The organism is Acidimicrobiia bacterium (assembly GCA_041676705.1).
Lineage (GTDB): Bacteria > Actinomycetota > Acidimicrobiia > Acidimicrobiales > SKKL01 > Actinomarinicola.
In genome coordinates this window covers 346,029-403,699 of record JBAYRL010000001.1, presented here as the reverse complement: position 1 = coordinate 403,699, position 57,671 = coordinate 346,029, and the positions used below count along the sequence as shown (strand labels likewise).

Below are 57,671 nucleotides of genomic sequence, written 5' to 3'. Positions count from 1 at the left end.
AAAACATGCACCAATAACTGCCACTACTACCAACTCGGTGGCAGCAACAACAGCTAGGCGACCGCGCGACACACCCAACATGCGTAGAGAACGCAGGCGCGAGTCTTTACGCAACGAATTCAATCTGGCGGAGGCCCACAACACTGCCGACATCGGCAATAACAGGAACAATAGAATTCCGAAACTACGAGCCCAACCGACCCCGCCTCGTTCCTCCAGCTCTGATCCGAAACCTGAGATGTTAAACGCCCTATCACTACCGCTGGAAGCGTCAACTAGCTGGTAGGCGATTAGGTCACCACGATCTTCCAAAGTGCTCGCTTCAATCGTTTGCGCGCCGCTCACGAAGGGAAAGGCTGTGTGGAATAGCTGGGATTCAGCTGCCGCGTCTTTCAATGCGGGCGACACGAACCAATTGTTAGAAAAATCCGGCTCTGTTATTCCCGGGGGCAGAACTGATCCAACATGACGTGCGAGCCGATTTAGGTAAACGGTGCGCCCTTCGAGGTGTACCCGATTCTGTTCAAATTTGGCCCCGATGGCCTGATCGGTTCCTGAGCGCGGTGATCGGGCTTCGGCCCGATCTTTACGCGCATCAACAACGCGGGGAGCGGCCAGCATTGCAATCAATGCGACTGTGGCGACAGACACAGATAAGAGTGTCAGCACAGTACCTGCTAACCAGGCGGAATCGCGACCACGTGCGAACCGCAAACCGAGTGCGAGCAGCGGCTTCACAGTGCTAGCTAAACTAAGCAGCCGTTCGAAAGGCTCAAGACACGGTCGCATTGAGCTGCAATAGACATCGAATGCGTCACAAGCACTAGTGAAGCGCCTTGTTGCTTGGACGCTTCTAGTAGGAGCCGCAGCACTACTTCTCCATTAGAGCTATCGAGTGAACCGGTGGGTTCGTCAGCCAAGATTGCTTTTGGGCGATGAACAAGGGCACGAGCTACTGCTACTCGTTGACTCTGACCCCCAGACATGTGGTCGATGGAACGGTCTTCAAGCTCGGCAATACCGAGAGCCACCAGCAACAATCGCGCCGCTTGGTCGGCATCAGCTCTACCGAGAAGCTTCAAGGGCAGCGCCACATTTTCGATTGCATTTAGTTCGGGTAGCAGCTCACCAGACTGCATCACGAAACCAAAATTAGATAACCGATGTCGGTCACGTTGTGACAACGACATTGTTGTCAGGTTCTCACCATCAAGCCAGATTGAACCGGAGAGCGGCCGAATTAGGCCACTAAGTACTCCCAATAGAGTCGACTTGCCGCTGCCGCTCTCTCCAACAATTGCTACGGCCTCTCCATTGGCGACATCCAATGAAACAGCCTTAAGTATTTCCTGTTCACCAATGTTGTATGAGACTTCCTCCACTTGCAGAGTCATGGTTCATCTGCTGGGGACAAGGTGCCGAGGGGTTTACTCAGATCAAATTCATAAGTCAATGTGTCAGACTGGGCGTGAACAACAACCATGATTTCGCACAGATCAACACTGTTTCCCTGACACTCGACGGAGCCTGCGACAACTGCATCTTTCGAGTTGGAAAGCTTGACCGGGTTGAGCCGCGAGGAGCTGCCAATTTTCGTGTCAAGAAGCTCGACTTGGGTAACTTCATTCGCTACAACAGCAGCAAGCACCATTCTGGTTCCAGAAGTATCACTCTGTTGGGCCCCGCTCACCAATGGGACCAAGTACGTTTCGTTTCTGACCCCACACCGGCGAAATGGTATCTGGTTACCTTGTCGGATTTCGAGGCACTCCCACTTTCCACCGGGAATTTCTTCCTCTATTGGTGCCTCCTCTCGGGAAAGCGAAATCTTCGATTCTGTTCCGTCGAACGTCACGGTGGCGTACGGCGTCGAATTCGAACACGAGCTCAAAAGAGAAGCGAGGATTAACGAGAACAGAACCGATCGAACCGAGATTGGCCTTCGCCTAGTCATTTATGCGCTCCTAGTAATCATCGCTAACCAGTCACATCATGAAGCAACTACTGCTACGAGTCAGTCATGCACGTCGAAGACGTGTCAGCACTTTAGCTATTGTTCAATACTCAAGATCGATTGCCACTCGACAGTAGCCGCCAACCAACCAGCCTCGCCGCGAATGTCGCGTTACGCGACGTAAGTACTGTGTTTATGTCGTTTTTTGCCAGCTACGATTCGACGGGTTTGCCACTCTCGTGACCCCGATCTAGGGATTTGAACCGTGGCGAGCGTCAGCCAGATGGTGAAGCATTTCGTGCAGGGCAAAGCGGATTTTTGATTCGATAGTGAAAACCTCGGTGCCACGACGAGTACCACGACGTGCCCAAACATTGCTGGCATTGGCGGATTCATCGAAATCAACCAGCTCGGCCAGGTGGGTGGCGTTAGCAACGATGTTTTGGCCTATCTCACTCGGGTCAGATCGATTAGCCGAACCGTCTCTGATTGCCTCTTCGTGATCCCACCAACCGAGATCGGGCTCATCTTCACGCAACATAAGCTCAATTCGCTGGGCGAAAACCTGCAACACGTCACGAACATGTACCGCATACTCAAGCGGAGACCAAACACCGGCCACGACATGTTGCCTAAGCGCTTCACTACCGGTGTTTTCTAAGAAACTTGCCCAGCTTTGTGCAGCCAGTTGGAGTTCATGACCCAACTGGTGCCTTGGTACTGCTGCGGCTTCGAATCCACAACCTGCGCATTTCTTATGCTCGACAATTTCTAGCCAAGAAGCGTCGCTAGTACCCGCTCGGCCGTCGGTGGGCACCTTGGTCACCCGCGAATTTTCTTCAGTGTTCATATGCGTTCTTCGATCAATCTATTCACTATTCGCCATCCTACGGCTCTAGGGGTACGGCGCTCCGAAACCGCACGCTCAAAGTCGACACAACGCACCAAACCAACGCTCCAAGAGAAAAGCCAGCAGCAAAAGAGCCGGTTAGCTATCTCGTGGCAACGTTTTAGCCACTATGGCTTGTTGAAGTTCTTCAGCTATTTGAAGGCGGTCTTTGCCCCCAATTTCGACTAAATCGACCCATTGTTGACACGGATCAGCCAGCGGCAGCCCCAATATTTCCTGGCGCCAAGGAACCGCCGGTACCAACAAGGATGAATCATCCGTTACACGAAGCACCAAAGTCGCTTCTAATGCTGTTTCAACCGCCATGAACCCAGCTTCTTGTATGGGCAACACACCATCTAAGTAGATTACTGCCCGTACCGACGAGATCTTTGGACTGAGGAGTTCGACTCCAAGATCGGCCGAGATCGCCAACTGCGAATTGTGGTGCTTGGCGACGGCCAATAACTGCTGTGCCTGTTCAATCAACGCCGATGGTGCACGCCAATACGATTCGGCTTCAACCAAATTAGGACGGCTACGAGTTCGGTAAAGCTCGAGTAACACTTCGGGCATACCGACATAGCCAAACTCAGTCGCGTTCACAGCCCCGGCCTTGGCGAGTTGCGAAAGCACTTGTGACACTCTCGGCTGAGTAAGACCAACAGCTTTGGCAATAGCCACACCGGTTAGGGGAGTGTCGGCCGCCACTAGCAGACGCACCACTGCCCCGGTTCCAGCGCCCCAACGACGCACCGCTTTTGTTGAGGCCACATGCGAACTCACGCCCTCAATCTACCAGGCATTGATCCATGCAGCAATAAGACTTATAGGAACACTTATAGCAAGGCTTATACCCTCTCAAAATCAAAAATCCGCAATTGGCACTGACTGCATTTGACCCTCAATAATGGGAACCGAGGGAGTAATTCTTCGCTGAGTGATACCTAGCCTCAGACGGACATGCATTAATAAGTAATGTGATTCGCTTCATAATGCGTGCGCATGCATTTAGATAGAGAGATTTGCTTGCAATTGCATGCAAATACATTTGGATTGCATGCAATCTACAGGCGGCTAAACTGCCGAAATTAAATGCTTGTGCATGCACTTCGGGTTGTAGGAACGAAAAAGCTGGTATAGCTCTCCGTTTTAGATGCGGCAGCATGCTTATTTCGTGATAAGTATATGCGTCCGCATGCATTATCCCTGAATTTGTCCAGAGTTTGGGCGCCAAGGTAGTAATATCCATGCATGTGCGTGCATCTTGGCGACCTCTTCGTGCACCAAACGCTATACAACGGGTATGTACATGCTTGCGCATGCAAATATAACCCCGCTAGAGCGAATCTTCGCCCACCGGATTAACGCCGATGTCGACGGTCTAATCGATCAGCACACCCGGATTCATGATGCCTGTCGGATCGAGATGTGATTTAACGGCACGGAGGGACTCGGCAATGAGCCCTGGAACCTGCCGGTCATAACCCGGTCGATGATCTCGGCCAACTGAATGGTGGTGGGTAACGGTTGCTTTGAAATCGGTAAGAATTTCCATGGACGCCGCCTTGATTTCATCCCACATCGACAGTTCTGCACCTGGTTGAGCAGCTGCTGAAACCGTGAAATAGGGTGCAGCGCCATCGGGGTAGACATGTGTAAAGCGGCAGTTAATATGGCCCGGCGGACCAGTAATTTCTGCAATGGCAGGGGAGAGGCGTTCATGAACACCTTCATAAAGGTCATCGACACGATCCCAGGTGGTGGCGGTTTCAAACGTTTCAGCAATGCCACCCATCCGAGCCAGCGCATCACGCCCATACGGCATGCTTAGAAAGGCCGACCGCCAGGCCTCAGAGGCTGCATCACGGTTGGTGCTTCCTTCGCCAGTAGAAACCGGTTCGGCTTTCTTCGCGGCTTCCGGCACAACACCACCACAATCACGTGCGATTTCAATCATGTTCTCTATCGCATAATCAACAGGGGCGAAAGCCGATTCTGCGCCCATTACCAACACCCATTTTCCAGCCGCTTCATTACCAAGAGAACCAGCTTCACCAGGGTCTAAAAGTCGACAGTTAGCCGGAAATATTGCCGCCTGGGCAATGGTGCGAACCGCAAGAAAAGCTGAAGTTCGATCATAAACGGTTGAAAATTCGAAACTTTGTGGAAAGTGACGCAAGGTGTAGCCGTGAGGTCGGAGCTGATCTTCAAGCACCGGACCAAGGGCACCCGCTTGAATACGTGCTGCTCGGCTAACCGGGTCAATTTCGAGCACCTTATTCATACGAGTCAGATCGAGCGAAACAAATGCCCGGTGGCGGTCATCTCGGTATTCAACACCGCCAGCCAAACTCGGATTACTGAAACGTGTGGCAGCGAACCTGGGCCACCGACATGTGCCCATTGTGTACACCATGCACCTGTTCGTTCCCTAAAAATTTCAGCCGAAGCACATTCCACATGAAATGACTAGAGCTACGTGCAACGGCCTGATCGCACTCTGTCATAGGTTGGCCGCCACCACATGGTCAGTCGTGAGCCCAAGCCTAATTACAGCCATTTACGCTGGTCATCATAAAAGTGCTTGTGGTGGGTGTCTATACGCCGTATAGTTCCGTTTATACGCTGTATAGCTGAGGGGTATGCAGCACTAACAACAAACAGAGGGGGTTTTAGTGGTTGATTTTCTTTCGCAGTATTCAATCCAAAGATGGCTGGAGATGTGCCCTCAAGGCTACTTAGATGACACCATCGACGGCCACGACCCAGGCTTGACTGAACCAGAAGATGTGCTCGGCAATGAAGCCATGCGCGAAGCCGCCATTAAGACCACCGTTCAGCTGATTGCGGGCGAACGTTGTGCCTTGGCTGCTTCATCTGGATTGGTTAATCTGGCTCCCGATTACGGCAGCAAAACCTTCCTGGCAACTCAGGTACTCGACGAAGCACGCCATGTTGAAATCTTTACTAACCGTCTATACGACCTTGGCGTAAAAAAGGCTGACCTCGAATCAACCATCGCCCAGTTCGCAAACCCGAATCTGGTAAAGTTCGCCGAAACTCTATTGGAAAAGATCGACGGGGGAGACTTCCTAGCGGGCGTCGTTGGCCAAAACATTGTGCTTGAAGGCATGGCTTTTTCGGTTTTTGAAATGCTCCAAGCAACCTCAAAAGATCCGAACCCCAAATTTGCTCAGACCTTGGCGGGCACCATTGCCGACGAACGGCGACACGTGGGTTTCGGCGAGAACCGTATCGGTGGGCTAATTGCTCAGCACCCCGAGCGCAAGAGTGACATCGAACGGATGCAGGCCGAGATGTCGTATCACATGCTGGCCACCTTCTCCGATACCTTCCGAGGTGACGGTGGTACCAGCAATACTTACGCTCAAGAAGCATCTAGCCGAGCGGGCTCTTCGTCAGTGGAATGGCAAGGAACCCAGCTTTCAACAGCTTCACCTGCCGAGCTAGAAGCACTGTTAGCCAATACCGTGCTGGGTGAATTTAAAACCCGCCTCGGACGAATCGGCCTCGACTATCAGTCACCGAGCCTGCCAGTGTAATGCCTACCTCGTCACCTTGGAATGACGAACCACATAAGTTGGACGAAGAGGATTTCCTTCGGGAGGTCCTCTCGTTCAACTTCTGGTTCGAAGCCGTAAGCGGCTACTTGGAAGATCGACCTTTTGGTTTCGATCCCACCTTGGCCGACAGCACTTTGGATCCGGGCGAACGAGACCGCCTAATCACCACGCTTTGCAACTATTGCATAGGAGAAAAGGCGGCCCTCGAAGCCTCAAGCGGTTTAATCCGCCTGGCCCCCAACGAACGCTCACAAATATTCTTAGCCACACAGGTAGTTGATGAAGCGCGTCACGTTGAGGTCTTTATCAGGCGACTGGAACAGCTTGGTGTGGTTGACCCCGAAGCTGAAATTGAGCATCGAGCCAACCCTGGCCTACAACAGTTCCGCCAGAAACTTTCGGAACTAGTTGACCGTGGTGACTGGGAAGCCGCCATTTTCGCCCAGAATGTGCTGTTGGAATCTCTGGAAGACACCGTCTTTCGGTTCCACTCAGCAACTGCCGACCCCATTACTAAACAAGTTTTGGAAGGGGTTGTGGCGGATGAACGCCGACATTTGGGTTTTGGCGAGAACCATTTGGGCATGGCCCTTCACGGTGACCCCAGGGGACGGGAACGTTTGACGCTGGTGCGCCAAGAACTAGACCCATTAGTTCTGGAATCCTTTGAGGGTGTTTATCGTGACCTTGGCCTTGCCAAGACCGATCAGCCCGAGCTTGGTCGCCACTATTTGGAAGCCGTCACTCGGTTAGGACTCACGACATGAGCGAGATCGATACCCAGGCCGAAGAACGAGTGGTACAACGCGAGGCTGACGATCGGCCCAGACGCACCTATGAACTTGAAGATACGGGATTTCGTGAAGTCCCCAAGCGCTGGCGCAAGTTCTATCGGGTGTGGCAAGGTGCCGGTGACGTACTCGCCCCCAACGAGGTAATATGCCCGGTTTGCAAGGTTGTGATTCGCTCTTACCGCGATTTCCGACCGGGCGACCGGGTGTATTGCATGCCGTGTATGTCACGGCTCATCATTGTTGAAACTCCAGACGGCGGCTACATCGCCGACACCATTTACTAGGTTCTGTTAGTCGTCTATGAGTTAATGCTGGTGACCAGGACACCACCAGGTGGTACGGGTGCTAAGCGTGTAATGCTCTAGTGGCGTGCCATCGTTTGGACAGACCGCACCTTTGTTGCGATGAGGGTAAAGCTCGCCGGTGTGCGAACCGCCGCGCTCACCGAGGATCTTTAAAATTTCTGGTATTACCGTGGCTAACTTGGCTGTTTCGCCTTCCGAGAGCGAATTGGCTGGCCGACGAGGGTTAATACCCGCTTCCCAAAGAATCTCATCGACCAACAAATTACCAATACCAGCAATCCTGCTTTGGTCTAGCAAACGAGTCTTCACCGCAGCGCGACTAGAAGCCAAGATCTCTTGCAGGGCGTCGGGGGTAAGTTCGAAAGCATCGACACCCATCTTTGAGGTATCGGGATCAAGCCAAACACTCCCGAATCGACGGGGGTCTGACATGACCAGAGAACCACCACCCACAAAGGTTAGACCAAAGCGCCGCCATTCTGGTTTGTCTTTGTATCGCTCGAAATAAAGTTGATCTAGTGGAACCTGCTCATCAGCAACCAGGCGTCCGGTCATACCAAAACGTAATCCGAGGGTCAGCCCGGTGGTTTCAAGCAGCAACAACTTGCCGATTCGACGAACTTCTTTTACTTCTTGACCCGGCAAAAGCTGGTTTAACGCACGAGCTTCCACATTTTTTAAGTAGTGATCATCGGGGGTATAAACCGATTCGATCACACGGCCTGTAGCGACTTCCGCCTGTATTCGAAACGATTCGACTTCTAGAATTTCTGGCATATCGTTCCTTTAAACCAACGAGGCTAAACCTTCAAGACCTGGTCTCAAGGCTTTGGTGTTTATCTCAAGCTAGGCCCAAGGCGACAACGCCCACCACTTCAAGCACCCAGCCCCGGCGGTGCGGCTAGTTTGAGAGTTGAACCTGAGCGAATCAAGAGTTCCGCCGCACTGGTCTTCAGGGCCGCCATGTGTTTTTCGTGACCATACAGGCTTGGGTGCCGTCGCATTGAACCTCCACATGACTAACCAGATATAAGGAAAGCTATGACAGAAATGGATTACATGCCCGGAGCTATGGGACCGGCCAGTCAAGATTTCGACGGTCGTGTAGTGGTTATTACCGGTGCTGGCTCTTCGAGTGCGGGCATTGGGAACGGCCGGGCTGCCGCGGTACTTCTGGCCGAAGCCGGTGCCCGATTGGTCTTGGTTGATCGCAACGCTGATTCGGCGGAAGAAACCCTTGCCATGGTGACCAATGCTGGTGGCGAGGCCATTGTGGTGGAAGCCGATGTTTCCCAAGCCCCCGACTGCCAACGAATTGCGGAAGCGACGATCAGCCAGTTCGGTTCTATTTACGGACTGGTGAACAACGTCGGAATTGGTGGGGCAGTGGGTACCGCCATTGATGTTGACCCCGATGAATGGGACCGAAGCATGCAAATAAACGTTAAGAGCATGGTTCTAATGGCTAAATATTGTGTGCCTCCCATGATTGAAGTTGGTTCGGGTTCGGTGGTGAACATGTCATCGGCGGCTGGGTTGCAAGGCGGACAAGCCACCTTGTTGTATCCAACCGCTAAGGCCGCCATTTTGGGAATGACGCGGGCCATGGCATCGCACCATGGGCCGGCAGGGGTGCGAGTAAATGCCATTGCTCCTGGTCTGGCCTACACCCCCATGGTGGCGGAGCGAATGACTCCTGAAGTCCGGGAACGTCGACGTCGTGCCTCACTTCTTGGCACGGAAGGCTCGGGCTGGGACATTGGTGCTGCCATCCGCTTCTTGCTCAGCGACGAGGCCCGTTGGATCACTGGCATCACCTTGTCCGTCGATGCGGGCATAACTGCTGGAGTTCGTTCCACGCCACCCCTAACCCGAAAACGCAACGAAAGCTAAGCCTGCCAACGTCTAGGCTGCGGGCATGTCACGCTTACCATTCATTAGAGAAAACGACCTTGATGCCAAAGGTCGTGAAACGTGGGATCAAATCACCGGGGGTGACCGCGGCACCCTTGAGCGCATGCTTACCCCCGAAGGCGGCCTGTATGGCCCCTTCAATGCCATGTTATACAACCCACGCCTCGGTCGCGATGTAGCTCGCCTCGGTGGTTCGCTACGTTTTCGCGGCCAGTTATCCGACCGTATTCGGGAATTAGCAATTTTGATCGCTGGTGCCCATTGGAAAGCCGACTTTGAGTTCTGGGCGCATCGCAACATCGGCCTGACCGTTGGTCTGAGCGAAGATGAAATTGAAGCAATTCGCACCGGCAGTGAAGTTTCATTGGCCGACGCCGGTGAAGCGGCGGCGGTGACCTTTGCCAGGGAGCTGCTAGCCACCGGCAAACTCAGCGACTCGGTCTACGCCGAAGCAGCGAAGCAGTTGGGTGAGGCGGCTCTGGTGGAGCTGGTCTACCTGGTGGGCTACTACTGTTTAATTAGTTTGTCGCTGAATGCTTTTGGCATTGGGCTACCGGAAGGCGAAGACCCAATATTTGGTGCTTAAACCTCCACCACCGAACGGGCCGCTTCGGCGAGCAATGCCAACAATTCTTCTGCCGAACGCTCAAGTTTGTGCTCAAGGCCCAAAGGCAACCCAAAACCAAAAGTATCCACAACTTTTATCTCGACCAGAGTACCCATTTCAATCGTTGACAATTCGACGGTGGCGCGCATGGGCATGTGTTGGGGCTTGGCCCAAAACCCCATGGTTCTTAAACGCGCTTGAGAACCTCGCCTTACTTCAACCAACCACGTTTCCAGATGGTTAAGTTTGCAGCCTTTGGTAACGGCTGCCGCTTGAATAGCCCGCAGCACCGTTGCAGCATCAGCAGGAATAACCTCGCGCCACGTAGTGGTAACCGTTGCCATTTTGTGCCCTCATAATGAGCTTAGCTACCTGATAATGGAATTAGCCGTTGGCGAAACGCTAGATTTCGCTTCAATACGGCGAAGTGGGGTACCGCATGGACGATATACAAGCATTTAACCTGGCAGTACTCTTGCTTCGCTGCCTAATTGGCGTGGTAATGATGGCCCACGGCTACAACCACATTTTTGGAGGTGGCAAAATTAACGGCACCGCCAACTGGTTTGAATCACTGGGCATGAAACCCGGCGTTTTTCACGCCTGGTTAGCGAGTGTGGCCGAATTAGGTGGCGGCGCCATGCTGATTGCCGGGCTGTTAACACCCCTGGCGGCTAGCGCCGTGGTGGCCACCATGCTGGTTGCCTGGCTCATCAATCATCGCGGCAATGGTTTCTTCATCTTCCGGCCTGGTGAAGGCTGGGAGTATGTGATGACGTTGTTAGTAACCAGTGTCGTTGTAGCCGTGCTTGGTGCTGGTGAGTGGTCACTCGACCATCTGTTTGATTTGCCAAACTGGTCGGGCGTGACAGGCTTGGTGCTGGCTTTGCTTTTGGGAATCGGTGGCGGTCTTGCCACGTTGGCCGTTTTTTGGCGGCCTTCAAAACCTACCTAGTTGGTGCCTTAGCGAAGCTTCCAAGCTTGGACGCCTAAACACGAACCCGTTGTCTAACAAAACTTCAGGTACTACCAACTGCGAAGCACACACAATCTCTTGAACCGTTTCACGTCCAGCCACCAGGCTAAGCACTGGCCTGGGAACATGAGTTATGGCAGGGCGACGAACGACCCGTGCGAGAACCTTAGTGAATTCACGGTTATCAACCGGGTTTGGTGCCACCGCATTTATGGGCCCTTCTAGGTTTTCATCAACCAAAGCGTGGGCATAGATGTCGGTTAGATCGTCTAGGTCTATCCAAGACATCCATGACGAACCATCGCCTAAACGACCTCCGCCACCAGCCAAAAACAGCGGGTAAAGCAAACGTAAAAGCCCACCTTTGGGTGACAAAGCCAAACCCGTTCGGACCTTTACTACCCTAAGGCCCGCAGTTTCGGCTGGTTCGGCAGCCGCCTCCCAATCAGCTACTACTTGTGCCAGGAAACCTTGTCCCATACCCATCGATTCGTCGAGGGGGAGTGGTCCTTCGTCGAAACCATAGAGGCCAACCGCCGAAGCGGTAACTAGCACTTTGGCATCACCGGCCGCTGCCACGGCTTGGGCCAGACGGTAGGTAGGTTCGATTCGGCTCTCGCGAATCTGGGCTTTGTGTTGCTGGCAAAAGCGGCCAGCAATCGAGGCACCCGCCAGATGAACAACCGCGTCGACACCTTCAAAAATTGCCGGATCGGGATCGAGTGGTTCCCATTGCCGCTCAAGGGGATGGTTGGTGGGATAGCGAACCAGGCGAATCACCTGGTGGCCCGCAGTACCTAAGTAAGCTGAAAGCGCTGAACCGACAAGTCCGCTAGAGCCGGTAATGGCCACTTTCAAAGAGCCCGACTCGAACCTTGATAACACTTCTTGCGCCGCTAGATCGTCACGAAGTTGGGTGTGGCGGTAACGAAACATTTTTCGCACAAACCTTGTTGGAACCGGTGTTTTCAAGGTGTCAATCATGCGAGTTTCATTCGGTGAAATCGCCTCAAAACGATGTTCGTGGTGCCACGGCAGCGGTAAGGAAGTCAGATCATCAACAAATTGATGCGGTGGATCGTAGTGAGAGTGCTGCGCTACCCATCGCAAACCAAGAGGCAGGCGAATAACGCCGCGGCCCCCGTCTAAGGAATCAGCTTCACTGATAATTTTGGTGGGGTGCCACGGTGGCGACAATCTGGTGAAGGCGCCGGGGCGTTCATGCCATGTGAAAACCTGCCGTTGGGGATGTGGTAAAACACTTTCGAACCGAACGCTCATGTGGGCTCCAAGACCTCGACCTCAGGGAGACCCAAGCGTTCCCGTTCCCTACGAATAATCTCATTCTGTAATTGGGGAGTGATCGCCAGGGCCTCATCGTCAACATTAGCGGTATCTATGGCGGCATCAGCAGCATCCTTAAGCGTGCTACCCGCGGCATATTCGTCAAAGAGACGTTGTTTCTCCGCCAAAATTTCAAGCATGCGCTCATCGACCGAGTTCTCGACTAACAATTTGTGCACGTACACAGTGCGGGTTTGGCCCATTCGATGGCTACGAGCAATGGCTTGTTCTTCCATTGACGGTTTGATTTGAGGTTCGGCCATGATCACGACCGAAGCTGCTTGGATGTTCAGTCCTACACCACCCGCAATCACTTGGGCCACGAGTACGACTGGGCCCTCACGGTTAGTGAACTCGTCAACTAGCGCTTGGCGTTGCTGTGGCGTTACATCTCCAGTAATCGGCTCCAGCGCCGAATCGCCCAAAGCATTGGCCACGCTAGTCAGCACCCCTCGAAAATAGGAAAATACAATTACCTTACGTCCCTGCTCCGAGACCTGATCGACAAGCTCCACCACGCGTGCCAACTTGGCCGATTGTTCAGGCGTACCAGGTGCATAAGCTGCCTGGCGCATAGCCATAAAATTGCTGGACTCGACAGCGCGGCGATAGGCCGCGGCATCGCCTTCGCCAAATTCGAGCCATTCGGCAACATCGATACGTTCGGGCAGCTCGCTCAGCACATCGGCCTGATTACGTCGTAGATATACCGGTGCGACCTTATGCCTAAAACGCTCGGGCCTTACCAAGAAATCCGACAACTCAAATTGCGACACTAAACTAGGCTGAAGTTGTGAAATAAGACTCTTGAATTCACTGACCTTATTCTCCAGTGGTGTGCCGGTCATATATAAAACGCGCTCAGCCTGGTCACCTAAGCTAACTACACTCTTTGTACGTTTCGCTCGAAGGTTTTTCACATAATGAGCTTCGTCAACCACTAACAGCGAGAGTTTGAAATGCTTCGGTATCAGGAGCGCACCCAATGTACCGTAGGTAGTAATTGCCAATCCGCCGTCTTCCATCCACGCTTTAGTTTGAGCATTTCGGTTTGGACCATGCAAGCGAAACGAGCGTAGATGTGTATGCTTCGTAGTTTCATGTAGCCAATTCACTAATACACTCGTGGGTGCCACTACTAACACATGGGTTTTGCCTAAAACGCTCAGGTGACAAGCCACAGCTAAGGCCTCAAGCGTTTTCCCCAATCCCATCTCGTCACCCAAAATGGTCCGGCGTTGGGTGAGTGCGAAACGAGCCCCGAAAGCCTGGTATCCTCGTAGTGTCGCCTTTAGTAACGTCGTATCAAGCGGATGGTCGTTTATCTTTCGAGCTAGATCTCCTGACAGGAAGACTTGGTCCAACGATAGAGTAGAAGTTGCACCGCCCAGCTCGATGACGAGCTGGTTGAAGCCAACTGCGTCGTCTTGAAAAGCCTGCCAAGCCTCGTGAACACTTGGCAAGAAAGTGGTAAGCGAACGTCGTAGATGTGCGAGCTCATCCAACGCAACGTCAGAGTGTGCCAATACCTCGTTTATCTTGTGAATCGCATCAGAGGCATCTTGTCGGTTCTTGTGTGAGCGGAAGTACATTAACATCCGACTCGACATCGGCCTGGCAATGCGCGCCAAAGAATCTAATTGTGGCAATAACGGTTCATAGCGTTGTAAGACGGGATCTGCAGTGGCACGAGACCAAGTCAGCCGGAGCAAAGCCAAAACGAGAGCCGAGTAACCGCCGCCCCTGTTATCAATACTTAATTTAATCGGAGTATTTACCCTTAACTTCTGCTCTAGCACCCCAACCGCAGCCATTATTTTGTTTGCACTTGCACTGCCAACCCCATCAATCGACATCAAGTGCGACGCGGATACTTTGGTTAAACCTGCGACTGTTGGATATTTTTTGGCGACTAATCCTAACCGAACGGAACTATCCAGCAGATCACGAAGACTTTCAGTGGCGATACCGTCCAACTTCTCGTAATAAAGTTCAGATTGGAGCTGCTCTAGCGCCCTATGTGCTTCATCCTGGCGTGACCTCAGCTCGTGCTGTATTGCCCCGATCGCCCTCGGAATTGCCTCCACCGTGTTCAAGAGCCGCTTGGCCTCACCTCCAGGCTGAATTCTCCGATTCGATGGTTGAGCTTCAAATGAAGGTCGAGGCACTTGATTCTCCTACTGAAGTTAGACGCGCAGTGTTCCGGAAATTCCAAGGTTCTTAGGGATTTAGAATCAGCGTTGAACCATGGCCGTCGGGTCGCAAACGAACCTCGATTCCAACATGAAGATCTTGCTTCATAGACTCGACATGGGAAATTACACCCACCATTCGGCCTGAGTTTTGAAGTTGATACAGCGTTGCTACGGCGTCGCTCAAAGCTTCTTCCGACAAGGAGCCAAACCCCTCATCGATAAACAACGCTTCAAAATCGTGGCCTGAACTGCGACCACCGCGACTAACCACATCGGCCAAGCCAAGCGCTAAGGCCAACGAGGCTTGAAATGCTTCACCGCCCGATAGGGAACTGGTTGAGCGAGCCTTACCGGTATTGGCATCAAACACTTCGATGTCGAGCCCGAAACTTCGGCGTCCATCGGTTCGGTCGACCCGACGAGACAACGAATATCGCCCTGCTGTCATCTCATAAAGCTGAACGTTGGCGGCCTGAGTAACCCGATCGAGTTCGGCGGCTAACACCCAACGTTTCAGTGATACTGCCAGAGCTGACCCACCCCTAGCGCAGACTTCATAAACCCTATTGGCCTCTTCGTAATTCACCTGCAAGGCAGCATTCGTAGAGCTCAACCGTGAATATCGCTGGAGTGCTGCCTGTAGTGCTTTGTAGTGAAGCTCACCTTGAACTTGCCGCTTATGTTCAGGTTCACGTTCAAGCTCGTAGGCAGCAACCGCCTCCGCCAAGGTTGAAAGATCAGGAAGATTTTCGGGGATGTCCTCACGTTGTAGCTCTTCGATGAACCCTTCGGTTCGGGTTAAGAGTTGCTGGTGCTCAATCGAATCTGCCAGCCATTGGGCTTCAGTCGTCTCTGGTAGAACCGCGGCCTCAGCTTCGGACAGATTGGCAAACGGTGAGATCTGCAACGCTTCGCTTAAATCATTCTGCGCGGCGGCCGCCCGTTCACCCTGTACGGTTTCGTCTCGTTCGAGGCGATCTAATCCCTCAAGATCTCTTTCAACTTGAGCCAGGATGTTGCCGTGAGCCTCGAGCTCCGCTTCATCAATGGCGACGGCGGCGGTATCAGCTGCGCCGGCCGCATTTTGTGCGTTTGCCAAGTTGTCTTCCGCTTGTTTTACACGTTCGGCCAAACCTGCTTTTTCGCGATCCAGCTGAGCCAATTGCTCATCAAGTTGGCCGAGTTGATGTTCCAGCACCGCCATTTTTCGGTGGCTATTTTCGGCATCAACAACCCGCGATTGAAGTGAACTTACCACTTGAGACAGCTCTTGTTGGCTGCTGTTTTGGGCTTCTCCCAGATTCGTACCGTATTCGCGCAATTGCAGGGTTATCTGCGTGCGCTCAGCCTGAAGTCGCTCGGTCTGCTTTCGTGCCGCCTCAACCTCTTCAAAACTAATGACCTGGTCGCCCTGGGCGGTAGCTGGTGTTGGATGACTTGTTGAACCACACACCGGACACGGATGATCATCTCTCAATGAGGCGGCTAACCGAGGTGCCTGGCTGTCAACAAAGGCTTGAAATATTCGGGTGGTTTGGCCTTCGGCTTCCTCAACCCGGGCGTTAGCTTTGACCAGATGGCCGAGGGTTAGATCGTAATTTTTCTTCGCCTCAAGTTTCTCTTGAGCCAAGCCCAAGAGACGTTCGAGTTCACTCGGATTTTCGGCCTTATCGCGTAGGTGTTCATACTCGGTGGAAGCTGTGAGCCGTTGCATTTCTAGCGTTTGGTGATGCTTTTGTTGCACGTTCTCATCGCTCAGAACCTTCGCCAAGTTGTTTTGGCAGCGCTTGAGCTCATCATGGGCCTGTCGCTGCACGTTAAGGATCTGGGATTGGCGGTCTAGGTTTTGTTTAGTCTGGTAGAAATGACGGGCCAAGGTGTTTGCCGATAGGTCATCACAAGATTGACCTAAAGATGTGAAGGCACGACTGAGATTACCGGTTCGGTTGGCGAGAAGTTCGGCGGTGCCTTGCCACAACGTAGTGGCGTCTTTGGCTTTTGCTGCGAGGCCGAGGATGGATCGGGCTTGTTGGGAAACGTTGGCGGCATCGGCGCGAGATACCACCGCTGCCTTCTTATCTAGGAGGGACTGAAGCGCAAGTTTATGACGTTCAAGATCTTGGCTTCGCTTGTGAAGCTCTTTGGCCGCAGCCAATTCCTCACGAGCCCCACGGAGGGTCTCATCTAGTTGCAGGATTCGTTTGGTTTGATCGTCGATGGCCAATTGAAGCGGTGCCAGCTCAGTTTCAAGACGATCGTAGGCCCAATCTTCAACCTCGGGAACGGCGGTGTTGGGCCTCAGGCTTTCATGCGCCGCCACCACAGCCCGCCGGGCTTGATCAAGCTCGCCTTCTAGGCGCGTGAGTTGGTCACCGAGCTGGGCCTTGTGCTCATCACGAATCTCTTTCAGGCGGTCAACAATATTGTCATACACGTCACCCCCGAAAAGACGTGCTAAGAGCTCTTCACGCTCGGCACTAGTGGCCAAGAGGAACTGGGCGAAGTCGCCTTGGGGCAATAACACCACGCGTTGGAATTGCTGGGCGTTCAGGCCAATTAGCTCTTCAACTTCTTTGGAAACCTCGTTGGCCTTCGTTGCCCGGGTAACACTTGAGGTCCCGTCGAACTCAACCAGAGTGGCTGAAGCAGGTTCAGTAACATGTCGAGAGCCACGCTTGGCCGGGCGTAGCTGTTCAGGGTTGCGTTCCACCCGAAAGCGGCGCTTTCCAACTTCGAAGTCGAAACTGACCGTGGTCCGAGTTGTATCGTCGACAAAGTCAGAGCGAACTTCGTTTCTTTCTTTACGCGGCATAACTCCGTAGAGCGCCCAACACATGGCGTCGAAAATGGTGGTTTTGCCAGCACCGGTGGGCCCACTTACCAGATACAGGCCCCTCGCATAAAGCGTTTGAAAATCTATGACTTCGCGGCCGGGGTAAGACCCAAATGCACTTAGTTCAAGGCGAATTGGTTTCATCGGGCCTCGTTAGAAGTAGCTGCTTCGACTGCCGATGTCAGTAGTTCCAAGGTTGATATCGACGGAGCTTCGCCTTCGACATTGCGCCAAAATTCCGACGCCACTTGCAAGGGCGTACTTTGTGCGAATTGCGGTTGATGCTGGGCGAAGTTGGGCAGGTTACCTTCGGGCCGAAGCTGTACTTCAATAACATGAGGAAAGCGAGCGGCGAGCTTGGCCTTCGCGTTGAAGACCGTGGCTCGATCGGTAACAATCGCCCTCAAAAAGCATGCTTCTGCATGTAAATACGCTTGGTTGGTCAGTAGATCGTCAATTTCTCCACTGAGTGTGACCACACCGCGACCAACCGGTACCGCCACTTGTTCGGCCTCAAGCGTGCCGTCGCTATTTAGGTCAATGACCGACACAGACTTCTCATGTTCTTCGGAAAACGAGTAGGCGAGTGGGGTGCCGCAATAACGCACCCGAGCCGTGCTACCAATGTTTTGTGGTCGATGAAGATGGCCTAGCGCGGCGTATGAGAACCCTTCAAATAGTTCGACTGGAACCTCGCCAGTGCCACCCACTACCAATTGGCGCTCCGAGTCGGAGGCGCTGCCGCCGGTTACAAATGCGTGGGCCACTACTACCGAGCGAGGCGCGTTCAGCCTAAAACGAATTAGTTTAAGGGATGTGCGCATAACCTCGGCGTGGGTACGCGCCAATCGACGTTTAACCAATGTGTCGTCTTGTTCGGCCGTGTTCAGAGCCAAATTGGCGTCGTTGGCCTCATAATCGGTCTCGTGATGATCAGCGGAATCCTGATTAAAGCCGAAGTCATCGGGGGCGCTACGCGGCTCTAGGTAGGGGAGTAAAGCCAAATCCAGCGGACCATCATCAAAATTCAGTGGTATGACTTCGCCAATTTGTCGATATCCACCACGCAGATAAAAGCGGCTCGACTCCATCAGGCTTAGATACGGTGCAACCCGATCCGCGGCGTCGTGATTGCCTGTGATGGCGGCCACCACAATGCCCGCCTCGGTGAGGGCTTTCACCGTAGAGGTAAACAGTTCGATGGCCTCGACTGGAGGAATGGCGCGGTCGTAGATATCACCAGCCACAATGACCAAGTCAATACCCTCGGCAATTGACCACTCGGTCAACCATTGACAAAACGCCCGTTGGTCTTCGAGCAGAGACACAGGTCCAAAATTTCTACCGAGATGCCAATCACTCGTGTGGACTATGCGCACAACCACTCTCCCTACCACCCGGTACAACTATTTTCCGGACGTGCTCGTTCTCTTGCAGCTTTCCACAACAGTATTGAACCGCTGTGACACTTAAGCTCGGCCCGGTTGGCACGACTTAAAATAACGCGCCCGGTTCACCAATGGGATCAATTAAAGAAGAGCCTTGCGACCTGGCACTATTAACGGCAGTACTAACGCGGAAATAGTCAACCTCAACTCCAGAATCCGCCACCAAAAGCGCTTGTAGCTCATCGGTATTGTCGTTGGTGTGATCGAGCCAAATCTCCCAAGAATCTTCGGCCAAAAAGACCGGTTGACGGTGGTGTAGTACCGCCATCTTTGGTCCCGCATCTACCGTAATAATGGTGCAAGTTTCTATATCGGGCCCGGTACCGTGTGCGTCTTTCCAGTGCTCCCACAAACCGGCAAAAACCAGTGGCCGGTTGATGGAATCATGGATAAACCACGGTTGTCTCTTGGCTTGAGCAGGCTCGGTTGTCCATTCATAAAAACCATCGGCCGGAATTAAGCAACGGCGTCGCCTAAAGGCGGAACGAAAGGAAGGTTTCTCGGCAACTGTTTCGGCACGAGCGTTAATCATTTTGGAGCCAACGCTGAGATCTTTGGACCAGCTGGGGATCAACCCCCAACGTCGCGGTACCACACGACGTTCCTCTTCTTCTTGAGAAATAGTTAGCACTGGCTGAGTTGGTGCCACGTTGTAGCTTGGTCGCACCTCATCGGCCGCGGGAGTAAGAACTGCACCAAAATAATTGGCCAAATCATAAGGTGATGTTGTCGCGACGAAGCGTCCACACATTATTTATTAACTTCCGTCCTACTCTTATAAAGCTAAACTCAAACTTTACCGAATTATCCCGCCAGGCGAGTTTGGCGGGTAGTGGCGAGAAGTTGTCCGTCAGGCAAGTAGATCCAACCATCTTCCACCGCAAAACCATCATGCGAGTGGAAAGCATGCATACGCGACGTTAGGTATTCATCGTCACCCAAAACCCAGTTCCCATCCGCAGAATGCACTTGGATGGAATATTCAATCGTTACCGCCCGTTGCGGGGTAGTGGCTTTAGCAAAAACCGCCGGTGGGAAGTAATCACCAAACATTAATAGCCAGGCAGAATCGAGGCTGCCTCCATGCAGCGGACGACTCCAAGCCATCCATTCGGCTCGATCGGCACCCGCCAAGATGGCGGTAGAAGAGTGTAGATGCGTTTCAACGTTGTTAAGGTGCGATTTGGTACCTTCACGATACAGATTAATTGTCTCGCTCGGGCGCTCCGGCATTTCTGGAGCATCACTATATTCCATACCATCCCAGGGTGGCGAATGATAAAATCGCGCCACAGTAGTGGTCTTTCTGTTTTGACTTGTACGCACATGAGTAGTGCTTAAAGCACGACCTCGACGGATTATCTCCACTTCGATATCAATATCGCCAACAACGTTTCCAGATACATAGCCCAAAGTTGCGGCACGCATTGATGCTTCGGCACTAATACCTTCACGGGCCAAAACCTCTTCGGCTGCTTTAAGCGCTAACGCCGCCACAATGCCGCCATGCGCGCCCTGAAGAGAGGTCCACTCATCACTAATGCTGGCACGAAATTGGTTGCCAGCCTGGCCCAACGTGGGCTCCACCACTAGCTCTTCATGCCAATTCATACTGTGAACACTCCAGTTTCGATTCCCAACCTGAAATAGGACTACCCAGGCTAACGTCAGTGCAGCTTAGGGCAGCTATTCACTACTGTGGGGGTTAGTGAGTCGTTCCACGATTTTGCCCAACACATGGGTGAAGGTCTCGATTTCTTGAGCACCGGGAATTATAAAACTGTCTTCAACGACGAATGCTGGCACACCGGTGATGTCACGTTCGGTGGCGGCGGCCATGTCTCGGGCCACCTCGGAGCGAAAGGCGTCGCTGGCTAGCATTTCGGCGGCTTCACCACCCGAAAGACCGACGGCGTCGGCAAGTTTCATCAGTTCCTCGGGGCTAGCAATATTGATTCCCTCTTCAAAATAGGCCCGAAATAAAGCATCAATAATCTGGCCCTGTTTTTCAGCGCCAGCGGTTTCATAGGCCCAGGTTGAAAGGCGGTGGGCGTTGGTCGTGCTCACGCGTAGAGCACGATCGAATCGGTAATTGATGCCCACATCGGGGCCCAGAGCTCCAAGGCGTGAGGTCATGCCTTCAAAAGAACCCGGACCATACTTGGCCTCGAGTGACGCTTTAAGGTTGCTGGGCGTTGCGGTAGCGGTGGGGTCTAGTGCAAAAGCACGCCAATGAATATCCCACTTGACCGGAGTTTCAAAAAGCGAAAGAGCCCGCTCGAACCGCCGTTTACCTAGGAAACACCAGGGGCAAACTACATCCGACCAAATGTCGATGCGCAAGGTTGGAGCGGAGCTCATTTCAGTCATATCTTCAGGTTAGCCGCCGAGTTAGGCATCGGTTTTGATTGCCGAAACCTCGAATTCAAGGGTTACTTTCTCGCTTAACAGTAAGCCGCCTGCTTCCAGAGCAGCATTCCAGTTCAGACCCCAATCTTTACGGTTCACAACCACACTGCCTTCAAGCCCCATTCGAGTATTGCCAAAGGGGTCGACTGCCGAACCAGTAGTCTCCAGATCGAAGGTGATTGATTTGGTTACATCTCGCATGGTGAGATCACCCGTAACCGTATAGGTATCGTTACCAGCGCCTTCCACCTTGGTGGACACAAACGTGATGGTGGGGTTTTCGTCAATTCCAAAGAAGTCGTTGGTACGCAGATGGGCGTCACGATCAGCATTGCGGGTGTCGATACTTCCCGCCTGGATCGTTAAAGAGAGGCTGGAATTGCTGGGATTCTCAGCATCAAAATGACCGGAACCTTCGAACTCGGTGAAATTGCCACGAACCTTCGCCACCATGGCGTGGCGTGCAATGAATCCTATTTGTGAGTGTGCAGCGTCGATGTTGTAGTCACCAGTAGTAACGGTTGCAACAGTCATAACGATTTAATCTCCTTGTTGAAGTCGGATACACCAGTCACGGTACATGATGTGTCATGAACTTGCTACTTCGGCTATAGTAAATTTCATGGAATCCCAAGGTTGGCTAAATGAACAGGAGCAGTCCGCATGGCGCGCCTTCATGTCGATGCAGACCAAGCTGATTGCTCGCTTGGCTAACCAGCTCAATACCAACTCCGGTCTGTCATACCCCGATTATGAGGTTTTGGTAGCCCTAACCGATCAAGAAGAAGGTCAGCTTCGAAACTACGAGCTCACCGAGGCATTAGCCTGGGAACAAAGCCGTCTCTCTCACCACATCGGCCGCATGGAAAAACGCGGGTTGGTAGTTAGAGTGCGTTGCCCCTCCGACAAGCGTGGCTCTTTCGTGCAGATTACCAATGATGGTCGTTCGGCAATTGAGGCCGCCGCACCCGGGCATGTCCAAGAAGTGAGGCGCTTGATCATCGACCGTCTCTCAAGCCAAGAGCTTGAGGCCTTGGCCAGCATCTCCGAGAAAATATTGGCTGGTTTCGTATCCGATGATGAATCAGAAACCATTGTTACTACAGCCAACGAAGCCAACCTTTGAGATTCAGCCATCACAATGGCCTTGCTCTAGGGTGTCGAAATGGATTTCGCGGACGCAACTGCCATCACGCCCCTTGGCGATGGCGAGTATCTAGTCAATCTTCAACCTGAATATTCGATTGGTGGCGGCAAACCTAATGGCGGCTATCTTCTGGCCTGCTTAGGTCGAGCCGCGGTAGAGGCGGCACGTGCTAGTGGTGCAACGCAACAGCACCCCATTTCAGCTGGCGTGCAATATTTGTTCTCACCCGATCTTGGTAAAGCCACCATTCAGACCGAAATTTCGCGATCTGGGCGATCGGCAAGCCAGGTAAGCGCCAAATTAATTCAAGACGACAAAGTCTTTGTTGAAGCCCGCTTTACCCTCGCCAATTTGAATGCCGACACGCAACCATTTTGGGGCGCCACAAAACCAGTGGAGATTGCGCCGATAGAAGATTGTGTGAGCTTTGCCGGCAACAACGAACGACCCCCAAGCAACACTCGTGTGATCTTCGATCCCCAGTACGCCTTTAGCTTCGATGACACGCCGATCCCACCTGAGCGCCAAGGCGAAGTCCGAGCTTGGTTTGAGGTTGATGATGATTTAGCAGTCGACCCGATCATGCTGCTTTATGCTTGTGATTCTCTACCCCCAGCCACTTTTAGCATCGTCCGAACTGGCTGGGTACCAACGCTTGATCTCACCGCATACATTCGTGCGATTCCAGTGCCAGGACCTCTGCGAATCCGTTTCCGGGTCCAGCTAATTCAAGATGGTTTTGTGGATGAGGTTTATGAAATTTGGGATCAAAGCAACCAGCTGGTGGCCCAGGCGACCCAAATCGCAGCCATCCGACTGCCTGAACAGTAGGTTTTAAGCCTTGGAATCGGGGTTCGAAGCGGGCCAATAGTAACTATCAGCGGTTTCACGACTGCCGAAAATCGCTTGGCCCACGCGAACTACCGTGGCACCTTCTTCAATTGCCACCTCAAAATCACCCGACATCCCCATCGATAATTCGCTCATCTCGGCAGCCACCGCCAAGCTTTCACGTGCTTCGTCCCGAACCTCACGTAAGCGAACGAAACACTCCCTCACGGCAGCCGTATCTGAGGAAAAAACAGCCAAAGTCATAAACCCCACCGGCTTCAAAGTAGGGAAGCGAGGCAGTTCTTTAAGAAACTCGGCGACCTCATGTGGTGCTAAACCATATTTTGAAGCCTCACCAGAGGTGTTCACCTGCACGTACACCCTGAGTGTTTTCCCGGCATCCATCAGCCGTTTATGCAAGGCTTCGGCCAGTCGAATGCGGTCTAGCGAATGTAGCTCGTCAACATATTTGATCACGGTGCGAGCTTTGTTGGTTTGGAGGTTCCCGATCATGGTGAATTTGGCACCTTCGGCACCGAGCAGCGGCGCTTTAAGTTCAATTTCTTGAACCTTGTTCTCACCAAGATCGACGATGCCAGCTTCTATGGCCGCCCGCAGACGTTTAATTGACACCGTCTTACTAACCGCCAAAAGCCGTACGCTTTGGCCGTAAGGCGAGCGTTCACGGGCAGCTTTAATTCGTGCCTTAACGGCAGCTAAACGGCTAGTAAAATCGTCAACGGTCTCAGCCGGGCTTATATCGATGGGAATCACCATCTTCCAACACAAATCTGCTTAACGCCGGGTAGGTGAATGCACCTATTGCACTGGCAATGATAGATGTTTACTTCCTTGGCCCAACCACCAAGGCCACCTATTCCCAGCTAAAGAGCCCATGAGCGCACTGCTTAGCGTGGCCGTTCAGGCTCACTTGAGCGCCTAAGTTGAGCTGCGCATACGACTTTTGGAGCCATGTTTTACTATATTTGAGATGTCTTCCAACCAGCCAGTGCTGCCAAGCACCTACACGACTGGGGAACCAAATGGCAGATACCCCAACTAGCGGTACCACCACCGAAGACGCCACCGACATTCAGAAGCGTTGGTGGCGCTGAACGTGCTTCTAGTTCTGGTTATATTTGCTGTAGTCGGTTTGGGCCTCATAGCCGCCAATACCAAAATTAATCACCATGGAATGCTAATTGCCACGCTTCCCATGGTGGTATCGCTAATTTACGTAGCTTCGAAGCTGGGTAAAGTCCTAGATGGTCTCGGCCAAACCCAATCCGTATCGTGGGTACCGCAACTAGGTCTTAGTTTTGATTTGGCTTTAGATGGTCTGAGCGCCACAATGACCATAATCATTGCCGGTATTGGGTTAGCGGTCATGCTTTATGGCTACCGCTATTTCGATTCCAACGGCCAAGACATTGGTCGTTTAGCCGGACTCTTCACCCTCTTTGGTGGGGCCATGGTTGGGGTTGTACAGGCCGACCACCTGCTGTTTTTATACATGTGCTGGGAACTGACCTCTGTCACATCATACCTGCTCATCGGTAACAAGCATTCCGATCCAGAAGCCCGAACGGCGGCCTTATATGCCATCTTGATCACCGGAGCTGGTGGTTTAGCCATGTTGGGCGGGTTTGTGTTGTTAGGCCAGAGCGCGGGCACATACCGCATCAGTGAACTTATGGCGACATCGGTTCCGCTAAGCACCACTACCAGCGTGGCAGCATTGCTAATTTTGTTGGGTGCCTTCACCAAGTCAGCCCAGTACCCGTTCCATTCCTGGCTACCAGGAGCGATGGCGGCACCAACGCCAGTTAGTGCCTACCTGCATTCAGCCACCATGGTTAAAGCTGGGGTCTACCTGGTGGCTCGGCTGGCACCAATTTTGGTGGTAGTGGGGCTGTGGCGCCCTTTAATTGTGGCTGTGGGGCTAACCACCATGATTCTTGGTGGACTGCGAGCGCTTCGCCAACACGACCTTAAGCAGCTCTTAGCATTCAGCACCGTTAGCCAACTTGGTTTTATGATGGCACTTTTCGGTGCTGGAATTCCCGAAGCCCATCTAGCTGGTTGGCTGCTACTGGGTTCCCACGCCCTATTCAAAGCAACCTTATTTATGGTGGTGGGCATTCTTGATCACCAATTGGGAACCAGAGACCTGCGCGAGCTGCCCGCGCTTGGTCCTCGCTGGCGTGTTCTTTCGGTGGTAACCGCCATAAGTGCTGCTTCGATGGCTGGTCTGCCTTTGGTCTTTGGTTTCATCGCCAAAGAAACTGCATTCACCGCTATTGCCGATTCTGGCTTGGCTTACCAAGGTCTAGTACTAGTTGGTTTGGTAGCAGGCTCAATGCTGACTCTGGCCTATGCAGTTCGATTCTGGTGGGGAACTTTCGTAGCCCCACATCGCAGCAACACCGATAGCTACAACCAAGCAATTCCGGCATCGCTGCTTGGGCCCCCCCTGGTGTTGAGCACCTTGACTCTTATCTTTGGTCTGGTACCGGGGGTCTTAAATCGATTGGGGCAAGTTGCAGTTCCTGGCTGGTGGCCGGAACTTGAACCCGTGAAGCTGGCCATTTGGCATGGTTGGAACCTCCCCGTGGCCCTAACCCTGATCACATTCTTAGGGGGCGTGCTGCTGTTTGTATTCGATGCCCAGGTACAACCAGTCTTGCGACTAGGACACGCCATTCCGACCGGCCGAAGTGTTTATGCCAAAGCGCTAAACGGGCTCCTTAACGGCTCGAAACAACTTACCCGTATCGTGCAAAGCGGTTCGCTGCCCGTCTATGCCGGCGTGATACTAACCACCGTGGCTATCGCCCCAGCCGTAGTTTTGTTGAACGGACTCTTCGATATCAGCTTGCCACCGTGGTTTCATTGGGCTGAAGTCCCAATCGCGGCCGCTCTAGTGGTGGCGGCTTTGGGGGCGCTTTTGGTGCCGCACCGTTTTTCGGCTGCCTTGTTCTTGGGAACAGCTGGTTATTCGATGGCCGCCTTATTTGTCTATTACGGGGCGCCCGATTTGGCCCTAACCCAGGTCACAATCGAAACCCTCTCAACCCTGGCCTTTGTTTTGGTGTTGCGCCGTCTTCCGGCTCGTTTCGAGCGAGAATTAACCAACCGTCACCGGGTTACTAGAGCCACAATCGCTGGGATCGTCGGCATAACAGTTTTTGCTTTCGCTCTTGTTGCCGCCGACGGTTCTCTTGGTTCGTCGGTGTCTGATGACATCGTGGCCCGCTCCTTACCCGATGGCCATGGGCGCAACATTGTGAACGTGATCCTGGTCGATTTCCGTGGTCTCGACACTATGGGGGAGACAACGGTCTTAGTGGCGGCGTCTATCGGTGCCGTGGCGATTGCTCGCGCTGGACGTCGACCTCGCCAGGCGGTCGATAACACGCGAAGCGGTGCTATGACGCGGATCGTATTCGTCGATGTTTCGGTACGGCTCGTCATTCACGCCGTGATCTTGACGTCACTTTGGCTGCTGTTTTCAGGCCATAACCAACCAGGCGGGGGATTTGTGGGCGGTCTATTGGCCGGTTCAGCCATAACCATCCGCTATGTGGCTGGTGGCATGCATGAGGTACGCAGTTACAACAAGTTCAAACCTTGGTCGGTGCTCGGCTTAGGTCTACTTTTAGCAGGCGTAACCACCGTGGCCCCACTGCTATGGGGCAAACCAGTTCTGTATGTAAGCCAATTTAGCCAACACCTACCAATCGTGGGAACCATGCATTTGAGCACGGCCTTGGCCTTTGACGTGGGTGTCTATCTCACCGTAATTGGCATGGTGCTGATGGTCTTTGAGGCCTTCGGGGAAGATCCCGACAACGATCCAGCCCTTGAGGAACTGGAAGTTAGCGTATGACCGTGCTTTTGGCTGCCACTGCCGCCTTGCTCTTCACCGTTGGTACCTATTTGGTTCTGCAACGGCGACTCAGCCGAATCATCATAGGTTTGGGCCTTATCACCCATGGTGCCAATACCTTGTTGGTTACCTCGGGTCGACGTGGCCATCCTCCGATTCTTGGTCCCGAGAAAGAAAAAATCTTCAGCGATCCGGTGCCCCAAGCATTGGCTCTGACAGCCATCGTAATTACCTTCGCGGTGACGGCTCTATTGTTGGCGATGGCCTATCGAAGCTGGATTTTAACCAACGACGACCAGGTGGAAGACGACATTGGTGATCGTGCTATTGCCAACCGAATAGCAGCTGAAAAGACTACGACTGACCAGGAGAAATGGTTGGCGGCCCTTGATGACGAGGAAGCCCAATGAACGCCCTGGTACCGCTTCCGGTAGTGCTGCCTGTTATCAGCGCCGCGCTGTGTGTGCTGGTAGGTCGCTACCGAAGCGCGCAACGTGTCATTGCTGTTTCCACGCTGTTAGCAGTAACCGTAATTTCGGTTGTCATTCTGCGTGAAGTCGACACCAACGGCACCCTTGTAGCCCATGCCGGTGGCTGGCTGGCACCAATGGGAATCACATTGGTGGTGGATCGACTAGCAGCTATTTTGTTGGTTCTGGCAGCTCTTATGCTGACCAGTGTTCTTATTTACGCCATTGGTGAGCCTGGGGCCGAAAGAAACCATGTGGGGTTCCAGTCGGCCTATTTGGTGTTAGCTGCCGGGGTGTCAGGTGCGTTTATCACCGGTGACCTTTTCAACCTTTTCGTGTCCTTCGAAATGATGTTAACGGCCAGCTACGTGCTTCTAACACTCGGCGGAAAACGCGAACAAATACGTTCTGGCATGACCTATATCGTCATTAGCTTGGTGGCGTCCTCGCTCTTCGTTACCGCAATTGCCTTCATATATTCAGCCACTGGCACGGTCAACTTGGCCGACTTGGCCGTTAAAATCCCGCAACTTCCGGGTCCGACTATCGGGGCCTTCGCGGTGTTGTTGTTGATCGTTTTTGGTATTAAAGCAGCGCTATTTCCCTTGTTTTTCTGGTTACCTGACAGCTACCCAATTGCACCTTCGCCGATTACGGCCGTCTTTGCTGGTCTACTCACCAAGGTGGGTGCCTATGCCCTTATTCGAACCCAAACCCTGTTCTTCCCCGAAGCCCAACGCTACGGCACCCTAATTCTGGTCATTGCCTGTTTCACTATGGTGGTAGGTGTTCTAGGTGCCATTGCACAAGACGACGTAAAGCGAATTCTCTCGTTCAACATCATCAGCCATATTGGGTTCATGATGATGGGGCTCGGATTCTTTACTGTGGCCGGCCTAGCGGGTGCCATTTTCTACATAATCCACCACATCATCGCCAAAACCACGTTGTTCCTAGTGGCCGGATTGATTGAACACATCGGTGGTTCAGGACGACTAAGCCAGGTTGGTGGGATGGTAAGAACCGCACCCACCCTGGCCGTGCTATTTTTTATACCTGCTATGAGCTTGGCAGGAATTCCGCCACTGTCCGGCTTTGTAGCCAAATTATCGCTGGTAGAGGCTGGCATGTCCGCCCAGGCGTGGCTGGTGGTGGCCATCAGCCTTATCGCTAGCTTCCTAACCCTGTTTTCGATGACCAGAATCTGGGCGGGCGTCTTCTGGCATCCGGCCGAGCGAAGCGACGATCAGCCTTCTGATACAAGAATTACAAATGGGGCAATCGGTGGACCGGCCTTAATGATGCTTCCCACCATGGCCTTAGTGGCGTGCAGCTTGGCGGTATCGCTGTATGCGGCGCCTTTATATTCTTTAGCAGAACGGGCGTCTATTGAGATACTAAATCAATCTGCTTACATTCAGGCGGTCTTGGGATGAGGGGCAATGCCGCACGATTCGTGATGCTAATCACGCTTTGGATCTTGGCTTGGGGAGATGTGTCGTGGGCCAACGTAATTTCAGGATCACTTTTGGCCACGGCGTTGCTCTTTGCCGTGCCTTTGGGGCCTCCGGCTGAAGTCGGCCGCCGAATTACTCTAATAGGCCTCGCCAAGTTGTTAGGATACATAGCGGTTCAATTAGTTACCGCTAATATATTAATGGCCCGAATAATATTGAACCCAAAAGCAGATATTCGGACGGGAGTCTTGGCCTATAAAGTACGGTCGCCATCGCCTTGGACTGTTACTCTAATATCTAACATTATCGCATTGACTCCGGGCACGATGACCGTTGAGGCGATCGACGGTGTTATCTATGTCCACTTCTTGCCTTTGACCGACCCTCAAAGTGCTTATAACTCGATTGCTCGTATCGAACACTTTGTTGTTGGATTCCTGGGAGAGCCCGTTCGAACACCAAATAGATTGAGTTATGGCGAGGTGGCTGAATGATTGCTGCAATCTATGTTATGTGTTTAACCGCGGCTGTATTGTTTATTTTTCGGTTGGTAAAAGGCCCGACCATTGCTGACCGGGTCTTAGGCTTAAACGGTCTGCTACTGGTTGGCATGGGCAGTATCGCCGCTACAGCTGTCAATACTGGATCCGGTGCCTTCCTTCCGGCCTTGATCGCTCTGGCCCTGGTCGGCCCCATTAGTAACGGTATGATCGCTAGATATATAGAAGGTTTGACCAGGAAATGATCGGACAATTACTAATGCTTACCGGTTCCGCTTTTATCTTGCTTTCGGCGGTTGGCGCGGTTCGTTTTCCTGAAGTTTTAGCTCGTATGCATGCCCTAGCCAAGGCATCTACCTTTGGCATTGCATTAATGTTAATTGGGGCGGCAATTGAGATGAAAAGCGTGAATTATCTGACCAGTATTATCTTGGCTTTGATACTACACGTGATTATGTCGCCGCCAGCTTCCAACATGTTGGGCCGCGCTACCTATATGGCGGGAGCCATGCCTGAAGAAGGCACCGTAATAGATGAGGGCGCTAAACCTCTAGGTATTACCCGCCACGATCCTAAAGATGGTATGTATTAATAATCTTGCCGACTATACGTTATTAAAGCGCTGGCGGTGCATAACGAACCAGACCATCAGGCAACTTGGCAATGAGATCGCCAATTTCGCTCATTAGGGGGCTAAATATGCTGGTTGGCCGCCATAACAAAGCCAGATTGCGGTGAGGGACCGGATCGGCAAAGTTACGTAACCTCACTTGATCTGACGCCGTGCTGGGCGAACTTACCGCCAGACGAGGCATCAAGGTGATACCAACATTAGCCACCACCATTTGGCGAAGTGTTTCTAAGCTGGTCGCCCGAAATCCGGTGCGTTCAGTAGCCCCGGTGAGACTACACACTTCTAAGGCTTGGTCTCGCAAACAATGCCCCTCTTCTAGAAGCAGCAGCACCTCTTGATTCAAGATCGAAGGGTTTAGCAGGCTGTCGCCTTCGGCCAATGGATGCGACTTGTTGACTGCCAGTACAAAATCTTCAGTGAAAAGATATCGACGTTCCAAGGTTTCATAGTTGGCTATGGGCAATGCAACTATGATCGCTTCCAAATCGCCGTTTTCGAGCCGTGACAGCAGCTCCTCGGTTTTTTCTTCCACCAACAAGAGTTCCAGATTCGGAAAACGCTCGTGCAGCGCCGGAACCACATGGGGCAGTAAATAGGGGCCCAAGGTTGGGAAAATTCCAAGGCGAAAAACACCAGATTCGGGATCTTGGGCGTTTAAAGCAATGCTTCGGATGTTGTTCGTTTCCGCCAGAATGATCTGTGCTCGCTCCAACACCTTCTGCCCAGCGGGGGTCAGACCGAGACGTCTGGGCGTACGCTCAAAAAGCTCTACACCGAGCTCGGCTTCAAGCTTTTTGATCTGTGTTGAAAGCGTAGGCTGCGAGACGTAACAAGCATCGGCGGCTCGGCCAAAGTGACGGTACTCAGCTAGCGCTACTAGATATTCAAAGTCACGCAGATTCACAGCGCCCTAACCTTTTCACTCGCGGCTCGAACATAGGCGGTTGCCGGGTGGGTAAATACATCTTTCGGTGCACCATGTTGGGTGATCCGACCCGATTCAATAATGTACATAGTTTCGGCTAACAAGTAGGCCTCTTGCGGATCGTGGGTGACCAATACTCCCACCGTACCCGAGCTGATTAGATTCTCGTTCAGCTGCACCAGCACAGCAGCCGCGCTTTCAACATCCAACGCCGATAGCGGCTCATCTAGCAATAGCAAGGTTGGTTCAACAGCTAAAGCTCGGGCGAGGGCTACCCTTTGGGCTTGGCCACCCGAGAGCGCAGTGGCCTTAGCGCCAATCAGCTCGCCCACTCCAAATTCCTCAGCCCATCGCTGAGCCTGAGCGCGCGCCACCGCTTTAGGCACCCCACGAGCTCTTAGCCCAAAGGCAATGTTGTCCAGCACGCTGAGATGAGGAAAGAGCAATAGGTCTTGGAACACCACTCCCACTCGCCGGTCGACGCTGCGAAGGAAAATATTTGATTCCGGGGAGTCAAATATTTGGGAACCCAGACGGATTTCACCGAAATCGATCGGCAATAAACCGGCTAGAGCGGCCAACAAGGTGCTCTTACCCGAGCCGTTGGGCCCCAAGATGGCCACCATTTCACCCGGCGCAGCCAATATCGAAACATCGAGTTGAAACGAGTTGGAACGAGCCACCACAACGTGCGCGTGAAGTTGACCGGGCCTTGAAGCCGATTCCAAAGATGTCATCGCGCCCACCAATGACCACGCAGCGCCACTAATACCGCTAAGGCAATCACCATCAAAATTAGGCTTAAAGCCACGGCCAAATCGCGATCGCTTTCCATGGCCACAAAAACCGCCAACGGCAAGGTTTGGGTGCGGCCACTCAGGTTGCCAGCAAAAGTGATGGTTGCACCAAACTCACCTAGCGCTCGGGCCCATGCCAAAGCCATGCCCGCGACCAATGACGGCACAATGCTAGGTAACGTGACCCGCCAAAAGACCCGCCACGACGACGCTCCTAAGGTGCTGGCGGCGAGCTCAAGTCGGCCGTCCATATTCGCCAATGCCGCTTCGATCGTGACCACTAAAAACGGCATGGCCACAAAAACGTTGGCCAGAATTACCGCCCAAATGGAATAGGGGAGCACCACACCAGTGCTTTCATATAGTGCTTCGCCAACCACGCCTCGTCTTCCAAAGGCAAAAAGCAGTGCCACACCACCCACCACAGGCGGTAATACCAGGGGCATAGTCACCAGCGCTCGTACCAGCGTGCGACCCGGAAATACGCTGCGCGCTAGTAACCAAGCCAATGGCACACCGAAAATCGTGCTGATCAGGGCGGCCGCAAAGGAGGAAATCACCGACAGACGCAGTGCTTGGGCCACCATGGGTCTACGCAACAAAGTATCTAATTCACTCCACGGCGTTTGCCATAACAAAGCCAAAAATGGCAATAAGAAAAATAGCGTTGCTATTAGACCGAACAACCACAACAGCGGAACGGTACCGATTGGCGCTATTGGCCGCTTGGGGTTGCGCGACCACCTGCTTGAGCCTGGTTTGCTATTTCGACTGGTATCGGTCCGAGGTCTCATTTTGGCGTTTGAAACCCGTGTTCTTCCAGGATCTGGGCAGCTCTATTCGAGTTCACATAATCGAAGAAGGTTTCCGCGCCCTGGCGGTGTGGGGCATCTTTCACCACGGCAATTGGGTACGGAGTGGTGAAGTTATCATCGTCGGGCATTTCTACGCCCTCTATCACAGGCGCGAGAGCTACGATATCTGTGACATAGACCAACCCAACATCAAGTTCGTCTAAGGCGATTTTGTTTGCCAAAGCGCGAACATTTGGTTCTTCAGTCGCTAATCGGGGCGAAATGCCAGCTCCAACAAGTAATCGCCGTGCTAAATCACCACATGGCACCCCGGCAGTGCAGAGCCCCACTAGAAGGTCATCGCGTTCCAGGTCAACCAGAGAAGTAATTGCTTTAGGATTACCCGCTGAAACGGCAAGCGCCATGCGGTTCAGCGCAAATACCTGAACCGGGTCAACCACGAGGCCGACCGAACTTAAGGTCTCCATATTGCCCAGGTCGGCCGACGCAAAAATATCGGCCGGTGCACCCTGTGAAATCTGTTCACGCAACAGGCCACTACCGGCAAAATTAAACTCCACCCTAACCTCGGGGTGAGCCAGCTCGAAGTCTTCTTGAAGCGACGCAAAGGCATCGGTGAGCGAAGCGGCCGCGAATACTAGAACTGGTTCATCTTCAGATGACGAACTTGTGCACGCCGAGCTCAACACTGCGAAGACCACCAACAAGATGTAAATCTTCCCGCGTTTCACTGGTGCGACAAACCTTCAATTAGCTGACATTGTGGTTATCTTTTTGGCCCACGATCACGTCGAACACTAGTTTTCTGGCCTCGAATTGTGGTCCGGCTTAGAACCTTAATCACTTCATCGGCACTGCGGGCTGGCACTTCAACCGTTGTGAAACGCGATGCCACCCGAATGGCACCAATATCTTTCCCGTTGAGACGAGTTTCATTCGCGATGGCACCGACCAAGTCGGCAGGGCGAAGCCCTGAGCTCTTGCCAATACCTATGTACAGACTTACCACGTCGCCGCTCAGTTTGTACCCCTTTGTTCCACCACGGCGATCGCGTTCGAAACGCTGATTTTTCCCTTTACCCGTTCGTTCACCGCGGGCTGATCGCTCGTTGTTGTGACGTCGTTCAACTGGTGGTATTTCAACATCATCGTCGACACCGACGCTGTGATCATAAGCAAGCTTCAAAGCACCCAGTGCCACTTTCCGTAAGTCTTCTTCGCTGGTGAGCTCATCAAGCAAGACTTCAAAATCGGCGGCGGCTGAAATATCGACTTGGCTGATCTTGGTGCTGAGGCGAGCTAGTCGATGCTGTTTCAAGTCTTCAACCGACGGGACGTCTTTCGGCGCCAGAGAAATTTTTTGGCGGCGTTCAATATTGGAAAGCTGTCCAAGTTCCCGCGGGTAACACAGCGTCAGGGCTACACCTGAACGACCCGCTCGACCTACGCGACCAATTCGATGTGTGTACGTTTCCGCCGACGAGGGCGGTTCGAAATTCACCACGTGAGTCAACACATCAACGTCTAAACCACGCGCCGCAACATCGGTTGCCACCACCAAATCAGCTGAACCAGAACGTAAACGGTTCATCACTCGATCCCGCTGAGGTTGGTCCATGCCACCATGAAGTGCCTCGGCACGATAGCCGCGCTGGTTGAGTGTTTCGGCCAAGGAATCGACTTCGATACGGGTGGAACAAAATACGAGCGTCGCGGTTGGCGCTTCCACATCCAATATGCGGCCGAGAGCCTGATTTTTGAAACCACGAGGCACCAGATATGAGCGCTGTTCGATCAGCGGGCTATCGCCCACCACCTTTTCTTTCGCCACCTGGATTCGTTGCGGGTTAGAGAGATAACGACTCGCAATATCGGTAATGCGACGAGGTAACGTGGCCGAGAACAAGACCGTCTGGCGCTGTGGCGGCGTCGCTTCCATGATGGCGTCCAGCTCATCGGCGAAACCCATGTCCAACATTTCATCGGCTTCGTCAAGGACCACTACCTCAAGGTCATCGAAATTTAAGCTGCCCCTTTTCAGATGATCCAAAGCTCGACCGGGGGTGGCGACCACAATGTGCATGCCACGATCGAGTGCTGCCATTTGGCGACCAATTGGCGCGCCACCGTACACAGCCAGCACCTGAACTCCCAGCTGGCGGCCATAATCGTGAATAGCTTCAGCCACCTGGACTGCCAGCTCGCGTGTGGGTACCAGAACCAAGCCAATCAAACGGATTGGGCCACCCTTGGTCGGCAACATCTGCAACATTGGGAGCGAGAACGCGGCCGTCTTACCCGTACCGGTGGCAGCACTGCCAACCAAATCGCGCCCGGTCATAAGTACCGGAATCGCCTGTTCTTGGATGGGGGTTGGTTCTTCAAAACCAAGGTTCTCGAGCGCTAGAACCAGCGCGGGCTTCAAGCCGAGATCGGCAAAACTTGGCCGCGACTCGATCAATTCTGGTTCTTGCACGAGGAAATATCTCCAAACAGGGGAAGGTACAGCAGCTACAAAGCTTAAATAGTTACGGCTAGGCCGAGGTGGTGAGTGCCCAAAGACCACTACGCCAACGCCGATAAAGCACACCAAAGCGTAACCACATAAACCCAAAAAACGCCCACCAGAGCCATTGAATTGCCAAATTCTGCCAAACAACGAGCACCACGAGAATCAGGTAACCAACGGCGGCGATGAGCATCGCTTTCGCCAAGAACGTCATGTCGCTAGCACCAATCAAAAGCCCATCTAGCACAAAGGCCAGCCCGTTAATGGGCTGAGCTACCGCCGCTACCAACAACAAACTGCCAGCCAGGGCGGCCACTTGGGCGTCGTTCGTAAACCAGTAGGGAAGGAAACTATGCAACGCCACGATAGCTACCAACGCAAAAGCACCAGCGGCGAAGCCCCATTGGAGCATGCGAGTTCCAACCGCCTTAGCTGACGTCAATTCACCTGCTCCCAGGAAGCGTCCAATCATCGCCTGGCCTGCAATAGCAATGGCATCGAGCGACATGGCTGCAAAGTTCCAAATTTCAAAGGTCAATTGATGAGCACCCAAGGCCGTGGCACCGTGTCGAGCCGCAGCGGCCGTTGTAGCCACAATCGCTCCTCTCAAAGCAACGGTGCGCAAGAAAAGATCGCGACCCACCAAACCCAACTGACCAATCGTATGCCAATCAGGTTTGACTCCAATCGAATACTGCTTTATACCCCGGTGTATAACATACACATACCAGCCAGCCGACAAATATTGGGCAATTACCGTGGTTAAAGCTGAAGCGCCGATGTCGAAGTTGAATCCATAAATTAGTATCACTTCCGCTACTAAATTAAATACTGCTGAAACCACCGCTACAAATAGTGGTGTTCGGGTGTCTTGCAGGCCACGCAAATAGCCTGTTCCGGCTAACACCACCAGCATGGCGGGTACGCCCAGCAAACTGATCTTTAAGTAGGTTCGAGCGAAGGAATGGAAATCAGGTTTCGAGCCAAGCCAACCCAACAAGTTGTCGCTGCCAATGAAGAAAACGGCTGCCACGACGACACCAATCATGAAGGCCAGCCACAAACTTTGCACTGCCTGATGGGCAGCCCCGGCCAGGTCATTGGCGCCCAGCTTGCGACTGACAGCAGCCGTAGTGCCATAGGCTAAGAATATGAAGATCGAATAGCCGACCAACAATATGGTGGAGGCCAAGGCTAAGCCGGCCAAACGATCAGTACCTAACCGGCCAACAACCGCTGTATCTGCCAAAATATACAGCGGTTCCGCCAGCAAAGAACCCAACGCCGGAATTGCTAATCGCAGAATTTCAGCGTCAATACGCTTTTTCGAAAGGTTCACCCGGTTGATGTTTAATTCTAGCTCGACCTAAACCGAACCTCGCAGCATGGCGGCTTGCGCGACTCTTTCTACCGCCACAATGTAAGCCGACTCTCGCAAGCAACAGCCTCTAGTTTCAGCCACTTCTTTCACTTCGCGATAGGCGGTAGTGAGCGTATGTCGCAGCTCATCGTAAATTCGTTGTTCCGCCCATTGCTTACCCTGCGTATTTTGAACCCATTCAAAATATGAGACCGTAACGCCACCAGCATTGACCAAAATATCAGGGACGAGATGGATACCCTTATCACGCAAAATCTCGTCGGCTTCAGGGGTAACCGGGTGGTTAGCAGCTTCCATAATGATCTTCGCGTTGACCGAGTCAGCATTTTCAATGGTGAGAACCTCGCCCGTAGCGGCAGGTATTAATACCTCGGTTGCCAACGCTAGAAGTTCATCACCAGAAATTGATTCTGCCTTTTCGAATCCGTCGAGTCGTTCAGCCTGCGCGTAATGAGCTTTCAGCTTAGGTACATTAATTCCATTCGGAGAGTAAATAGCTCCATTAATATCTGAAATTGCGACCACCTTGTAACCCTGCTCAAAAGCGTGTTGGGCGGCCCAAGCGCCAACATTGCCGAATCCTTGTATAGCTACGGTGGTTTCACCCGGATGCGACTCGTGATCTTTTATTACTTCGTTCAGAATTGAAATCACACCTCGCCCGGTAGCGGCCTCACGTCCGGGCGAGCCTCCAAGCGCCACCGGTTTTCCGGTAACCATGGCGGGGGAGAGCCCCTCAAGTTGTTCATATTCGTCTAACAGCCAAGCCATGACCTGGGCATTCGTTCCCATGTCGGGAGCTGGAATGTCGAGATTCGCCCCGAAATCGCGCCGCATGGAACGGGCATAACTGCGGGTTAGTCGCTCGAGCTCAAGCTTAGATAAATCGTGTGGATCAACCTGGATTCCACCTTTGGCACCACCAAAAGGCACGTCTACCAAAGCCGTTTTCCAGGTCATCAGCGACGCCAAAGCCCGTACCTCTTCGATGTCGGCGCTCGGATCGTACCGAATACCACCCTTGAACGGGCCACGGGCATTGTTGTGTTGCACTCGATAGCCGATAAAAACCTCTAAAGTGCCGTCGTCCCTCCGCAAGGGCACTTCAGTCCGAACTTCTCGCTCCGGCGTAGACAATACCTGTCTAGTTGAATCCGACAATCGACAGACGTCAGCAGCAATAGAAAAGTAATGGTTTACGGCCTCAAGTGGAGTCATAGGCACTACCGTAGGCACCCCTCGGTCAAGAATCACACTACGTAGCCAAAACCTTTGCCTGGTGGTCGTGGGTTTTCGTTCTAGTCGACCGCTTCAGTAATATAAGTCACGTCTACAGCATGAAGTTGTCGAACAAAATGGGGGATTAACGTGTCGGACGACGAGCTCAAAGAAGGTCGCCAAGACAACGAAACCGAAGCCGCCTTTCGGTCTAAAGTACGCGCTTGGTTTCACGATAACGTGCCAGCCAAGAGCGACGGAGCACAAGAGTCAACCGAAACAAGGCACATTCCAGGACCGATCGCGCCTCGCCCTAGACCAAGCCCAGAAGAAGAACTGGCAGTTACCAAGCAGTATCAAGCAGCTCTTTACGATGCAGGGTTAGCTGGACTGACCTGGCCGAAAGAATTCGGTGGCCAAGGTTTAACGAACCGTTATCAGGAGATCTTCAACGAGGAGGCGGCTAACTTCCGCCTGCCGCCCACGGTATTAACCATTGGTCTTGGAATGTGCGGTCCCACCATCTTGGAGTGGGGCAATGACGAAGTTAAGAAGCGTTACATTCCACCAATGCTGCGCGCCGATGAAATATGGTGCCAGCTCTTTTCAGAACCCGGTGCTGGCTCAGATGTTGCTAGTTTGGCTATGCGCGCCGACCGTGATGGCGATGAATACATCTTGAACGGTCAAAAGGTATGGACATCAGGTGCACATTACAGCGATTTCGGCGTAGTAATAGCTAGAACCGACCCTGAACAACCTAAACACCGTGGCATCACCATGTTTATTGTTGATATGAAAGCACCCGGGGTAACCATTCGTCCATTAGTGCAAATTACGGGTGGCTCTAACTTTAATGAGGTGTTCTTTGACAACGTTCGAGTTCATGAATCTCACCGTTTAGGTCCTGAAAATGAAGGCTGGCGTGCCGCGGTCGCCATGCTCGCCAATGAACGAGTGGCCATTGGTTCTGGTAGCGGTGCACGCAGTGACCCGCTAAAGCCATACGTTGATTTGGCCCGCGCCAAAGGAGTTGATGGTGACCCTGTGATTCGCCAGCGTTTAGCGAAACTGTATTCACGCCAACGCGTCCTTTCATTCATAGGGCTTCGAACCCGCGCCGCGGTAAAATCAGGCCAAGCACCGGGGCCAGAGGGTTCCATTGGCAAGCTTTTTGGCGCCCTGCTCAGCGCCGACGCTGCTGATTTGGGGGCTTCGCTAGCCGGTATGGACGCCGCCGCCTGGGACGACGACCAAACCGATAGTCGTTGGGCAATGGCTGTAGTGGCCGCGCCCGGTGGTGCGATCGCCGGTGGCACCAACGAGGTGCAACGCAATATTTTGGGCGAGCGGGTACTGGGCTTGCCTAAAGAGCCGCAAGTCGACCGCGACGTTCCGTTCCGCGAGTTAAAGGTTGGTACGCAGCGCTCTTAGGTTTGGTCTTGAGGTAAAGACCAATCGATCGGCGGTCGACCGGAGCTAGTTAGTGAAGCATTAACTCTCGAGAAAGGTCGACTGCCGAAAAAACCTCGGTGTGCTGAAAGAGGTGAAGGATGAGCGCTTTCGATAATGATGTGCCGAGAGTCATCAATTAGCGCTTTCTTAGATCTGGCGGAGGCACCCCAAAGAACGAAGACCACCGGCTCGACTTTGTTAGACACCACCCGAATGACTTCGTCGGTGAACGACTCCCAACCTCGGCCTTGATGCGATCCAGCTTCTCCTGCCCGCACGGTCAAGGTGGTGTTTAGTAGCAATACGCCCTGGGCAGCCCACGCCGAAAGATCACCGCTTTTGGGCACGGGCAGACCTAGATCGTTCTCGCGCTCCGCCAGCACATTTCGCAGCGATGGCGGCAAGGGCACACCGCTCGCCACTGAGAACGCCAGACCGTGCGCCTGTTTCGGACCGTGGTACGGATCTTGCCCTAAAATAACGACCCGCACCGATTGGTACGGGGTCGTATGTAAAGCCCGAAAGACCTGCTTATCGGGGGGATATACAGTGTTGGTACTTCGCTCTTTGGCTACGAAAGCTTGAAGCGGACCCCAGTAGGGTTGTTCAAATTGGTCCCGCAAAAGCGGGTTCCAGTCAGTTGTTGGCACAACCCCAGTGCGATCCGTTTCAGTCGTTGCTTACCCGTGCCAGCAGGTCAATCTTTCGTTCTTCAAATTCATCTTCGGTGATGAGCTTGGAATCGAATTGCGATTGCAGCTGCTCGACAGCTTCTAATAGTTCAGAAGCCGAAAGCGGTTTGTCACTATCGCCGATTGTCCACTCGGCGTCAACGGAAGTGGGTTCAGCCGGGATTTCATTACCTGGTGTTGGTTGTCCGAGTTTGCGTGCACGTTTGGCGGCGGCTTTAGCCTTTTTTGCCCGATCGCGCTGCAGTTTCTCGAACGTGGTGCGATTAGCAGCCATGAGTTCGTCCCTTTGCTAGACAGCTATAATAAAGATGGCGTGTGGAACGGTGAATAGGCGTTGTCAATACAAGATTTCTCAACGAACATTCTGAAGCGTTCTGGGTCACGCCACACGTTGAGCCATTCTAGCTTACGCTGCGTGCAATAACACAGATGGTTACCGTGTTTACCCTTGCGTCACCCAAGAATCGCAGGCGTCCACTCACCGTCGCCCAAGGGGATTCGTAACGGACCGTAGTAACGGCCTTGGGCCAGATCGCAGCCGAGTTCGCCAAGGAGGTCGCGTTGGATTGAAGTTTCAACCCCTTTGGCGATAGTGCCAATGCCAAGGGCGTGGGCGATGGCAATTACGGATTGTACAAAATCGCGGATCTCAGCCGAGGAAACAACGTCTCGAATGCAGCGTTCATCAAGCTTGATGTAGTTAGGGCGCAGCTCTTGTAACAATCGTAACGACATGGCGCTGGCACAGAAGTCATCGATTATGACTCTGACTCCGGCTTGTTGTGCCTCAACCAAGGTCGACTTTGTACTCGCAGGGTCGGCATTGAGCACCTCTTCAGTCACCTGGAGTGCCACAATCGAAGGATCTAGATGCGATGCCCGCAAGCCATTAAGCAAGGTGTCATTAAAATTCGGATGTAATAATTCAAGAGCCGAAACACCACCGCTTAACCAGCCCGGCACCGGTGCCGATATTTGGTCTGTGGTATCGCTCGGTCGGTGATTAGGTTCACGATAGGCGGGGTGTGCCTCGAGATATTCAAGAACCAAACGCAAACCTTTGGTGCCTAGCAGCACCGAAAGGTTATCTTCGGCTTCATTGCCCACAACTTCTTCAATATCAACAAGGCCTTGAACTGGATGTTGCCATAAGAAGACTGCCGCTACCGCTTCGATTTGATTGCTAGCAATACTGAATATTGGATCGACCGCGAACATTACTTCATCGTTTTCAATGGCAGCTTTAATTTGGCTCATTACTTCTTGATGACGGGAACCAATGGCCAGCATAGATTCATCGAACCAAACTGCACGGCTACGCCCCGCACGCTTGGCGGCGTACATCGCGGCATCAGCATGTTGCAATAATGAGTATGCTCCGGGATTTTCAGCGGTAACTAAGACCCCAATACTTGAATTTATAAATATATCGAAATTATTAATGTGAAATGGCGTTGCCAAAGCACGGTGAATTCGGTCCACAACGAGCTCTACTACAGCGGGAGACTCTAGATCTTCCACCAAGACCACGAACTCATCGCCACCTAAACGTGCCACGGTGTCGCCTGGTCGAATCGACTGCAGCAGGCGCTGTGAAACCTGGATCAACAATTCATCGCCGACATCGTGGCCATAACCATCGTTGACGGCCTTAAAGCGATCTAGGTCTACGAACAACACACCGTAGTGTCGTTGTGTTCTGATGCTACGAGCACCGGCTAGTTCTAGGCGATCGAGCATCAACGAGCGATTCGGCAAGCCTGTTAAAGCATCATGAGTTGCTTTATAGACCAGGTTCATTTCAGCCAGGCGCTGGCTACCGACTTCCCGGATCATTATTTGAGTGGCTTGTTCACCCTCCCACATTACGGGAGCGGTGCTGAACTCGGCGCTGGCGGTGCTGCCGTCACAGCGAGACAGATACTGCTCGGTAGCAACATGTAATTCCTCGGGTTTGTCCCAAGGCATGAAACCTTTTACATATGTTGTTACAGGTGTATCAACTACTTGTTCCGGTGTATTTGCACCCAAAAGATTCAATGCAGAGAAATTGGCAAATACTATTAACTCATTGCGCGAGATGATTATTGGGGTGGTAGTTACTTCTACTAAGCGACGATAGTCACGATCTCGTCTACGCATACTATCTTTAGCCTCAATTGAGGCAGTGATATCATTTAATGACAAAACGATGCTGGCCAGGTTAGGTTCTTGCAGCTGGTTGGTAACAACCGCCCGCACGTACCGTGGCGTACCATCAGCATGCAAAACCCGAAATTGTGTGGGGCCAGCGGTTAAACCAGGCGCAATCGTTCCGAGTTCACCCCTAACTGTTGCGTGATCATCGGGGTGAATAAGGGTTGTGGCGGTGATACCGATCAAGTCGGCGGCATCTTTGCCAAGTACTGACGCTAAGGCACCACCAGCAAAAGTTATGGACAGCGATGAATTTAATACCAGCAACGCATCACTAGAAACATCGGTCAAAGCACTCCACATATCGGAGCGCAAAATATCGTGATCGAGTTGCGGGGGCTCAGAGGTGTCCATGAGATACGAACCGTGCTTTGTTCGGCAGGCAACAGCGATACCTAGCAAGAATTAACGGCACCGTAATGCGAATTGTGGTGGGATGTTACGGCGCGTTTTCAAGCGCAATAACACTGCCAAGTAGCTATGGCAGCCGCCCCGAGTGCCAGAACTACATATCTGGTAATAGAAATAACCAAGCTGAGCGGCCTCTTAGGCATAGCGGCTGGCTTAGGTGGTCACTGATACTTCTCCGTCACCGGCCTGACGTTCCCAGGTAGCGAACATCTTGGCGTATTCACCGCCCAAGGCCACTAATTCTTCATGGGAACCAAGTTCAATGATTCCACCTTGATCGACTACCGCCAATCGATCGGCGCGCATGGCTGTGGAAAGCCTATGGGCGATGATAATTGCAGTACGGCCTTCCAAGAGTGTGTCAAGGGCCTGTTCGATCTTGACTTCTGACCGCAAATCTAGATTCGAGGTTGCTTCGTCTAAGACCAACACCCTGGGTCTGGCTAGGAAAGCTCTGGCAAGGGCCAAAAGTTGTCGCTCGCCCGACGAAAGTGACACGCCTCTTTCATGGCACGGACTGTGGATGCCCTCAGGTAGACGGTCGATTAAATCTTGCACGCCCACCGCCCGACAGGCAGCCAACACTTCTTCATCTGTAGCCTCAGGGCGGGCAAAGGCCACGTTGTCTCTAATCGAACCACCAAAAAGAAACGGTTCTTGCGGCACTATACCCAGTTGGGAACGAAGTGATTTCACACTGACATCTCGAAGGTTAAAACCATCGATGCTCACCACACCATCGGTGGGGTCATAGAACCTGATTACTAGGTTAGCTAAGGTCGATTTCCCGGCACCGGTGGGCCCCACCAACGCAAAGGTTTCACCCGCAGCAATAGTGAGGTTCACATTTTGGAGAACTGGTTTGTTCGGTACATAAGAAAAACTCACGTCATCAAAGCGAATTTCGCCGCGCACCGGCGGCAAAACCACGGCATCAACCTTTTCCGGTGTCGTTGATTCCGTTAATAAGAGCTCGCGCAATTTCGATAACGCAGCCTGTCCTGATTGATACGTATTGTACAAGGTCACCATCTGTTGAATGGGCGCGAAAAACGTATTCAGATAAAGCACAAAGGCAGTCAGTTTGCCAAGCGTAAGCTCCCCGCGCAGCACCATTCTTCCGCCGATTAGAAGCACCAATGCTTGACCAATAATGCCAACGACTTCGGTACCAGCACCGTAGGTGGCACCGACTTTGGCAGTGTAATTATTGGCTTCTTTGTAATCGCCCACAATATTGCGATGCTCAACCACATTTTGGTGTTGACGGTTGTGGGCCACCACAATTCGTACCCCAGAGAGGCTTTCTTGAAGATGCGCCAAGACATCCGCAATTCGCTCTCGAACCGCTTGGTAGCCTTTGTCGGAAGCACTGCGGAACCAAATTGTCATGGCCACCATGAAGGGCACAATGACTAACAGTGTGACCAAGGCCAGCTTCACGTTGTAGAAAAACAGCACAACCACAACGAAAATCAGGGTCAATCCCTGGACCACCATTTGCACCAGGCCATCGTGGAACAGTTGGGTGAGGCTCTCGACATCGCTTGTCATGCGAGTCATCAGACGTCCGGCTTTCTCTTCCGTAAAAAAAGCCACGTCGAGCCGCTGGAAATGTGCAAATACTCGTACCCGCAAGTCGTACATTAGCCGTTCTCCAACGCGGCCCGACCAGGCAACTCGCGCCCGAGCAGTTGCAATATTGAGAGCAATACTCAATAGATATAACGCTGCTACAACATAAATAACATTACGGTTGCCGTCGCCGCCCCCAACCCGAATACCGTCATCAATACCAATTTGAGTTAACAGGGGCCCCACTTGTTGAGCCGCAGTTTCCACTACCACCAACAAGAACGAACCGACGAGCGCTAACCAATGGGGTGCCAATATTGTACGAAGGCTAAGAGGTCGCCGATCGTAGCTGGAATGGCTAAAAGGAACTTCTGGGTCATCTTTTGCGACTTCTGTAGCTAATAACTCATCGACCTTGGTTTGAAGCTCCGGTGGAATCCCGGCAAAGGGCAGCCCGGCCGCGGCGCTGCTGTTGCGCCCGCCACCGCCAAAGCCTCCACCGAAACCACCGCCACCACCCATCATGCCCATGAGTTACCTCCCACAGACTGGCTTTGAACGTCACTCATTTGAGCAGCAGTAGTCTTGTTCTGCCTGGCCTCACGGGCCTTTTCACGTCGTTCTTGGTCTTCTTCCAGGTGCGCTAAAACGGCCGCGTAACGAGGTTCGGTACGCATCAATTCGAGGTGGCTACCCGAAGCCACTATGACACCGTCTTCTAACAGCACCACCCGTTCTGCCAGGGCGATGGTTGAGAGGCGATGCGCAATCACAATCGTTGTTCGCTCGACCATAAGCGAACTGAGAGCATCATGAATTAGCTCCTCGATTCGAACATCAATTGCTGAGGTAGCATCATCCAAAATTAGGACTTTTGGATTTACTACCAGGGTGCGAGCAATGGCTAGCCGCTGGCGTTGACCGCCCGAAAGGGTGTAGCCACGTTCACCCACCAAGGTCTCGTATCCCTTGGGTAGACGATCAATAAATTCGGCGGCGTTGGCGGCATTGGCCGCCGCTACGATTTCTTCCATGGTGGCATCGGGTCGGCCGTATGCAATGTTGTTGCGAATGGTGGTTGAAAACAAAAATGGCTCGTCTAGCACCATTCCAACGTGGTTTCGTAGGCTCGTTAGGGTTACGTCTTTAACGTTGTGGCCATCAACGAGAACTTCACCTGAGGACACCTCGTAAAACCGTTCTAAGAGTCTCGCTACGGTGGATTTCCCACTGCCAGTTCGGCCCACGATGGCCACCGTCTCACCAGGTTTTACTTCCAGGTTGAAGTTTCGCAGAACCTCATGGCCATTGGCATAGGTGAAACTTACGTTCTTGAAGCTGACAGCGCCTTCAACGTTCGTTAGGTCAATAGCACCCGGTCGATCCTCAATCTCAGGGGTTTCGTCCAAGATTTCATAGATTCGTGCTGCTGAGGCTGACGCACGTTGACTTTGCATCATGATCATGCCGATCATCCGAAATGGTGCCTGAAGCATGACCACATAGCTCGTGAAGGCGATTATGGCGCCGATTGAAATATCGTCACCAATTACCAAAAGGCTGCCGTATAACAACACCAGGGCGGTTGCTAAGCGGGGCAAATTTTCCATAATCGGGGCGTACTTGGCCCGAATGTCGATTTGCTTGGTTGTGGCCCAGCGCAAACGCTCGGCTGCACCTGCCAGCTTGTTTAACTGCTGACCCTCAGCTGCGAACGATCGAACCACTCGGGTTCCGGTAACGTTTTCCTCCACGATTGTTGCCACGTCGGCAGTACGGGCTTGTACCACCCAAGAAATTGGAAACATGTAGGAGCGCATGCGTAGACCGACAAAAAACACGAACGGCAACGGTAGAAGCGCCACAATCGTAAGACCCACGTGGATGGAAAGCATAAGGCTGAAGGCCATAACAAAGCTGATGCCCTGTAATGCCACCATGGGTGCAAACGTTAGAAACATCTGGACCGAACGGATATCCGAGTTGGCTCGAGAAATGAGCTGACCAGTTTGTACCCGGTCGAAAAAGCTGAACGACATTCGGGTGAGGTGCCGATAAATAGTGGTCCGTAGATCGTATTCCAGGCCATAAGCCACCTTGAACAGGAACAAACGGTAATACAGCATCGCCACACCACGAGCTACTGCCAGGGCCACCAAAATCCATACGTAATGGTTAAGGGGAGCAGCACGTCGTTCGAGTGCCACGTCGATGCCTTGCATCAAAACCCTTGGTACAGCTACTTGGGTCACCATCGAAACCACTGAAAGCGCCATAGCAGCTAGAAAGAGCCACTTGTTAGCCACCAAGAGCGGCTGCATACGGCGAATCCAACCTTTGGAGGCATCGGGGTCAATCTCGGCGCGTGGGGGAGGGTAACGCCCGACCACAGCATTGGGTTCAAATGGAGAAACCGGTTCGTCGAAATCTCGATTGCCGAGACGTTCGAAGTCTCGCTCCAAAGTGTTAGTTAAGGTCAATAGGTACTACCCATTCGTTAGAGACTCGTATAGTTAGTCTGCCATACCAAAATACGAATTGTGCGGAAAACTAAAGGTAGGTTGGCACACTTTGTACCAACCTACCTATAAGTGCTGTGTTTCTAGTGTGGTTCACCGACAAGGTTGGTGAACCGATTGCTTAGACGAAAGCCGAAGCAAACACCAGCGATACGATGGTCATAACCTTGATCAGAATGTTCATGGAGGGGCCAGAGGTGTCTTTGAAAGGGTCTCCCACGGTGTCGCCGACCACCGCAGCCTTGTGGGCCTCAGAACCTTTACCCCCATGGGCACCAGCCTCAATATATTTCTTGGCATTGTCCCACGCCCCACCCGAGTTGGCCATGAAGATAGCCAAGCAGAAACCCGAGACCAAGGCACCAGCCAGGAAACCACCCAAGGTGTCGATGTTGATGAAACCAATCACCAAAGGTACAACCACAGCCAGGGCACCAGGCAGCATCATTTCTCGCAGTGAAGACTTGGTGGAAATAGCCACACATCGGGCTGAATCAGGCTTCACACCTTCTTTACCTTCACGCAAACCCGGGATTTCACGGAACTGGCGCCGTACCTCTTCGATCATGGCGTTAGCAGCACGACCAACCGCATCGATGGTGAGAGCGGCGAAGAGGAAGGGCAACATGGCACCGATAAAGAGACCAACAAAGACCGGTACTTCACCCACGTTCAAAGAAAGCACAAAGGTTGGATCCGCCTTAGTCAGGGCTTCTTCGAAGCTCTTGAACAACGCTAAAGCGGTGAGAGCAGCCGAACCGACCGCGAAACCCTTGGCGATAGCAGCCGTGGTGTTACCTAATGAGTCGAGAGCGTCGGTGACCTCACGAACTTCAGGGTCGAGATGCGCCATTTCAGCGATACCACCGGCGTTGTCAGAGATTGGGCCATAAGCGTCGACCGAAACCACCATGCCCGTAGTAGCCAACATTCCAATGGCCGCGAGCGCGATGCCATAAATGCCCAAACCCTCCAGGGTCTGTTGGCCACCCCAGTAAGCTACCAGCACACCCGCAGCAATGAGCAGTACCGAGGCTGCTACCGAAACCATACCAGCCGAGATTCCGCTCAAAATGGTGGTGGCTGGGCCAGTTTCACTTTGTTGCGCAATCTTCTTGACAGGACCGAACTCATCTGAGGTCCAGATTTCAGCGACTTTACCAATACCAAAGCCGACCACTAAGCCGCCAACTACCGAAATGGGTAGACCCCACCAGTTTTCAAACCGATCGACATCTCCGAGTTGAGGTAGAGCGATGGTATGAGAGTCGTTAAAGACCCAGAAGCCAGCGGCGAAGGTACCGATAATGGTGAGCAACATGGCCACGTTCGTACCACGATGTAAGGACTTAGAGAGCGCCGAAGCTTCGGTGCTATCGCCAGATTTCACAGCGAAAGAACCGATAATCGAGGCCACCATTCCAACCGCGGCAATCAACATCGGGAAGATTAACAAGTTAATGATGCCAGCATCGCTTGCTTGGTCAGCGGTAATACCAACACCCATAAAAGCGGTTAGCGCAATTGGGGCCACAATCGAACCGGCATACGACTCGAAGAGGTCGGCACCCATGCCAGCCACGTCACCTACGTTGTCACCTACCAAGTCGGCAATGGTGGCGGGGTTGCGAGGATCGTCTTCGGGAATCCCGGCTTCAACCTTGCCCACCAAGTCGGCACCCACGTCGGCAGCCTTGGTGTAAATACCGCCGCCCACACGAGAGAACAGGGCGATCGAGGAAGCACCGAGGGAGTAGGCGGTCACGATGTCGAAAGCGTCATCTGCCTTAATCACCTTGACGATCAGAATGTAAACGATCATCAAACCGGCTAGTGCCAAACCAGCCACGGTGAAGCCCATAACGGCACCACCACGGAAGGCCAGTGGCAGGGCCTTAGGCGCACCACCGGTTTTGGCGGCTTGGGCCACACGGGCGTTAGCTAAGGTGGCCACTTCCATGCCGACGTAGCCAGCACCAGCTGAAAGCACGGCACCAAATACATAAGCCAAAGCACCAAGTGGTGCCACGAAAACGCCCACCAGGACCATCATGACCACCACGAAAACGGCTACGTAGCTGTATTCCTGGCGAAGAAAGGCCTTGGCTCCATCCTGGATGGAGGTCATAAGGTCGACCATCCGGTCGTTACCCGGGTCTTCCTTCTTAACCGCAGCGTAGAAGAACGCGGCAAGCCCAAGGCCTGCAATCGCGCTCAACAGCGCTAGTAAGGGTATGGAATCCACTCTTTACTCTCCGTTTATTTATGGGTGATTACTAGGTTCAGGACGAACACCTGGCCAGCCAGCATGGGGCCAAGTACGCGGTCCTTTTTCTAATTTTCGACGACCCGAAACTAGGTCGCAGACCCCACCAGGTCAAACACCCTCGCTATAAAACCGGGCCTTTAGTCCCGTAGAAATTCTGTTACACACGTCACAAAAGTGGGAATGTCGGCGGTACCAGCCATTTCGCGAGCCGAATGCATCGAAAGCTGCGCCACACCAACATCTACTGTTGACACGCCCAAACCAGCGGCACTTAGTGGTCCAATGGTAGAGCCACAAGCCAGGTCGGTACGGTGAATATAGCGTTGGGTTTTCACGCCAGCCCGCTCAGCCGCCAGCTGGAACGCGGCTACCGACAAGGCGTCAGAGGCATAACGTTGGTTAGCGTTGATTTTGATCACGGGACCACCGTTGATTTGGACATGGTGGTTCGGTTCATGCCGATCGGGATAGTTGGGATGTATCGCATGCGCCATGTCAGCCGAGAGCAGTTGTGATCCGGCCATAGCCGCTAGATAATCGCTCCGGCTACCACCACGGCTTAATACCGACTGCTCAAGCAGGTGAGCCAAATACGAGCTCACGGCACCAGTCTGGGTGGTGCTGCCCACCTCTTCATGGTCAAACAAACACAATACGGCCACACTGTTTTGGTCGCCGGAAGCTACCAGCGCTTCAAAAGCGGCTAAGCCAGCATGGGTCGACACTAGATTGTCGAGCCGGGGAGCAAAAATAAACTCGGCGTCACGACCACCTACTACCGAGGGTGTGAGGTCATGCAACATTATGTCCCAACTCAAAACGTCGGCTGGCGCAACTCCTAGGCGTTCTGCCAAAAATTCGCTGAATTCACCTTCGTGGCTTTCGCCTAAGGCCCAAACCGGCACCAGGTGCTGTTGTTTGTTAAGCAGCAAACCCTTATCGTTAACCTCTCGGTCTAGGTGAATTGCCAGTTGAGGCACCCGCAAGATTGGTTCATCGACCTTCACCAGACGAGTCTCATAGCCTGCCGCGACCTCGCTATTTCGTAGTGCCACCCGACCAGATAGACCCAAATCACGGTCTAGCCACGAATTGACCAGTGCCCCTCCGTATACTTCAACCCCTAATTGACGCCATCCTGCACGACCAGTCTCGGGTAGTGCTTTGACGCGTAAGTTGGGACTGTCAGTGTGAGCACCAAACAGTCGAAAGGGTAGGGAAGCCGCTGCATTGGCAGGTGCCGCCCAAGCAATTACCGAGCCACCAAGTTGTGCCACCCCGTGACTAGCGCCCGTGGTTGGGGCACCCGGATCGAAATGAACGAACCCGGCCGCTAGTAGGCGCTCGGTAACGTTTTCTGCGGCATGATACGGCGATGGTGAGGTGTCAATGAATTTCAATAGATCGACAACCGCGGGTGCCACCGCTGGGCGCGCTGCGCTCGCATCAGCACTGATGGTCATGTTTAAGGCTCCTTAGTTTCAAGTAAACCACGGCGCAATAGGCCATAAAGTTGGGTAATCACTTCGAAGGCTGGCCGCTCCGAAACTGCGATTAGCTCGGCCACCGAAACCTGGGTATCTATAAGCAGCAGCAGTTCATATTCAGCACGGTTTAGCGTTACCGATGGCATATCGGCTGGCAGTGTTTTCGCCCGCCGAAACTCACTTTGAGTATCAGGAATAGCCTCGGCTATCTGACGCCATTCGCCAACTCGAGTGTTTAGGTCACTTAGAACATCTTCATATAGAAAACCGGGGTCGATGGCCAGGCGATGAGATACACCAGGTAGAAATTCAAACTCGGTGTCACCGGGTACCAAGAGTTCAAATAAGGCGGTGATGACATGTTCATAAAGCACCTCGCGCATAGCCCCATGGTCAACGCCCGCTTCAACCAATGCCACTAGCGCGCCACCAGGTCTATTACCGCCGTTAGACAAAGCCGAAAGCCATGTTTCTTCATCCACCAATTCGGCTGAAACCAAGTCGGCACCTAAACGTTCTTCAGCAGTGGTGACCAAATTGATGTAGGGAGGTTCGACCACCATCACGCCGCGTTGCTCACCTCGAAGCACCAATGCTCCAGGGTTGCCGGCATCGAGCAAACTTTGCAATACGCTCGCAATATCGAGCTCATCAAGACGTCCCGTCAGGCGGCTTTCATGCGACCCCATAACTGGCACGTTAGCTTGCCTAGCTGCCCCACCCCATAAAATCTGTACCTCAGATACTTAGAAACGACTTAAATAGATGCAGGTGTGGCCGATGAGGGGAGGTATGGGCAAACTAGACCCTCACACCATATTTTTCATTACGCCGATTTATGAGGCTTAGATGCTACGAAATTCAACCGTTGGCACGAAACTGATGGCCGTTATCTTGCCGCCATTGCTAGTTCTAGTGGGGATTACCGCCTACGGAGTGCAAGACCGTTTCGCGGTAGCCCATCGAGCCGAAGACGCCAGCTTTGCGGTTTCTATGCTGTGGGCAGGACGCCAATTGACAAGTGAGCTTCAAATCGAGCGTATGTGGTCGGCGCTTTTGTTAGAAGGTTTGCCGGTATCCAACGAGCTCTCGGAACAACAAGCCATCACCGACCGCAGCTGGACGTTGTATCTAACCTTGGCGGCGCAAGTTACCGACGACGTGGTATATCAACCCATGGTAGAACGCTCGGTTACGGCGTTGCGCGACCTGCAAAGCGTGCGCTCTTCGATTCAAGATTCAAGCCGCGACCTCTTTGGTGCTTTCGACTGGTACGGAAATGCCATCAACCAGATCATCAGCATGGGTACCGGTGCCGTGGGTTCGGTACCTGACGCCCAGGGCTCGCTCGATTTGAGCACCTATGTTTCTTACGCCCTAGCACAAGAAGCCTATGCCAAACGGGCAACCAACCATCTAGCGGCCCAAGGAGCTGGCAGCTTCGACGCCGCCGGCAAAATGTGGCGTTTGGAGCGTTCGGCCAACAATCGTGCCTTCCAACAAGAACAGTTGCTTTACAGTTCAGCCAATCCGGCCCAAACCGAGGCCTACAACGACCTATTGAATTCGGCTGAAGTGCAACGTTCGCTTAGCTATCAAGACGGTATTTTCGAGTTGATCCGACCATCGGTTAACCAAGGCGACGGTACATTAATTGCTGAGCCAGTGCTATTAACCCCTGAAGTAGTGGGCCAAAACGGGCCGGTGGGCCAGACGAGCCCGGTCACGCCGATCGAGTTCATAGAGATCGTGACAACTCAACTGTCAACCTTGGACCAGTTCGGGGCGCAAGTACTTACCAGCGTGGATGAAAGTGTGCATGCAAGTCATGCCAACGCCAAAAACACGGCTTGGAAATTCATCGTTGGAGCACTGGCTGGTCTGGTTATTTCGGCGCTACTGGCGCTGTTGTTAACCAGACGTATAACCCGTCCAATTCGTAAGCTCAACAAGGACGCCCGCGAACTCGCAACTGAACAAGTTCCAGCATTGCTTGAGAAGATGAAATCGCCAGAAGGCCTGCCGGAATCGACTGAACTTAAGCTGCTCTCAAGCGCTCGGCGCGATGAGCTAGGTCAACTTGCCCGCTCATTCGATCGGGTACAGACGGCAGTGCTTGAAGTCGCCGAAGAGCAGTCGGCGTTGTTGCATAAAGGCATTAGCGACATGTTTGTGAACATTGCTCGACGCAACCAATCGCTAATCGATCGTCAAATTGAATTTATCGACCAGCTGGAAACGAAAGAGAAAGATCCCGAGCTCCTAGAATCTCTATACAAACTTGATCATCTAGCTACTCAAATTCGCCGTAACGACGAATCTTTGTTGGTTCTGGCCGGAGTAGAAACCGGACTGCGCAGGTCACGACCGGTAGAACTACGTGATGTGATCCGTATGGCCATGGGTGAAATTGAAGAGTATCCACGGGTGAAGCTAGAGCGGATCGACCCCGTATTAATTATGGGCAACGCGGCCAGCAATGTGGCCCACATTTTGGCCGAACTAATGGAGAACGCAACCACTTTTTCACCACCGGAAAGTCCAGTGGTAATACAGGGGGTGGCGGAGGATGACGGCACGTACACCATTGCCATCACCGACCATGGCATCGGCATGACCCAAGACCAGATCAATCACCTAAACGCACTATTAAAGGAACCGCCTCTGGTAGGGCTTAGTTTGAACCGTGATTTAGGCTTGGCTATTACCGCACGACTGGCAGTTCGCCTTGGTGCGACCGTTGTCTTGTCATCAACGGCTACCGGCGGGGTAGAGGCGGTTATAAAACTACCTAGCTCGATTGTGCCCAAAGCCGATCCTTTGGCCGACCAGGCGTTACCACCTCGTGCATTCCGACCAGCCATAGATGTACCAGCGATTGACCGAACAACCGGCGTTGATTCAACACCAACCGAGCTGACTTCGATAGCCACTGAGCCCACGGTTACAAAAGAGCCACCGAAACGAGCACTGACCCTGGTGACCTCGGCCAAAGACGACACCGATCATTTAGTCGAGAAGCAGGCCGAGAGCGCTCAATACGACCTCACCAAGTTCACCGAAGCCGGTCTCGTACGACGCAAGCCTCTGCCAAAGCGAACCTCAGCGACCGAAACGCCTCCGGCTACGGCGCCCCCGGCTATGGCCACTTCGCCATCAGAAACGAAAACCGACGTGGGCGCTGAATTAGGTAGCGGCCCCGACATTGGCGCTAGGGAAGAACCAGCCGAGGCTGGCGGCGCTAAGCGTTCGCAACGTTCTCCTGAAGAGGTTCGGGAAATGCTTTCACGTTATCGATCGGGACTGCGCCAAGGGCAAAGCGCTGCTGCTACGCCTACCAAACCCACCAACGATGCCGAGGATCCGCAATGAGTGAAATGAGCGCTTCTGCAAACAACGTCAACTGGTTGGTTTCTAACTTCGTAGAACGCGTTCCGGGGGTGCGTGAAGCGGTTGTCGTGTCCTCCGATGGCTTGCCAATTGCAGTTTCCACTGGCATTAGCCGCGATACCGCCGATCGCTACGCCGCAGTCGCTTCGGGTTTCATTGGCTTGGCCCATGGCGCAACGGCGCGTTTCGATGGCGGTGCAGTTAACTCAATTATTGTCGAGATGGAACACGCGTTTTTCTTTGTGACCGGAATTAGCGATGGCTCAGCCCTAGCTGTAGTCGCCTCTGCCAACTGTGATGTGGGCTTGGTCGGCTATGAAATGGCGCTACTGGGGGAGCGCGCTGGGCGCGCCTTGACCCCGCAGCTTCGAGCTGAACTACAAGGAAACCTTCCCTATGGACACACCTGAGAACGACGATGAGGTGAACCGGCCGGAACAAGCGAACGGCTTGGGCCTTCGGATACCCCCTTATACGCTCACCGGCGGTCGAACCGTTTCCAACGTTCATCTCGAGGTTGAAACCATGGTAGTGGCCAGACCAATTGGCATCTCCAGTAGCTTCGAGCTCCAACCCGAACATCACCAAATCATTGAGCTGTGTGCCACCGCGCAATCGGTAGCCGAGATTTCGGCACTCTTAGGTTTGCATTTGGGAGTGGCCAGGGTGTTAACCGGCGATCTCATTGAAAACGGTTATCTGGACATTAACCACGAAACCGTCAATGAGCGGCCTGATTTGCGTCTATTGGAAAGGGTACTCGATGGCCTCCAAACCCTTTGAAACCAATCCAAACGGCACACTTCGGCACCCCAACGATCATGAGCACCAGGCGATAACCGAGCCCGGCGGCCTACCCACGTCGGTAAAAATTGTGGTGGCAGGAGGTTTCGGTGTTGGCAAAACCACTTTCGTAGCATCGATCTCTGAAATTGAGCCTCTGACCACCGAGGCCATTCTCACCGAAGCTAGTGAGGGCATCGACAATCTAGCCGTATCTACCGGCAAGAGCTCGACCACCGTGGCCATGGACTTCGGACGAATTTCGCTGGCTCAAAACCTAATTTTATATCTCTTCGGTACTCCGGGTCAGCCGCGATTCCATTTCATGTGGGATGACCTAGCCCGCGGTGCTATTGGGGCTGTAGTCCTGGTTGACAGTAACCGCCTTGAAGAATCGTTCGCGGCTGTTGACTATTTTGAAGAGCGCGATCTGCCCTTTGTGGTGGCTCACAACGTCTTCCACGATGATGAGAAACACACCTTGGTAGAACTACAAGAGGCCTTAGCAGTTAGCGACACTGTTCCTATGATTGCCTGCGATGCTCGCAGTCGGGAATCAACAAAAGCCGCCTTAATCACCTTGGTTCAACACGCCCTATCAAAAGCAACAGCTTGACCTCAAGATTTGAATTCTCGAGGTCAAGCTGTTTTGTCACTACCAAACGATTAAGCAGATAAGTCTTTAGTCGAAGGTAATTACGCTTCGTGCCACGCTGCCTTGCTTGAGGGCGTCAAAGCCTTCATTAATTTCGTCGAGTTGAATCCGCTGAGAAACCAACTCGTCGAGCTTCAAGCGACCATCCATGTAGAGGTCGATGTAGCGGGGCATATCGATGCGGAAACGGTTGGAACCCATGTTGGAACCCTGAATCTTCTTCTCACCGAGGAAAGAAACACCAGGCAATTCAATATTCTGGCCGACCGGAATCATACCGATAATAGTGGCTGTACCACCGTTGCGAAGCATGTGAAACGCCTGCTCAGCAGCGACCTTTAGCCCAATGGCTTCAAAAGAGTAATGCACGCCACCTTTGGAGAGCTCAAGCACCTGAGCTACCGCGTCGCCGTTGCTGGCGTTCACAAGGTGGGTAGCACCAAATTCACGAGCAAGCTCGAGCTTGTTGTCGAGCATGTCGACCGCAATGATTTGGCTCGCGCCAGCAATGCGGGCACCTTGAATGGCATTTAAGCCAATACCACCAGCGCCAATCACAGCTACCGAAGAACCAGGTTCAACCTTAGCGGTGTTGAAAATAGCGCCCAGACCGGTGGTGACGCCGCAACCGATGAGCGCAGCACGGTCAAGTGGCATATCTTCACGGATCTTTACCAGGCCGTGTTCGTGGATGAGCATCATCTCGGCAAAGGACGACATCTTCAAGAACTGATGGACTGTTTCGCCGTCACGTGACAAACGTGGGTCTTCGCCCGGAGCGCGGTTGGTGGATTCCGCATCTGAGCAAATCGAGAGGTGTCCAGTGAGGCAGTTCTCACAATTACCGCAGTAAACCGAGAGGCAAGTGATTACGTGGTCACCCGGCTTCACGTAGGTGACCTCACTACCCACGGCTTCAACAACACCAGCTGACTCGTGCCCGAGCACGGCCGGTGTCATATATGGATACTTACCTTCCATAAAGTGAAGGTCACTGTGGCAAAGGCCAGCCGCCGCCACCCGAATTAAGACTTCTCTGGGGCCAGGGCTACCGATTTGAATCTCTTCAATATCGAGCTGACCAGGGATACTATTTAGAACTGCTGCGCGCATGGGTTGGATGCTCCCCCTCTGAGTTACATGGCTCGTACATACTGCCACATGTGAGAGCGGTCACACTAGAAAGGGCGCGCTTCGATAAAACCGAGGGCCTCATCTATGAAGGTGAAGTCTTTTGGCGTGCCAAAATGGTCAACGCGGGGCAACAACAAAAAACGAGCATCGGGGAGAGCTTCCACCAGCTCGTCAGCTGGCATTACGAAATCTTGTTCGCCCACCACTACCAGCGCCGGTGCGCTGACCTTGGCTAAATCGTCGCGTGTCAATGCCGGTGACTCGCGACGCATGAATGCTGCGAGGGCCTTGGGATCGTTATCGGGTGTGTTACCTAAGGAATTGAAATGAGCCAAGACCATATTGTCAGGATCGAAATCACCCTCTACAGCCCGGGCAATGGCGTCACCACCTTCTCGGGCAAACACGTTCTTACCAATTCCCGCCAGCACAATGCGACGGAATCGGTCGGGATGAGCACTGGCTAAGGTCAACAGAACCCGGGCACCCATAGAAAATCCGATGGCATCTACTGGTTCGTCGGGGAGCTGCGTCAGTACAGCTTCCTCCAGATTCTCGTAATCGGCTGGATCATGTGATTTGGGGGCGTTGCCGTGTCCCAATAGATCAACCGCAATCACTTCGCGGCCGGCATCATTAATGAGATCGATCCAGCCTGGTTCGCGCCAAGTACGTTCGGCTGAGGTGGCAAATCCATGAATCAGTACAACAGGCGAGTTGGTCATTCGGCAAGCTTAGTGTCGCGACCGCTACGGTGATTCGCTACTGCCAGCAAAGCCATTAATATCACGGCCGAAAAGGTCAACTGATGCACACGTTCAAAGTGTTCTGGCCACATTGATTCCACCGGATAGCGCCAGCGCCATTGCAACAGCACGATGTAGGTGGCAGAGGTTGTCACCATAAGAGCTGGAAGAACACCCAATCCTGGCCACAACTTTGGTTTCCATCGGCCCAAGGCCAACAGCATAAAGAGGCCCAAACCCCACCAAACTGAAACCAAAGCAGTCGCGGTCAAACCGCCGAATATTGCCATGGGCCAAGTAATGGAGCGTTTATGTGATGACCTGACAAATTCGGGCTCAGGCACGACATCAATGCTTGCTTGGGTGGTTACTTGGTCGGTTACTTGGGTGGTAGCCAAGCCACCTGCAGGTCCTAGGCTTCTTTTTCGTCGACGCCAAGAAAATCTGCCGTTTTCACTGCTACCGAAAACTATTAGTCCCACGCACAGCACAACCGCTATACCCGACACTGCAAGGGCCACGTTCACCGCA

General features: G+C 53.0%; 55 protein-coding genes (2 of these 55 cut by a window edge). 20 read left to right on the top strand and 35 right to left on the bottom strand.

Annotation, left to right across the window (positions count from 1 at the left end; all coding sequences use genetic code 11):
• Positions 1 to 651, bottom strand: partial view of an FtsX-like permease family protein gene (locus WC184_02005; protein ID MFA7476653.1) — the 5' portion only. 1,419 nt of this gene lie to the left of the window's left edge; only the first 651 of its 2,070 coding nucleotides appear in the window; the start codon lies at positions 649 to 651; its stop codon lies off the left edge, out of view.
• A 95-nt stretch (positions 652 to 746) separates the two neighbouring features.
• Complete coding sequence (locus WC184_02000) at positions 747 to 1,394, bottom strand: ABC transporter ATP-binding protein (protein MFA7476652.1); 648 nt, start codon at positions 1,392 to 1,394, stop codon at positions 747 to 749.
• Between the two features lie 74 nt (positions 1,395 to 1,468).
• Between WC184_02000 and WC184_01995 the strand changes: the two genes are divergently transcribed.
• Positions 1,469 to 1,909 (top strand): hypothetical protein, encoded by a 441-nt coding sequence (locus WC184_01995; GenBank protein MFA7476651.1) that lies wholly within the window; start codon positions 1,469 to 1,471, stop codon positions 1,907 to 1,909.
• 295 nt (positions 1,910 to 2,204) lie between these two features.
• Here the strand turns inward: WC184_01995 and WC184_01990 are convergent, their stop codons facing one another.
• From WC184_01990 to WC184_01980, 3 genes are all read right to left on the bottom strand, one after another.
• Positions 2,205 to 2,804 carry a DinB family protein gene (locus WC184_01990; GenBank protein ID MFA7476650.1) on the bottom strand — a complete coding sequence of 200 codons (600 nt, stop codon included), beginning with the start codon at positions 2,802 to 2,804 and terminating at the stop codon, positions 2,205 to 2,207.
• A 138-nt stretch (positions 2,805 to 2,942) separates the two neighbouring features.
• Positions 2,943 to 3,629: a hypothetical protein gene (locus WC184_01985; protein MFA7476649.1), complete on the bottom strand. Its 687-nt coding sequence runs from the start codon at positions 3,627 to 3,629 to the stop codon at positions 2,943 to 2,945.
• 598 nt (positions 3,630 to 4,227) lie between these two features.
• A complete protein-coding gene (locus WC184_01980) occupies positions 4,228 to 5,250 on the bottom strand; it encodes an FAD-linked oxidase C-terminal domain-containing protein (GenBank protein MFA7476648.1) in 1,023 nt (340 codons plus the stop codon).
• A 271-nt stretch (positions 5,251 to 5,521) separates the two neighbouring features.
• On the opposite strand from WC184_01980, the gene WC184_01975 reads away from it, so the two are divergent.
• From WC184_01975 to WC184_01965, 3 genes are read left to right on the top strand one after another with little or no spacing between them, the layout of a single operon-like run.
• Positions 5,522 to 6,409: a ferritin-like domain-containing protein gene (locus tag WC184_01975; protein MFA7476647.1), complete on the top strand. Its 888-nt coding sequence runs from the start codon at positions 5,522 to 5,524 to the stop codon at positions 6,407 to 6,409.
• Complete coding sequence (locus tag WC184_01970; GenBank protein MFA7476646.1) at positions 6,409 to 7,197, top strand: ferritin-like domain-containing protein; 789 nt, start codon at positions 6,409 to 6,411, stop codon at positions 7,195 to 7,197. Before WC184_01975 ends, WC184_01970 begins: the two co-directional genes overlap by 1 nt.
• Entirely contained in the window at positions 7,194 to 7,508 is a 315-nt protein-coding gene (locus WC184_01965) for a hypothetical protein (protein ID MFA7476645.1), read from the top strand. The genes WC184_01970 and WC184_01965 overlap by 4 nt, the downstream gene beginning before the upstream one ends.
• Before the next feature lie 21 nt (positions 7,509 to 7,529).
• Here the strand turns inward: WC184_01965 and WC184_01960 are convergent, their stop codons facing one another.
• Positions 7,530 to 8,306 carry a DNA-formamidopyrimidine glycosylase family protein gene (locus tag WC184_01960; protein MFA7476644.1) on the bottom strand — a complete coding sequence of 259 codons (777 nt, stop codon included), beginning with the start codon at positions 8,304 to 8,306 and terminating at the stop codon, positions 7,530 to 7,532.
• A 98-nt stretch (positions 8,307 to 8,404) separates the two neighbouring features.
• The gene (locus tag WC184_01955) at positions 8,405 to 8,533 is read right to left on the bottom strand and encodes a hypothetical protein (protein ID MFA7476643.1); all 129 of its coding nucleotides are present in this window, start codon (positions 8,531 to 8,533) and stop codon (positions 8,405 to 8,407) included.
• A 37-nt stretch (positions 8,534 to 8,570) separates the two neighbouring features.
• On the opposite strand from WC184_01955, the gene WC184_01950 reads away from it, so the two are divergent.
• Both WC184_01950 and WC184_01945 read left to right on the top strand, forming a co-directional pair.
• Complete coding sequence (locus tag WC184_01950; GenBank protein ID MFA7476642.1) at positions 8,571 to 9,422, top strand: SDR family oxidoreductase; 852 nt, start codon at positions 8,571 to 8,573, stop codon at positions 9,420 to 9,422.
• 25 nt (positions 9,423 to 9,447) lie between these two features.
• Entirely contained in the window at positions 9,448 to 10,029 is a 582-nt protein-coding gene (locus tag WC184_01945) for a carboxymuconolactone decarboxylase family protein (protein MFA7476641.1), read from the top strand.
• On the opposite strand, the gene WC184_01940 is transcribed toward WC184_01945, so the two are convergent.
• Positions 10,026 to 10,394: a hypothetical protein gene (locus WC184_01940; GenBank protein MFA7476640.1), complete on the bottom strand. Its 369-nt coding sequence runs from the start codon at positions 10,392 to 10,394 to the stop codon at positions 10,026 to 10,028. The genes WC184_01945 and WC184_01940 overlap by 4 nt on opposite strands.
• 95 nt (positions 10,395 to 10,489) lie before the next feature.
• Between WC184_01940 and WC184_01935 the strand changes: the two genes are divergently transcribed.
• Positions 10,490 to 11,005, top strand: coding sequence for a DoxX family protein (locus WC184_01935; protein ID MFA7476639.1), 516 nt, complete (start codon positions 10,490 to 10,492; stop codon positions 11,003 to 11,005).
• Here the strand turns inward: WC184_01935 and WC184_01930 are convergent.
• The 8 genes from WC184_01930 to WC184_01895 all read right to left on the bottom strand — a co-directional run bounded on the left by WC184_01930 (position 10,991) and on the right by WC184_01895 (position 21,789).
• The gene (locus tag WC184_01930; protein MFA7476638.1) at positions 10,991 to 12,307 is read right to left on the bottom strand and encodes a TIGR01777 family oxidoreductase; all 1,317 of its coding nucleotides are present in this window, start codon (positions 12,305 to 12,307) and stop codon (positions 10,991 to 10,993) included. The genes WC184_01935 and WC184_01930 overlap by 15 nt on opposite strands.
• On the bottom strand, positions 12,304 to 14,538 hold the full coding sequence (locus tag WC184_01925; protein MFA7476637.1) for a DEAD/DEAH box helicase: 2,235 nt from the start codon (positions 14,536 to 14,538) through the stop codon (positions 12,304 to 12,306). Before WC184_01925 ends, WC184_01930 begins: the two co-directional genes overlap by 4 nt.
• Before the next feature lie 52 nt (positions 14,539 to 14,590).
• The gene (locus tag WC184_01920; protein ID MFA7476636.1) at positions 14,591 to 17,542 is read right to left on the bottom strand and encodes an SMC family ATPase; all 2,952 of its coding nucleotides are present in this window, start codon (positions 17,540 to 17,542) and stop codon (positions 14,591 to 14,593) included.
• A complete protein-coding gene (locus tag WC184_01915) occupies positions 17,539 to 18,777 on the bottom strand; it encodes an exonuclease SbcCD subunit D (GenBank protein MFA7476635.1) in 1,239 nt (412 codons plus the stop codon). The genes WC184_01920 and WC184_01915 overlap by 4 nt, the downstream gene beginning before the upstream one ends.
• A 115-nt stretch (positions 18,778 to 18,892) precedes the next feature.
• Positions 18,893 to 19,597 carry an SOS response-associated peptidase gene (locus tag WC184_01910; protein MFA7476634.1) on the bottom strand — a complete coding sequence of 235 codons (705 nt, stop codon included), beginning with the start codon at positions 19,595 to 19,597 and terminating at the stop codon, positions 18,893 to 18,895.
• 53 nt (positions 19,598 to 19,650) lie between these two features.
• Positions 19,651 to 20,457 (bottom strand): thioesterase family protein, encoded by an 807-nt coding sequence (locus WC184_01905; GenBank protein MFA7476633.1) that lies wholly within the window; start codon positions 20,455 to 20,457, stop codon positions 19,651 to 19,653.
• 75 nt (positions 20,458 to 20,532) lie between these two features.
• Complete coding sequence (locus WC184_01900) at positions 20,533 to 21,216, bottom strand: DsbA family oxidoreductase (GenBank protein MFA7476632.1); 684 nt, start codon at positions 21,214 to 21,216, stop codon at positions 20,533 to 20,535.
• 21 nt (positions 21,217 to 21,237) lie between these two features.
• Entirely contained in the window at positions 21,238 to 21,789 is a 552-nt protein-coding gene (locus WC184_01895; GenBank protein ID MFA7476631.1) for a YceI family protein, read from the bottom strand.
• Between the two features lie 88 nt (positions 21,790 to 21,877).
• On the opposite strand from WC184_01895, the gene WC184_01890 reads away from it, so the two are divergent.
• Positions 21,878 to 22,381, top strand: a complete 504-nt coding sequence (locus WC184_01890) for a MarR family transcriptional regulator (GenBank protein MFA7476630.1) — start codon at positions 21,878 to 21,880, stop codon at positions 22,379 to 22,381.
• A gap of 39 nt (positions 22,382 to 22,420) precedes the next feature.
• Positions 22,421 to 23,233: a thioesterase family protein gene (locus WC184_01885; protein MFA7476629.1), complete on the top strand. Its 813-nt coding sequence runs from the start codon at positions 22,421 to 22,423 to the stop codon at positions 23,231 to 23,233.
• Positions 23,234 to 23,236: 3 nt separating this feature from the next.
• On the opposite strand, the gene WC184_01880 is transcribed toward WC184_01885, so the two are convergent.
• Positions 23,237 to 24,010, bottom strand: coding sequence for a YggS family pyridoxal phosphate-dependent enzyme (locus WC184_01880; GenBank protein MFA7476628.1), 774 nt, complete (start codon positions 24,008 to 24,010; stop codon positions 23,237 to 23,239).
• Between the two features lie 340 nt (positions 24,011 to 24,350).
• Here WC184_01880 and mbhE point away from each other — a divergent pair, with 340 nt between their 5' ends.
• The 6 genes from mbhE to mnhG are packed head-to-tail and all read left to right on the top strand — an operon-like array spanning position 24,351 to position 30,141.
• Positions 24,351 to 27,122, top strand: coding sequence for a hydrogen gas-evolving membrane-bound hydrogenase subunit E (gene mbhE, locus WC184_01875; protein ID MFA7476627.1), 2,772 nt, complete (start codon positions 24,351 to 24,353; stop codon positions 27,120 to 27,122).
• Positions 27,119 to 27,532, top strand: coding sequence for an NADH-quinone oxidoreductase subunit K (locus WC184_01870; protein MFA7476626.1), 414 nt, complete (start codon positions 27,119 to 27,121; stop codon positions 27,530 to 27,532). Before mbhE ends, WC184_01870 begins: the two co-directional genes overlap by 4 nt.
• Positions 27,529 to 29,028 (top strand): Na+/H+ antiporter subunit D, encoded by a 1,500-nt coding sequence (locus tag WC184_01865; protein ID MFA7476625.1) that lies wholly within the window; start codon positions 27,529 to 27,531, stop codon positions 29,026 to 29,028. Before WC184_01870 ends, WC184_01865 begins: the two co-directional genes overlap by 4 nt.
• Positions 29,025 to 29,543 (top strand): Na+/H+ antiporter subunit E, encoded by a 519-nt coding sequence (locus tag WC184_01860; protein ID MFA7476624.1) that lies wholly within the window; start codon positions 29,025 to 29,027, stop codon positions 29,541 to 29,543. Before WC184_01865 ends, WC184_01860 begins: the two co-directional genes overlap by 4 nt.
• A complete protein-coding gene (locus WC184_01855) occupies positions 29,540 to 29,794 on the top strand; it encodes a monovalent cation/H+ antiporter complex subunit F (GenBank protein MFA7476623.1) in 255 nt (84 codons plus the stop codon). Before WC184_01860 ends, WC184_01855 begins: the two co-directional genes overlap by 4 nt.
• Complete coding sequence (gene mnhG / locus WC184_01850) at positions 29,791 to 30,141, top strand: monovalent cation/H(+) antiporter subunit G (protein MFA7476622.1); 351 nt, start codon at positions 29,791 to 29,793, stop codon at positions 30,139 to 30,141. Before WC184_01855 ends, mnhG begins: the two co-directional genes overlap by 4 nt.
• Positions 30,142 to 30,163: 22 nt before the next feature.
• Here the strand turns inward: mnhG and WC184_01845 are convergent, their stop codons facing one another.
• The 7 genes from WC184_01845 to WC184_01815 form a co-directional block, all read right to left on the bottom strand.
• Positions 30,164 to 31,087 carry a LysR substrate-binding domain-containing protein gene (locus tag WC184_01845; protein MFA7476621.1) on the bottom strand — a complete coding sequence of 308 codons (924 nt, stop codon included), beginning with the start codon at positions 31,085 to 31,087 and terminating at the stop codon, positions 30,164 to 30,166.
• On the bottom strand, positions 31,084 to 31,845 hold the full coding sequence (locus tag WC184_01840) for an ATP-binding cassette domain-containing protein (protein MFA7476620.1): 762 nt from the start codon (positions 31,843 to 31,845) through the stop codon (positions 31,084 to 31,086). Before WC184_01840 ends, WC184_01845 begins: the two co-directional genes overlap by 4 nt.
• Complete coding sequence (locus WC184_01835; protein ID MFA7476619.1) at positions 31,842 to 32,597, bottom strand: ABC transporter permease; 756 nt, start codon at positions 32,595 to 32,597, stop codon at positions 31,842 to 31,844. Before WC184_01835 ends, WC184_01840 begins: the two co-directional genes overlap by 4 nt.
• Before the next feature lie 98 nt (positions 32,598 to 32,695).
• A complete protein-coding gene (gene modA / locus WC184_01830) occupies positions 32,696 to 33,451 on the bottom strand; it encodes a molybdate ABC transporter substrate-binding protein (protein MFA7476618.1) in 756 nt (251 codons plus the stop codon).
• A 35-nt stretch (positions 33,452 to 33,486) separates the two neighbouring features.
• Positions 33,487 to 35,196 (bottom strand): DEAD/DEAH box helicase, encoded by a 1,710-nt coding sequence (locus WC184_01825; protein ID MFA7476617.1) that lies wholly within the window; start codon positions 35,194 to 35,196, stop codon positions 33,487 to 33,489.
• Positions 35,197 to 35,254: 58 nt separating this feature from the next.
• Positions 35,255 to 36,568: an MATE family efflux transporter gene (locus WC184_01820; protein ID MFA7476616.1), complete on the bottom strand. Its 1,314-nt coding sequence runs from the start codon at positions 36,566 to 36,568 to the stop codon at positions 35,255 to 35,257.
• A gap of 27 nt (positions 36,569 to 36,595) precedes the next feature.
• Positions 36,596 to 37,828 (bottom strand): Glu/Leu/Phe/Val dehydrogenase dimerization domain-containing protein, encoded by a 1,233-nt coding sequence (locus WC184_01815; GenBank protein MFA7476615.1) that lies wholly within the window; start codon positions 37,826 to 37,828, stop codon positions 36,596 to 36,598.
• Between the two features lie 150 nt (positions 37,829 to 37,978).
• On the opposite strand from WC184_01815, the gene WC184_01810 reads away from it, so the two are divergent.
• Positions 37,979 to 39,262, top strand: a complete 1,284-nt coding sequence (locus WC184_01810; protein ID MFA7476614.1) for an acyl-CoA dehydrogenase family protein — start codon at positions 37,979 to 37,981, stop codon at positions 39,260 to 39,262.
• Here WC184_01810 and WC184_01805 read toward each other — a convergent pair.
• From WC184_01805 to WC184_01770, 8 genes are all read right to left on the bottom strand, one after another.
• Positions 39,259 to 39,933, bottom strand: coding sequence for a uracil-DNA glycosylase (locus tag WC184_01805; protein MFA7476613.1), 675 nt, complete (start codon positions 39,931 to 39,933; stop codon positions 39,259 to 39,261). The two genes, WC184_01810 and WC184_01805, sit on opposite strands and share 4 nt — an antisense overlap.
• Before the next feature lie 19 nt (positions 39,934 to 39,952).
• Positions 39,953 to 40,249 carry an SHOCT domain-containing protein gene (locus WC184_01800; GenBank protein ID MFA7476612.1) on the bottom strand — a complete coding sequence of 99 codons (297 nt, stop codon included), beginning with the start codon at positions 40,247 to 40,249 and terminating at the stop codon, positions 39,953 to 39,955.
• A gap of 179 nt (positions 40,250 to 40,428) precedes the next feature.
• The gene (locus tag WC184_01795; GenBank protein ID MFA7476611.1) at positions 40,429 to 42,525 is read right to left on the bottom strand and encodes a diguanylate cyclase; all 2,097 of its coding nucleotides are present in this window, start codon (positions 42,523 to 42,525) and stop codon (positions 40,429 to 40,431) included.
• Positions 42,526 to 42,735: 210 nt separating this feature from the next.
• Positions 42,736 to 44,688, bottom strand: coding sequence for an ABC transporter ATP-binding protein (locus tag WC184_01790; protein ID MFA7476610.1), 1,953 nt, complete (start codon positions 44,686 to 44,688; stop codon positions 42,736 to 42,738).
• Positions 44,679 to 46,637: an ABC transporter ATP-binding protein gene (locus WC184_01785; GenBank protein ID MFA7476609.1), complete on the bottom strand. Its 1,959-nt coding sequence runs from the start codon at positions 46,635 to 46,637 to the stop codon at positions 44,679 to 44,681. The genes WC184_01790 and WC184_01785 overlap by 10 nt, the downstream gene beginning before the upstream one ends.
• Before the next feature lie 160 nt (positions 46,638 to 46,797).
• A complete protein-coding gene (locus WC184_01780; protein MFA7476608.1) occupies positions 46,798 to 48,921 on the bottom strand; it encodes a sodium-translocating pyrophosphatase in 2,124 nt (707 codons plus the stop codon).
• Between the two features lie 161 nt (positions 48,922 to 49,082).
• On the bottom strand, positions 49,083 to 50,408 hold the full coding sequence (locus WC184_01775; protein ID MFA7476607.1) for a M18 family aminopeptidase: 1,326 nt from the start codon (positions 50,406 to 50,408) through the stop codon (positions 49,083 to 49,085).
• A gap of 2 nt (positions 50,409 to 50,410) precedes the next feature.
• On the bottom strand, positions 50,411 to 51,121 hold the full coding sequence (locus WC184_01770; protein MFA7476606.1) for a hypothetical protein: 711 nt from the start codon (positions 51,119 to 51,121) through the stop codon (positions 50,411 to 50,413).
• Positions 51,122 to 51,281: 160 nt separating this feature from the next.
• Between WC184_01770 and WC184_01765 the strand changes: the two genes are divergently transcribed.
• Genes WC184_01765 through WC184_01750 form a run of 4 tightly spaced genes read left to right on the top strand, consistent with a single transcriptional unit; the run spans position 51,282 to position 55,221 of the window.
• Complete coding sequence (locus tag WC184_01765; GenBank protein MFA7476605.1) at positions 51,282 to 53,804, top strand: nitrate- and nitrite sensing domain-containing protein; 2,523 nt, start codon at positions 51,282 to 51,284, stop codon at positions 53,802 to 53,804.
• Positions 53,801 to 54,232, top strand: a complete 432-nt coding sequence (locus tag WC184_01760) for a roadblock/LC7 domain-containing protein (protein ID MFA7476604.1) — start codon at positions 53,801 to 53,803, stop codon at positions 54,230 to 54,232. The genes WC184_01765 and WC184_01760 overlap by 4 nt, the downstream gene beginning before the upstream one ends.
• Positions 54,219 to 54,605, top strand: a complete 387-nt coding sequence (locus WC184_01755) for a DUF742 domain-containing protein (GenBank protein MFA7476603.1) — start codon at positions 54,219 to 54,221, stop codon at positions 54,603 to 54,605. Before WC184_01760 ends, WC184_01755 begins: the two co-directional genes overlap by 14 nt.
• The gene (locus tag WC184_01750) at positions 54,586 to 55,221 is read left to right on the top strand and encodes an ATP/GTP-binding protein (protein ID MFA7476602.1); all 636 of its coding nucleotides are present in this window, start codon (positions 54,586 to 54,588) and stop codon (positions 55,219 to 55,221) included. Before WC184_01755 ends, WC184_01750 begins: the two co-directional genes overlap by 20 nt.
• Before the next feature lie 66 nt (positions 55,222 to 55,287).
• On the opposite strand, the gene WC184_01745 is transcribed toward WC184_01750, so the two are convergent.
• From WC184_01745 to WC184_01735, 3 genes are all read right to left on the bottom strand, one after another.
• Positions 55,288 to 56,373, bottom strand: a complete 1,086-nt coding sequence (locus WC184_01745) for a Zn-dependent alcohol dehydrogenase (GenBank protein MFA7476601.1) — start codon at positions 56,371 to 56,373, stop codon at positions 55,288 to 55,290.
• A gap of 65 nt (positions 56,374 to 56,438) precedes the next feature.
• Positions 56,439 to 57,119, bottom strand: a complete 681-nt coding sequence (locus WC184_01740; protein ID MFA7476600.1) for an alpha/beta hydrolase — start codon at positions 57,117 to 57,119, stop codon at positions 56,439 to 56,441.
• Positions 57,116 to 57,671, bottom strand: the end of a protein-coding gene (locus WC184_01735) for an alpha-(1->3)-arabinofuranosyltransferase family protein (GenBank protein ID MFA7476599.1). Its footprint extends 3,797 nt past the window's final position; only the last 556 of its 4,353 coding nucleotides appear in the window; its start codon lies off the right edge, out of view; it ends in the stop codon at positions 57,116 to 57,118. The genes WC184_01740 and WC184_01735 overlap by 4 nt, the downstream gene beginning before the upstream one ends.

Bases quoted from the DNA above. Each gene is read 5' to 3' on its own strand.
- WC184_02000 (MFA7476652.1), bottom strand. From the start codon at position 1,394: ATGACTCTGCAAGTGGAGGAAGTCTCATACAACATTGGTGAACAGGAA.
- WC184_01990 (MFA7476650.1), bottom strand. From the start codon at position 2,804: ATGAACACTGAAGAAAATTCGCGGGTGACCAAGGTGCCCACCGACGGC.
- WC184_01980 (MFA7476648.1), bottom strand. From the start codon at position 5,250: ATGGGCACATGTCGGTGGCCCAGGTTCGCTGCCACACGTTTCAGTAAT.
- WC184_01970 (MFA7476646.1), top strand. From the start codon at position 6,409: ATGCCTACCTCGTCACCTTGGAATGACGAACCACATAAGTTGGACGAA.
- WC184_01965 (MFA7476645.1), top strand. From the start codon at position 7,194: ATGAGCGAGATCGATACCCAGGCCGAAGAACGAGTGGTACAACGCGAG.
- WC184_01960 (MFA7476644.1), bottom strand. From the start codon at position 8,306: ATGCCAGAAATTCTAGAAGTCGAATCGTTTCGAATACAGGCGGAAGTC.
- WC184_01955 (MFA7476643.1), bottom strand. From the start codon at position 8,533: ATGCGACGGCACCCAAGCCTGTATGGTCACGAAAAACACATGGCGGCC.
- WC184_01950 (MFA7476642.1), top strand. From the start codon at position 8,571: ATGACAGAAATGGATTACATGCCCGGAGCTATGGGACCGGCCAGTCAA.
- WC184_01945 (MFA7476641.1), top strand. From the start codon at position 9,448: ATGTCACGCTTACCATTCATTAGAGAAAACGACCTTGATGCCAAAGGT.
- WC184_01940 (MFA7476640.1), bottom strand. From the start codon at position 10,394: ATGGCAACGGTTACCACTACGTGGCGCGAGGTTATTCCTGCTGATGCT.
- WC184_01935 (MFA7476639.1), top strand. From the start codon at position 10,490: ATGGACGATATACAAGCATTTAACCTGGCAGTACTCTTGCTTCGCTGC.
- WC184_01930 (MFA7476638.1), bottom strand. From the start codon at position 12,307: ATGAGCGTTCGGTTCGAAAGTGTTTTACCACATCCCCAACGGCAGGTT.
- WC184_01920 (MFA7476636.1), bottom strand. From the start codon at position 17,542: ATGAAACCAATTCGCCTTGAACTAAGTGCATTTGGGTCTTACCCCGGC.
- WC184_01910 (MFA7476634.1), bottom strand. From the start codon at position 19,597: ATGTGTGGACGCTTCGTCGCGACAACATCACCTTATGATTTGGCCAAT.
- WC184_01905 (MFA7476633.1), bottom strand. From the start codon at position 20,457: ATGAATTGGCATGAAGAGCTAGTGGTGGAGCCCACGTTGGGCCAGGCT.
- WC184_01900 (MFA7476632.1), bottom strand. From the start codon at position 21,216: ATGACTGAAATGAGCTCCGCTCCAACCTTGCGCATCGACATTTGGTCG.
- WC184_01895 (MFA7476631.1), bottom strand. From the start codon at position 21,789: ATGACTGTTGCAACCGTTACTACTGGTGACTACAACATCGACGCTGCA.
- WC184_01890 (MFA7476630.1), top strand. From the start codon at position 21,878: ATGGAATCCCAAGGTTGGCTAAATGAACAGGAGCAGTCCGCATGGCGC.
- WC184_01885 (MFA7476629.1), top strand. From the start codon at position 22,421: ATGGATTTCGCGGACGCAACTGCCATCACGCCCCTTGGCGATGGCGAG.
- WC184_01880 (MFA7476628.1), bottom strand. From the start codon at position 24,010: ATGGTGATTCCCATCGATATAAGCCCGGCTGAGACCGTTGACGATTTT.
- WC184_01870 (MFA7476626.1), top strand. From the start codon at position 27,119: ATGACCGTGCTTTTGGCTGCCACTGCCGCCTTGCTCTTCACCGTTGGT.
- WC184_01865 (MFA7476625.1), top strand. From the start codon at position 27,529: ATGAACGCCCTGGTACCGCTTCCGGTAGTGCTGCCTGTTATCAGCGCC.
- WC184_01860 (MFA7476624.1), top strand. From the start codon at position 29,025: ATGAGGGGCAATGCCGCACGATTCGTGATGCTAATCACGCTTTGGATC.
- WC184_01855 (MFA7476623.1), top strand. From the start codon at position 29,540: ATGATTGCTGCAATCTATGTTATGTGTTTAACCGCGGCTGTATTGTTT.
- mnhG (MFA7476622.1), top strand. From the start codon at position 29,791: ATGATCGGACAATTACTAATGCTTACCGGTTCCGCTTTTATCTTGCTT.
- WC184_01840 (MFA7476620.1), bottom strand. From the start codon at position 31,845: ATGACATCTTTGGAATCGGCTTCAAGGCCCGGTCAACTTCACGCGCAC.
- WC184_01815 (MFA7476615.1), bottom strand. From the start codon at position 37,828: ATGACTCCACTTGAGGCCGTAAACCATTACTTTTCTATTGCTGCTGAC.
- WC184_01800 (MFA7476612.1), bottom strand. From the start codon at position 40,249: ATGGCTGCTAATCGCACCACGTTCGAGAAACTGCAGCGCGATCGGGCA.
- WC184_01795 (MFA7476611.1), bottom strand. From the start codon at position 42,525: ATGGACACCTCTGAGCCCCCGCAACTCGATCACGATATTTTGCGCTCC.
- WC184_01790 (MFA7476610.1), bottom strand. From the start codon at position 44,688: ATGGGCATGATGGGTGGTGGCGGTGGTTTCGGTGGAGGCTTTGGCGGT.
- WC184_01775 (MFA7476607.1), bottom strand. From the start codon at position 50,408: ATGACCATCAGTGCTGATGCGAGCGCAGCGCGCCCAGCGGTGGCACCC.
- WC184_01770 (MFA7476606.1), bottom strand. From the start codon at position 51,121: ATGGGGTCGCATGAAAGCCGCCTGACGGGACGTCTTGATGAGCTCGAT.
- WC184_01765 (MFA7476605.1), top strand. From the start codon at position 51,282: ATGCTACGAAATTCAACCGTTGGCACGAAACTGATGGCCGTTATCTTG.
- WC184_01760 (MFA7476604.1), top strand. From the start codon at position 53,801: ATGAGTGAAATGAGCGCTTCTGCAAACAACGTCAACTGGTTGGTTTCT.
- WC184_01755 (MFA7476603.1), top strand. From the start codon at position 54,219: ATGGACACACCTGAGAACGACGATGAGGTGAACCGGCCGGAACAAGCG.
- WC184_01750 (MFA7476602.1), top strand. From the start codon at position 54,586: ATGGCCTCCAAACCCTTTGAAACCAATCCAAACGGCACACTTCGGCAC.
- WC184_01745 (MFA7476601.1), bottom strand. From the start codon at position 56,373: ATGCGCGCAGCAGTTCTAAATAGTATCCCTGGTCAGCTCGATATTGAA.
- WC184_01740 (MFA7476600.1), bottom strand. From the start codon at position 57,119: ATGACCAACTCGCCTGTTGTACTGATTCATGGATTTGCCACCTCAGCC.